Genomic DNA, 55697 nt, shown 5'->3' with positions numbered 1-55697 from the left:
TCGCGAAGCTTTCGACGCCTTGCAGGTGGCCGCCGGTCGAGGCGACCACGGTCAAGGCGGAACCCATCGCGCCGGTGAAGCCGACCTGGGCCGACCACGGTTGCCGTTCACCTCCGGCGGGGAGGCAGCAGAACGTGCCGATCGGCTGCTCGGAAGACAGTTGCCGCACCTCGACGCGGATGGATTCGTCCACACCGGTGATCCGCCCACCCACCGTCATTGGTGAGGTGACGGTCGCGCCGTACCGGGGGCGGTCCAGGGTGAAGGTGGTATCGATGCTGCCGACGACCTCCCACGGCGCGTCCGGTCCCTGACCGATCCGGGCCAGGTGCAGTGTCGCGGCGCGACCGAGTCGGCCTTCGGCCTGGTAGCCGACGCCGATCCGCGCTTCGTCACCGCTGACCGAACGGGATACGACCCTGTTGACCTCGGTGAAGCCGAGGTACCCGGTCGTGAACGACAATGCCGTTTGCTCCGGATCGAGGTGCCAGGGTTGCTGTCCGCCGCTGCGGTACTTCTGTTGCCACGCGGCCGCGTCGAACGCCGAACTGAACGGCCAGAGTGCCTGGTAGGCGAACGGGCGGACCGTAGTGGTCGAACTGGGCGTCGAAGATGCCGTCGGTACGGTGGCGGACGGCGTCGGCGACGTATTGACCGATGGCGTCGGTGTCGCGCTCGCCGATGGTGACGGAGCGCTGCCCGGCTCCGATCCCGAGTCACGCAGAAGCACGACGGCCAGGACGGAGATCAACGCGATGCTGGTGACCGCTGCGACCGCGATGGCAATCCGCATCCGCCGGGTTGCCCGGCGCAGCGGTTCCGGCTCACTGCCCGGAAGGTTGTCAGGGCCTGTGTTCGTCATCGCTCCGCCTCCCGAGTCTCCGCGCTGTGGAGCGAGGGAAGCCCACCGCCGCTCCGGCAGCGGGCCGAGATGTACGGTGCACGGCTGTGGGCCGCTTCTCCGTACCCTTTCGCATGGCTTCCCTCGCCCACTTCTATTCCAGCTCCAGTGTCCGGGGCGAATCAGGGCCGAAAGTCACCACTCCGAGGGCCTGACGGGGTCAGGTGCTGAGGAAGGTCACACAGTCAGCCATGGTCCGCAGCCGGGGATAGTGGTCGGACGGGGGAGGGCTCTCAGGCGTACTGCGGTCACCTTGTACCCGGCCGCACGGACGGCGTCCAGCAGGGTTGCCCCGCCGCAACCTCGACATCACCTCGTTGCCTGGATAGTTCCGGCTCGGTCGCGCGGAACTCGCCCACCGTTACGATGTGCCCGCCGCGAGGGCGACCCCAGAGGCGAGGGTCCCCGTCGGTCCGGTCCCTTGTCAGCCGGCCGGCCGGGGTCCGATCGTCGCCTCGGTGTGGATGATCGCCACCGGACAGTGAGTGTGGTGGAGCAGGCCGCGGGACACCGATCCGAGCCGCAGCGGGGTGAATTCCGAGCGGCCGACACCGCCGACGACGACCAGGTCGGCGGCTTTGGAGTACTGCGCCAGCACCTGGACGGGGTGACCCGGCTGGTAGTGGGTGCGGAACACCACGTCGGGGCATTTGTCCGGCCAACCGGCGACCGCCTGAGTGACCAGTGCGCGGGCGTCCTGCCGCCAGGGAGCGTTGTCGGGGTCGACCCAGACGGTTGGGGGCGGGGTGTCCTCGGGCACTCGTGGCACATGGACGATGGTCAGCTCCGCCCGCCGTTCCGCTGCGACCTCGAACGCGAACCCCAGCGCGGCCTGGCAGGCCTGCGAACCGTCGACGCCGACGACGACCACGCCGAGCTCGCCCTGGTCGCACCGCCAGTTGTCCGGTACGACGACCAGGGACGTCCGGGAGAGCGCCGTACAGACCTGTGAGATCGAACCGAGACTCAGCTCGGCGAATCCACCGCGCCCACGCCGGCCGATCACCAGCAGGGCGGCGGACCGGGCGACGTTCAGCAGCACCTCGGCGGGATGACCGTGCCGGACCTCCAGGGTCGCGCCGGTGAAGCCGAGTTCGGCCAGTTCGTCGGCGGCATCCTCGAGGACCCCGCCGCCGTCGTCGATATCCGGCGCCGCACCGAGGGGATGGGCCGGTTGGTCGTCGTCGGCGACATGTACCGCGCGGATTCCCCAGCTTCGCCGCATGGCCAGGTCGGCGGCCCAGTCCAGTGCGAGGACGCCGTCGCGCGATCCGTCGATCCCGACCACGATCGTCGGGCGAGCGTCTGCGGACATGATCGTCACCTTTCCCTCGATGGGCGGTGTGTTTCCAGGGAACCCCGTCGCCGCGGGAGCCGAGGAGTGCCGGATGACAGCACCGTGCTGGGGCGAAGGACCTTCGTCTCGGTCGGACGCCGCCTCCGGCCGGGGCCTTTCGGCCCTGGGAGCCCTGCCACGCGGGCGATCGAATGGACTCGTGAGGGATACGGGCTGCCGGCCCGGCGCAGACCCTGAGCTGAGTGTCCGGATCCAGCAGACCACGACCGTGTCCCTCGCCGTACTTCGGCGGGCGTCCGAACCGGCGCCTCGGCACAGCGGCCGGGAGGGGCGGATGAACCAGGCCCGCCGGTGGTGCTCCGACTCCAGAGCCGAGGAACGCGATGACGACATCCCTGCCGGCCGGCGTGCGCGACGAACTGCTCAGGGCGGCCGTCGCGGCGCCCTCGGTCCACAACACCCAGCCCTGGAAGTTCCGCTTCCACGACCGGGTGGTCGAAGTGCACCGCGACCCGGCGCGCGAACTGCCGGCCGAGGATCCCGATCGGCGGATGCTGTACCTGTCTCTCGGCGCCGCGGCGTTCAACCTCCGTGTCGCCGCCGCCCGGCTCGGCCATGGCACCGACATCAGGTACGTGCTCGATCGTGCTCGTCCTGGGCTCGTCGCCGAGGTCGAGTTGCTGACGCCTGGCCCGGAGGCCGAACAGTTGCGGCTGCTGGCGCCGTACCTGGCCCTGCGCAGGACCAACCGGCAGCCGTATTCCGGCCGCCGGGTCGCGGCGGAGGTCCGTGAGTTGCTGGTGCTGACCGCCCGGCTGGAAGGGGCCGAGCTTGAGTGGCCGACCGCGGCGACTCGGCGCGAATGGTTGCAGCTGGCAAGCGACGATGCGGGCGCTCTCGACGACGAGGACCCGGACCGGACCGCCGAGCGACGTCGCTGGGTCGGGGGCGTCCGGGTCGGTGACGGCGTTCCGCGCAGTGCGTTGGGGCCGCGGGGCCCCCGGGGCGCGTCGCTGGTCCGCGACCTGGCCGCCACTCCCACGGACGAGAACCGGGAGCCCGCGAGCTTCGAGCCGAAGCCGCAGTTGGCCGTGCTCTCGACCCGTCACGACAGTCGGCCACACTGGCTTCGGGCCGGGCAGGCGTTGGAGCGAGTTCTCCTCGAGGCGACCGCCCGGGGATTGTCGACCTCCCTGCTGAACCAGGCGATCGAGCACGACGCGCTGCGGTGGCTCGTCAATGATCCACTCGGCCCGTGGCGGCGCCCGCAGGCCATCATCCGCGTCGGCTACGGTCCGCCCGTCCCTCCGACTCCGCGCCGCCCGATCGCCGACGTACTGCTCGACTGAGCCGGCTGGACACAGCGCTCCTGGAGCGTCGCCGTCCCGGTATCGTGATGACGACGTGCTGAGCGCCGGCCGGGCCGGCAGTCAGTTCTTGTGACGGTGCAGGGCCCCGACGAGCTCAAGCCAGGCGTGGAGGCCGTCATGGTCGGCCGACCGGAAGCCGACGTGGCCGTCGGGGCGGACCGCCATGAGGTCGCGACCTGGCCGGCTGGTCAGGCGATGCACCCGAACACACGGGCCGAGCGTGCCGGGGTCCAGCGGCTGGGCGTCACGTGAGAGCAAGATGTGGATCCCGGGCGTCGCGGTGAGCTCGTGGAGTCGGATCGTCCTCCCGCTGCTGGTGACGGTTGCGTCGGGCAACCGGTCGCCGGGCCGGACACCCCGGCCGATGGCGGGTGTGCCTAGCTGCGAGAGGACGCTGCCGCGGTAGCTCACCCGCAGTTGTGACAGCGTGCGGACGGCTTCGCTGAGGAGCCGCTGACGCCGCATGAGAAGTGGTACGGCGGGGGCCGCCAGGGGCGCGAGCTTCCCACGCAGCAGGGCGGGCAGCGGATGGGTGGAGGCTTCGGCGCAGAAGATCAGGTGCGTCATCACGAGCACCTGCCGGGCGACCGGCCGACGTTCCTGATCGTAGGAGTCGAGCAGTTCGGGCTGCCGGTGGCCAGCTGCGTAGGCCAGCTTCCAGCCCAGGTTGGCGGCGTCCTGGATCCCGGTGTTCATGCCTTGTGCCCCGGCCGGCGAGTGAGTGTGCGCCGCGTCGCCGGCGAGGAACAGTTGGCGATGCCGGTACGTCGCGGCCAGCCGATACTGCAACGGCACCCGGGCAGACCACTGCAGTTCCCGTACGGCGGCACCCAGCTGCGACTGGTCGAGTAGCTGCTGGATCTCGGACAACGGAACAGGCAGGCCTGGCTGCCCGAAGCCGTCGTCGACCCGGTCACCGGCCGATCGGGTCGCGAGCAGGCGCCAGGTCGCTCCCTCACCGAGCGAGAAGGCGAAGAGCAACCCGCTGGTCCCCGCGGCGACATGCAGTACGCCTGGGGCGAGGTCGCCGTCGAGCTCGACGTCGGCCAGCACGACCTCCTGCCGGTAGGCCGCGCCGCGCCAGCCGATCCCGGCCCGGGATCGGACGGTGCTCGCCGGGCCGTCGCACCCGGCGACGAACCGGCACGTTGTCTCCGACGTCCCGCCGGCCGATCGCAACGTGGCCCGGCAGTCGCCCTCGGCGTCCGGGCTGGGGGCCACGTCGACCAGCTCGACTCCCCGCTCGATGGTGATGCCGCGGCGGGTCAGAGCCTGCGCAAGGACGGTCTCGACGTCCATCTGCCGTACGAGCGTGAGATGGGGGAACGCAGTGTCGGGCAGCGCGAACTCGCCCAGACGGACGGAGGCGCGTCGGCGCCCCAGATGGAGCTCGGCCTCCGGGGACGTGTCACCTCGGTCGAGCAGTTCCCCGGTGACGCCGAGAGGCCGAAGACACTCCAGCGTCCGAGGGAACACGATCATCGCCCGCGATCGCCGGTAGGCCTCCGGCCGTCGTTCGACCACGCGGACGGTCGCGCCGTGATCGTGAGCCTGGAGGGCCGTCGTGAGTCCCGTCGGCCCTGCGCCGACCACCAGGACATCCACGGGCGTGCTCAGCGTACGCCGACCAGGCGCCACCATGCCCCCTCGTCGGCCGGCTCGACCGGGTCCAGCAGCTGGGGGTCGGCAAGCACCTCGTCGCGACGCAGACCGGTCACCACCTGGTAGTGGATCGAGCCGGGGACGCTCACCAACTCGAGCACCCGCCAGAGTGCACGGGCATACGCCTCCGCAGACTCCGCGCCGTCCCACTCGTAGACTCCCCGGTAGGTGCCGAGTTCGTCGTGGGCCAGCCACAGCTTCGAGATGAAGCCCGGGAACCCGACGAACAGCGGAGTGTTGAACCAGGACTCCCACCGGAACAGCGCGTGACCCCGTCCGCGCACGCCGCGCAACTGGAACGTGACCACCAGAATGCAAGGATCGGCCTGCGACGGCCGGTCGACGACCGTCTCCCGGTACACCCGGCCCTGCGTTCCGTCAGCGAACCGCAGGTATTTGCCGACGTGCTCGCGCGGTTGACGAACGCGTCGTTGCAGCAACAGCTGTCCCGTTGCCACCACGCAGCGCCCAACCGCGGCCAGCGCGACGGCTCTGGGCAGGGGGCCTTGCTCGCTCACCAGGTCACCTCCGTTCCGCCGGGGTGGTCATGACCTCGCGGATCCGCATCGTCCTATCCTCACCTCTCCGATTCGCTGATTGCTCTTCAGCGTCCATCTGACGCGCCGCTCGGTGACCAAGTCACGGAGGATTCCGAGGGCCAGGGACACCTGCAGAACTGCACGGCCCGCATCACGGCCGTGGCGGTGAAGACCTTCGACATCGACTGGACACTGAACATGGTGTCGACAGTGACCGGCGTACCCCCGTCGCTGTCCGTGGAGCCGAACCCCTGCTGCCACACCACCCCGTCGCCGTCGACCAACGCCAGGGCAAGTCCGGGATTCTGTTTCTGGGCCATCAGCTCGGGGATCCTGGCCTGATAGGTCGCGATCACCGCGGCGACGCCGTCGCTCTGGTCGGCCTGAAATGCCGCTCCACAACTGGCCACGCGTGATCCACAAGAGATCCTCGTGACCAGTCGGATGGGAACGATGACAGGCTCGGGAACGCGTCCTCGTGTCACCCGCGACGAGTTCGACGAGGACTGAGCCCGGCTGCGTGAGGACCAGCGAGGTGAGCACCTCATGAAGTGCCTTCGAGGGCACAGACCAGCCCGGGTAGGGACCTTTGGACCATCCATCGGGAGGACACGGACCCTGTCGACGACCGGCCTCGTGGCGTTCGGTAGAGGTGACGACCGAGTGCGCTGGAGGAGCCATGAGGCATCCGTTGAAGGTGTCGGACGTGATGACGCGCGACGTGATCACGGTGACCGAGGACACGCCCTACAAGGACGTCGTGTCCGTGCTGGCGGAGAACCACATCAGCGCGGTGCCGGTGCTGAACCGGTACGGCGGCGTGGGTGGCGTGGTCTCGGAGACGGATCTGGTCCGCAAGGAGGAGTTCCAAGGTTCGCGGCGGCCTCCGTGGGCGCTGCGCTGGTGGCAGCATCGGTCGCGGTCGAGGGCCGTTGCCCTGCGGGCAGCCGAGCTGATGTCGCATCCGGCGGTGACGATCGAGCAGACAGCGACGATTCCCGAAGCGGCCAGGTTGATGGCGGCGCGGGGCATCACCCGCCTGGTCGTGACCGACGGCGACATGCTGACCGGCATCGCGACGAGATCGGATCTGCTGAAGGCATTCCTGGCACCGGACGAGCGCATCCTGCATGAGGTCCGGCAAGAGGTCGTCGTACACGCCCTGTGGGATGACCCATTCGGCATCGAGCTGGCCGTCCAGGACGGCGTCGTCACAATGTCCGGCGAGGTCGACCGCCACAGCACAGCCGAACTCGTCGAGAAGCTGACCGCCGGGGTCGACGGCGTGGTCGGCGTCGACAACCAACTCAAGTGGGTGTACGACGACACGACGTCGACTCCGAATATCCAACCTTCACCGGAACACAGGCGCCGTCCCTGACAGGCCCCGGCGCCGGTTCCGGATCCACCATGTGGTGCCTCACAGCTCGGGCACCGTCAGCAGGGGTTCGGCGATGGCGTAGTCCACCACCGGACCGTCGCGGCAGATCAGCAACGGCCCGAGCTGGCAATGCCCACACAAGGCGATCCCGCACTTCATCGAACGCTCGAGCGACACGCGGATCCGCTCGGCTGGGACCTGCCCGCGGAGCAGGACCTGGGCGCTGAACCGCATCATCGGCTCCGGGCCGCAGAGGAACGCGACGGTTCGCTCCGGATCGAGCCGGAGCCGGGACAGCGGCTCGGTGACGAATCCGACCGTGCCGTCCCAACCGGCTGCCGGCCGATCGACGGTGAGTTCGATGTCGAGCTCATCGCGGACAACCCAACGGTCCAGCTCGGCGCGGAACAGGAACTCGTCCGGCGTGCGGGCGCCGGCCACCAGCACGACTCTGCGGTATGCCGTACGTCGGGTCAGTGCCGTCACCAGAAGCGGTCGCAGCGGGGCCAGTCCGATGCCGCCGGCGACCACCACGAGATCGTTGCCGATGGCGTCGTCGAGAGTCCACGTCGTACCGAACGGGCCGCGAACACCGAGGACGGTTCCGGGCTGGGCGTCGTGCAGGGCCCGACTGACCGCGCCGACGGACCGTACGGTGTGGACCAACGTGTTGTCGTCGCCGATGCCGCTGACGGAGATCGGCACCTCGCCGACGCCGTACGCGTAGAGCATGGCGAACTGCCCCGGGTGGAACCGTGCCAGCGGCTCGTCGACCGGCTGCAGCCGCAGTGTGGCCGAGTCGCGGGTCTCGACCGTGCGGTCGACGACCTGGTACCTGACCGGAAGCATTGGTTCAGCCATGAGCGCTGTCCTCGTGCCTCCCGTCGCCGTACAGGTCCAGCAACCGCGCTCGGGTGGACTGCAACCGGTCGAGGACGACGACGAGCAACTGCCGGGTCAGCGCGTAACCGAGCCGGGGATCCTGGTCCGCGAGCCCTCTGAGCTGATCCGCGTCGAACGCCGTCGCCTCGACGGTGCCGATCGCGCGGGCTCCGAAGTGCCAGCGGTACGGCGGGACGAGCCAGGACCAACCGAGCAGATCGCCAGGTCCGAGTGTCTGGATGACAACATGGCCGCGGCCGGGCACCGCCGTGTCGAGCGCGACGCGGCCGTGCCGAATCAGCCAGCAGTGGTCGGCCCGGCCGCCCTCGACGAACAGCCGGTCGCCGTCGTCGTACGAGACCTCGTGGGCAGTGCGGAGCACCGCCTCCTGCTCGTGGGCGTCGAGTTCGTCGAACAGACCCGCGTCAGCCATGGGCGGCGTTGTCGGCTGCGGTGAGCCGGCCTACCTCTTCGGTGAGGTCGATACCGACGGGGCACCAGGCGATGCACCGGCCGCAGCCGACGCAGCCGGACCCGCCGAACTGGTCGTGCCAGGTGCCGAGCTTGTGGGTGAGCCACTGCCGGTAGCGGCTCTCGCCAGAGCTGCGGACGCTGCCACCGTGCAGGTAGGAGAAGTCGAGCTCGAAGCACGACGACCAGCGTTGCCAGCGCTCGGTGTGGTCCCCGGTGAGGTCGCTGACATCCTCGGTGGTGGTGCAGAAGCAGGTCGGACAGACCATCGTGCAGTTGCCGCAGGTGAGGCACCGTTGCGCGACGTCCTCCCAGTGCGACGAGTCACGGCTGCCGGCCAGCAAGGCTCGCAGATCCACCTCAGGCATCGCCCGCCCCATCCGGTGCGTGGCCGTTTCGACTGCGGTGCGTGCCCTGTCGGTCTCGTCAACGGCCGCGTCGCGGTGGTCGATCCGGCCGAGCAGGTCGCGGCCGGCGTCGGTGCCGGCCTCGACCAGGAATCGGTGGCCGCCGGCCGGTGCCGGGGCCGTCAGCTCGGTCAGGGTCAGGTCCGCTCCGGGGCCGGCCGCGGGGCCGGTGCCCATCGAGGCACAGAAGCACACCTCGCCGGGTTCGGTGCAGTTCACCGCCACGACGAACAGCGACCGGTGCCGTGCCTCGAACGACCCGTCCGGATGGCTGCCGCCGCCGAGCACATCGTGAAGCTTCGCGATCGCGGCCAGGTCACAACCCCGGACGCCGAGCAGCGCGTACCGCGGTGACTCCTCATCGGCGGCGCGGAACGAGCCGTCCTCGTCGGTGGACCACAGGTTGCGGCGGGCCGGATGCAGGAACGTCTTCCAGGACTGCGGACCGGCGGAGTGGGCGAACATCGCGTCGTCCTCACGCCGCCGCAACCGGTAGTAGCCCGGTCCTGTCTCGACGCCCCAGCCGGCGGGCAGTTGGTCGGCGCCGGTGAGCTCGGCGAGCACGATCGCGCTGCCGGACACGGTTGGGCCGACCACCTGGTAGCCGTCGGCGATCAGCACCTGGACGAGAGCGCCGAGGCCGTCGGTGTCGATGATCGCTTGACCCATACCGCGATCGTCCTGGTGGCCGCCGTACCGGCCCAGGGCCGAAGGTCCCGGGCGGCGCGGTCTTCGGTCCCTGGCGGAGCCGTCAGTCACCCTGATGTGCTCACTGTGATGGACACTCCGACGCTTGCGGTCTTCAAACTCGCCTCGTGTGACGGTTGCCAGCTCACCGTGCTGGACTGCGAGGACGAGCTCCTCGCGCTGGCCGGGCGGGTGCGGATCGCGCACTTCCTGGAGGCGTCGAGCGCGGTGCTGCCCGGTCCGTACGACGTGTCACTGGTCGAGGGCTCGATCACCACGGCAGCAGACGCCGAGCGAATCCAGCGGATCCGGGCCGAGTCGCGGGTGCTGGTGGCGATCGGCGCTTGCGCGACGGCCGGCGGGATCCAGGCGTTGCGCAACTTCGGCGACGTCGCCGAGTTCGCATCGGTGGTGTACGCCCGGCCGGACTACATCGAGACCCTGGCGACCTCGACGGCGGTCGCGGACCACGTCCGGGTCGACTTCGAGCTGCGCGGCTGCCCGATCGACCGCCGCCAACTGCTCGAGGTGCTGACTGCCTTCCTGGCGGGCCGCAAGCCGGATCTGCCCGACACCTCCGTGTGCACCGAGTGCAAGCGCCGTGGCCTGACCTGCGTGATGGTCGCCGACGGTACACCCTGCCTCGGACCGGTCACGCACGCCGGATGCGGGGCGCTGTGCCCGGCGTACCGGCGCGGATGTTTCGGCTGCTTCGGCCCGATGACCAAGCCCAACGTGGCGGCGCTGCTCCCCAGGTTGCGGGAGGCCGGGATGACCGACGCCGACATCGACCGGGTCTTCCTCACGTTCAACGCGGCTGCCGGCGGCTGGTTCTCGTGAGCCACCGCGCCAGGCAGTTGAAGGTCAGCTCACTCGCCCGTGTCGAGGGGGAGGGTGCGCTGCGTGTCACCGTTCGGGACGGCGTCGTGGAGCGTGCGGACCTGCAGATCTACGAGCCGCCGCGATTCTTCGAGGCCCTGCTGCGCGGGCGGAGCTACACCGAACCACCCGACATCACCGCGCGGATCTGCGGCATCTGCCCGGTCGCCTACCAGACCAGTGCGTGCACCGCGATCGAGGACGCCTGCGGGGTGCGGGTCGGCGGGCCGATCGGTGAGCTGCGGCGCTTGCTGTACTGCGGCGAATGGATCTCCAGCCACGCTCTACACATCTACTTGCTGCATGCTCCAGACTTCCTCGGCTACCCGGACGCCATCGCACTGGCCACTGCCCATCGCGACATCGTCCAACGTGGGCTGGCCCTGAAGAAGGCCGGTAACGCGATCCTGGAGCTGGTCGGCGGCCGGCCGATCCACCCGATCAACGTCCGCGTCGGCGGCTTCTACTCGGCACCGGGCCGGGATCAGCTCGACGAGCTGGCCGCTCAGCTCCGTCCGGCGCTCGACGCGGCGATCGCCACGGTGTCCTGGGTGGCGGGATTCGACTTCCCGGACCTGGAGCTGGACCACGAGTTCCTGGCCGTGCACGACCCGGCTCGCTACGCGATCGAGAGTGGTACGACGTTGCGCCGCAGCGCGGGTCCCGCGTTCGGAATCGATGCCTTCAGCAACCATGTTGTCGAGGAGCAGGTATCACGCTCGACGGCGCTGCATGCCCGCCTGGACGGCCACCGGTACCTCACCGGACCGCTGGCCCGCTACACCCTCAACCGCGAGCGCCTGTCGCCGCTGGCTCGCGAGCTCGCCGCCGGCGCGGGGCTCGGCAGCGAGTGCCGCAACCCGTTTCGCAGCATCGTGGTCCGTGCCGTCGAGATTGCGTACGCGGTCGAAGAGGCGCTGCGGTTGATCGAGAACTACCAGCCGCCGGAGCCTGCGTACGTCGTCGTACCGGCACGAGACGGCGTTGGGCACGGTGTCAGCGAGGCGCCGCGTGGCCTCCTGTACCACCGGTACGGGATCGGTGCCGACGGCCTGGTCCGGTCGGCGACGATCATCCCTCCGACGTCGCAGAACCAGGCTGCGATCGAGGACGACCTCCGGCGGGTGGTCGCGGCCAACCTCGATCTCGGTGACGAGCCGCTGACCGGGCTGTGTGAGCGGACGATCCGCAACTACGACCCGTGCATCTCCTGCTCGACGCACTTCCTCGAGCTGACCGTGGAGCGGCAGTGACGACGGCAGTGGTGATCGGTGTCGGGAACGAGTACCGCCGCGACGACGGCATCGGGCCCGCCCTCATCGCTGCGCTCGAAGACCGTTGGCTGCCAGGTGTGAAGCTGATCGTGTCCGACGGCGAACCGGCCAGGCTGATCGATGACTGGGCCGGTGCACCACTCGCCGTGGTGGTCGACGCCGTGCTGTGCGACCCGTCGACGCCTGGCGAGATCCACCGCACCGAGGTTTCCCTCGAGCAACTCGCCGCCCCCGGTCCTGGAGATTCGGCCGTCGAAACCCACACCGCCGGCTCGCACAGCCTCGGCATCCCCGACGCACTGCGGCTCGCGGAAGCGCTGGACCGGCTGCCGCAACGGCTCGTCGTCTACGCGGTCGAGGCCGCGGATGTCGCGTTCGGCACCGACCTCTCGACCCCGGTCGCCGCCGCGCTGCCCCGACTCGTCGACGCCGTACTCAGCGCCCTGGACGAGCCCTTCAGCCGACGGTGAGTGCCTTCAGCCACTCCCAGAACATCTGCTCGCGGTCGGCGATCTCGCGCATCGGCGTGGTAGCCAGTTCCAGGAGGTCCGCCGCGACTCGGTGGTCATCGTCGAGGACGAGGACCCGTACCGGGGGACCACGGCGCCGCCGGCCGGTGGGCTGCCGGGATCACCCGCTTCACTGTTCATCTACGTAGAGGACGTGGATGCGGTCATCGCGCACGCAGTGGAACTGGGCGCGACGCTGCAGCGTCCGGCGGGGGACCAGTTCTACGGCGACCGCGACGGCCACATCATCGACCCGTTCGGCCACGGCTGGACCGTCGCGTCCACTTCGAGGACGTGACACCAGACGAGCTGATGCGCCGGATGGTCAACGGGCCCGGCGGGCGGCGCCGCCGTCCGGCTCCCAGGACTGAGCAGAGGAATGGTCGGCGGCCTGTTCCGTGACTAGTGGTGAAGAGGCGACCCGGGCGCGTGTCCACGGCCTCCCGTGCCCGCTCGTGCGAGGACGGGAGCATGCGGGTGTACAAGCGGAGGGTGAAGCCTGGGTCCGGGTGGCTCAGGTATTCCCAGCGAAGACCCACAGAACCGGCGTATCTCAAGACCTTCACGCCAAGGCCCGCGTCCGGGTTCAAGACAGGATGGAGGAACGAGGACGCGTCCGTGAACACGACCATGGCGACAGCTGCGCCGTCGGCGCACGATTCGTTGATTCCTGGACGTACCGGTGTGGTGTGCATAGGCTCGATGGTGGCCAGTCGGCCTCTCCTGGGATGTCCGCGCTGGCCGTGGTGGAGCCCGGCAATCCCCACGCCAACACGTTGCCGGGGGGAGACTCAGCACTGGAGGCCGTGATGACGACACACGCAGCACCCTCGACGTCGAGCGCTCAGCCGGGCGGGAACTCCGTTGACCCCGCCGTGCGGGTAGGGCTCTACGAGACCATGGTTCTCTCCCGCACCTACGAGGAGGCGATCCTCCGGGAGTACCACGCCGATAAAGGACCCGGCTTCGATATCGGCAAGGGGCTGGTCCCCGGGGAGATGCACCTGTCCGCAGGACAGGAGCCCGTGGCGGCCGGTGTGTGCGCACACCTGACCGCGGAGGATGCGGTGACCGCGACGCACCGCCCGCACCACTTCGCGATCGCCCACGGCGTGGACCTGCGGAAGATGACCGCAGAGATCTTCGGTCGCGAGACTGGTCTCGGGCGCGGGCGCGGTGGCCACATGCACCTGTTCGACCCTGATACGCATTTCTCCTGCTCGGGGATCATCGCCGAGGGCTACCCACCCGCGCTGGGACAGGCGTTCGCGTTCCAGCGCCGCGGCAGCAGCCAGATCGCTGTCGCGGTGACCGGTGAGGGCGCCGCCAACCAGGGCGCGTTCCACGAGTCGCTGAACCTGGCGGCCCGATGGTTGCTGCCGGTGGTGTTCGTGATCGAGGACAACGACTGGGCCATCTCGGTGCTGCGCTCGGCGTCCACGGCGATCGGCTCGAATGCCGACCGTGCAGCGGCCTACGGCATGCCGGGCGAACGTGTCGAGGACAACGACGTCGAGGGTATCTACGGCGCCGCACAGCGCGCCGTTGCCCGAGCCAGGGCGGGGCAAGGGCCGTCGCTGATCGAGGTTCACACCCTGCGGCTGTGGGGGCACTTCGAGGGCGATGCCCAGGGATATCGCCCCGAGCTCGCCGACGTGCCGATGCAGGACCCAATCCCTCGCTACGAGCAGACCTTGCGCGCGGCCGGGCACCTCGACGACACCGCCGCGGCCCGGATCAAGGACGCGGCGAGCGAGCGAGTCGAGGACGCGATCACCTACGCCAAGAACAGTCCCGTGCCTGACCCTGCGTCGGCCACTTCCTACGTGTTTGCCTGAGGAGACGACGATGACCATCATCGACACCCCGGCTGCACCCGCGCCCCAGGCAAGCCGCCGGCTGACCACGTCCAAGGCGATGGTCGAGGCCATCGCTCAGGAGATGGAACGCGACCCCTCGGTGTTCTACCTGGGCGAGGACGTCGGCGCCTACGGTGGAATCTTCAGCTCGACCACCGGGCTGCTCGAGCGGTTCGGGCCGCAGCGAGTCATCGACACCCCGATCTCGGAGACCGCCTTCATCGGCCTCGGCGTCGGCGCCGCGGTCGAGGGCATGCGCCCCATCGTGGAACTGATGTTCGCCGACTTCATGGGCGTATGCCTGGACCAGATCTACAACCACATGGCGAAGATCCACTACGAGTCTGGCGGCAATGTGAAGGTCCCGATGGTGCTGACCACCGCCGTGGGCGGGGGCTACTCCGACGGCGCACAACACTCGCAGTGTTTGTGGGGCACCTTCGCGCACCTTCCGGGCATGAAGGTCGTGGTCCCCAGCAGCCCCGCCGACGCGAAGGGCCTGATGACCTCGGCGATCCGTGACGACAACCCGGTCGTCTATATGTTCCACAAGGGCGTGATGGGGCTGCCGTGGATGGCGAAGAACGCCCGCTCCGTCGACGAGGTGCCCGAGGGTGACTACGCCGTACCCATCGGCAAGGCGAGGGTCGCCCGCGAGGGCAGCGACGTCACGGTCGTGACCCTCTCGCTGTCGGTGCACCACGCCCTCGACGTCGCCGAAAGTGTTGCCGGTGAGGGCATCGACGTGGAGGTCATCGACCTCCGCAGTCTGGTGCCGCTGGACCGCGAGGCGATCCTGACGTCGGTGGCCAAGACCGGCAGGCTCGTCGTCGTGGATGAGGACTACCGCTCGTTCGGTCTGTCCGGTGAGGTCGTCGCCACCGTTGCCGACCACGACCCAACGATGCTGCAGGTCCCGGTACAGCGGCTCGCGATGCCCGATGTGCCCATTCCGTATGCCCACGCACTCGAGTACGCCGTCCTGCCACGGCAGGACAAGATCGAGAAAGCCGTACGCGCTGCGGTGGCCGGATGACCGACGTGCCGTTCCCCGCATTGTCGAAGGACACACCGGACGCGGAGGGAGTGCTGGCTACCTGGTTCGTCAGTGACGGCGCCACCGTCAGCGCTGAACAACTGCTTGCCGAGGTACAGGTCGACAAGGTCTCGGCAGAGGTACCGGCACCCGTCGGCGGAGTGGTGCGCCTCCTCGTGGCGGAGGAGGAAACTGTGAAGCAGGGTTGCCCGATCGCGCGCATTGACTGAGTCCCCGACGGTAAATCGGGATCTGTCGCGCACTCGCCGCGCCCACGCCCGCCTGGACTTGGTCGCCGCCGGAGGCACATTCGGTGACTGTTGCCGCCGGACCGCGCCGCATAGGCTCACCTGTGAGGATCATGGTGTGCTGTCCGGGATCGCGGTTTGACCCGTATGAGAGCAGACCGCAGTGTCCTGGCTTAGATCTGTCGGCTGTGGTCCGGGGTGGTGCTTGCCGCCACCGGCCCGGCGGAGCGTGTCCCAAGAGGGGCCTTGCCGTGAACAAGGCGCCATCATAGCTTTGACCGCCCCTGCCGGCCCGGTGTTGGCCATCGCGCACCCGCACCGAACAGGAGTCCGACAGCCATGACCAGCATGCCCCAGGCGATAGTGACCGACCAGTCCGACACCTCCATCGAGGAGGTGGTGCTCGGCGTGGATACCCACAAGGACACGCATGTCGCCGCCGCGGTGACGGTGCTGGGTGGGGTGATTGAGTGCAAGGCATTCCCTACCACCGCGGCCGGCTACCGGGGTCTGTTGGGCTGGGCGCGTGGCCTTGGCTTGGTGCGCCAGGCGGGGGTGGAATGCACCGGCTCGTATGGCGCGGGACTGACCCGCTACCTGCTCAGCGAGGGCGTCGAAGTGGTGGAGGTCAACCAGCCGGACAAGGCCACCCGCCGCCGTCGGGGCAAGACCGACACCATCGACGCGCAAGCTGCCGCGCAGGCAGTGATCTCCGGCCGAGCTTCTGCGACCGCGAAGACCTGCGACGGCCCGGCGGAGATGGCCCGGATGCTCAAGCTGGCCAAGGATTCCGCGGTCAAGTCCCGCACGCAGGCGATCAATCATGACCAGCGCGGTCAGCTCGCCGACACCGGGCAGCCGGGTGAGTACCCTTGACCCGCGGGTCGGCCTTGGCGTGCGGCTGAACCTCGGTGTCCAGGCGCTCGATCGTGACCTGGACCGCGTCGATCATCGCCAGGCAGTCCTCGATCACCTCCCGCGACGCCGCCGGCAGATCCAGCCCGGCCAGCCACTGGCGCCCTGGATCGCTCCAGCAGCCCTCCGCCCGGTCGTGGCCGTGGTCGGCCAGGATTGCGTGGATCCGGTTGCGCAGCCGCGTCCGCAGCCGGACCAGCTGGATCCGGTGCCGCAGCCGGGCCAGCAGCTGACGCACCGCCGGCGGCGCGATCCAGGCCTCCGGCAGCAGATCGGCGCGCAGCAGCTGAGCCAGGATGTGCGCGCGTCGACCTTGTCGTTCTTCAACCGCGCCGAGGCGATCGCCTTGCAACGCGACGGGTGCACCAGATGCGGCTCGAACCCGTAGTCGTCGAGTAGCTCGACCAGCCACCCCCAGCCGAACGCGGCCTCGAACGCCACCGGCGTACCGATCGGCAGATCCCCGATCACCTTCAGCACCGTCTCGATCCCGTTCGGCACATTCCTGTTGGCCAGCACCTGACCGGCCTGATCCACCACCGCCACCTGCGAACGCTCGCGGTGAACATCGATTCCCACGTAGACAGACATCCCGGGCCTCCTTCCCGAGCTCGATACAGACAACCCGGAACGTACGTTCACCGGACCGAGCACGGAAGGGGGCACGGCCCACGCCCGGCCGACATAGGGTCAGGTCAGAGCTCGCTTTCGGTCCTCCGCCAAGTGATGTCCGCGTGACTGGAAGAGATCTACACCATCTTCGAAGGCACCTCCGAAATCCAGCGCCTGGTCATCGCCCGCGCCATCTCCGGCGTGCGCATCAGGTAGTACAGCCCACGCGCGCTACACAGGCGCTCCGTCGCTCCGCTCCTCCCGCGCCTGCTACGCGTGCTCCCACCCACCCCCGGCTTGTCGCCGGTGCATCCGTGCCGGCTGCGCCGGCGACCTGCGGGCTGCCGCCCGGTTTGCGCGCCGCCGCGCGCATCGACCGCCCCGTGGTTGCGCCGGGCGGGATGGGCGAGCGGTCTCGCCCCGGGCCGGTCATCCGTGGGCTTGTGTTGACTGGATGAGCGTGTCGCGCGCCACAGGTCCGTGGTCATTCGTCTCGTGCCAGATCGCCGTTGACGCGCCCGCAGCCAATCACGGTCATAGGAGTACCTGCACCCCGCCCCACGAAGACAGCGACCTCAGCGCGTCACGCGCTGGCCCGCTCGGCTGAGGAGACGGTCAGTGCGCCGAGTGGACGCAGCTTCGGGGCAGGAGCAACTGACCGGCCAGTGAGGTGGCCAGCTAGCCGCTCCCGGTGGAGTGGCGGAACGGACGCGGAGTGCAAGGGGACTCGAGGAGAACGAGGGACGTCCCCTCAGCACGTCCGCTCCGCCGGCTTGTGGCGATCAGGACCTCGTGTGTGCAGTGGCGGAGATGCTCTCTGATGTGTGCCGGGTGCCCGAGCACGGCGAGGTGGTGCAGTGTCGGCACGACGAGCGGTTGCCCGTCGGATTCCAGGAGCGATTCGAGGAGACCTTGGCCCAGACTGGTGATCGAGTCTCGTTGCATGAGGAGCCCGCGTGATGCTCGACATTCCCGATGAAGTGTGGAACAAGGTCGTGGCCGACGGAAACGCCGCGTGGCTCGACGAGCTGCCCTCGATCGTGGAATCTCTAGCGCAGGAGTGGTCATTGACCATCGGCGCCACGTTGCGCGGCGGCCACGCGGCGCTCGTCGTCGAGGCGACACTCGCTGACGGAACGGCGGCTGTCCTCAAGGTCGGCGTTCCGGGGACTCAGCGCGATCTCACCTTCGAGGCGACCGCGCTGCGCCTCGCCGACGGCGACGGCTGCGCGCGCCTGCTGCGCGACGACCTCGATCGCGGCGCACTCTTGCTCGAGCGACTCGGGGCCGCCATCTGCGATGTCGTGCCTGATCCCGCGACACGGCACGACATGATGTGCGATGTCGCTGTCCGGCTCTGGCGGCCGGCCAGCCCCGATCTCGACCTGCCGACGGGCGCCGACAAGGCACGCGAGTATTCCGACCTGCTGCCGCGACTGTGGGAAGAGACGGGTCAGGCGTGCTCGGAAGCGACCGTCGAGGACGCTCTGGCGTGCCTGGACCGTCGCCGCCGCGCCCACGATGACCGACACGCCGTGCTCGTGCACGGCGACGTCCACGACCTCAACGTGCTTCAGGCGGCGGACGGCACGTTCAAGCTCATCGATCCGGGTGGCCTGCGCGCTGAGCGAGCATACGACCTTGGCACCATCATCCGATGCAATCCCGACGCCGGCGACGACCTGCACGCCAGGGCGAAGCGGCTGGCCACCCACACTGGTGTAGACGCCACGGCGATCTGGGAGTGGGGAACGATCCACCGCGTCATCAGCGGCCTGTACAGCCGACAGATCGGGTTCCAGCCGTTCGGTGATCTGTTGCTCGCCGAGGCAGATCGACTAATAGCCAGCGGCCACGGACCGGGCGGTGGTCAGTAGCGGCGGATCGTCTTGATCCGCCGGTGATCTCCTCGTCGGTCAAGTACTCGCCTTTGTGCCAGCTTTCCCGGCTGGCGCGCCGAACCTCGTCGTACCGATCAAGACCCGGCTACTTTGCCTGGCGCTGCGCGAATGATGTTCGAACAGGTCCGCGATCTGCTGTACCGGTTCTCCCGCCGATGCGCCGACTCCGACTTTCCCGAACTGCAGCGCCTAGGGAGCTTTCACGACTCCCGTCGCCCAAGCTCCCTAGGCCGATGGTGGGGTTGTCGAAGAGCAGCCCCCACCAACTTCCACTCGGTGCAGGGATGAGCTCGTCGAGCCGCAGATCGTCATCGTCGTCGGTCACGAAGGAAGTCTGGCAGAACCTTCGGCCGGTTCACCGGACGGCCGTCGACGAACCTCAGCCTGACAAGCCACCATCGGCTCCCGCATCGAGCGGCCAGGCCAACGCCGCGCCGTCAACCCGACACGACTACGACGTCAACGTTCGTTGGAGAACCCCACTGCAAGTACGGTGAGTCAGTTATCGAACAGCACTATCAATCGGCACGTAATCCCAGCTCGCACCGTCGTCGACACTGCGGTAAAGGTGACCGCCGGGAGCAGCACCTGGAATCTTGAACGCGTTGTTCGTGGTCAACCAGACCGTCCCGCCCGCGACCGGGTCGATCCGAGTGATGAGCTGCTTGGCCGGCAGCCGAAGGTGGCGGCGCTGCCATGGGCCTGCCGGGTCATCGGCGACGAAGAGGTCGTGGCCCGCCGCCGTCCAGATCCGCCCGTCCGCCCCCCACGCCGCCGGGTGCGGTCGGCGCGAGCGCACTGGCACCATCGGCAGCCGGTACGGACCAGCCCAGTCCCGCGACCCGACACGCCGGTAGACGTAGCGGCCCTCCCACTTCGGCCGCCGAGCCGCGTCCCGGCCAGAGAGGGCCGACAACACCAGCAGGACAGTTCCATCCCGGCCCATCACCGGTTCAATCCGGCGTTCCGCGTTGACGGGCAGCCTCGGCGGCGGCTCCAACGCCTCCGGCTCCCAACTGACGCCCGCATCCACGGTCCGATACAGGACGTTCGCCCCGTTTCCTTCGGCTGCCACCAGCAGCCCGTCGGTCGCCGACTGAAAGGTCACGTCAACCACGCCAGAACCTTTCACGCCCGCAAGGCTGTGCCAAGTCGCGCCACCGTCCCAGGTGCGTACGAGATCGGTCCGCGCCATCCCGGGCATCCCGCTCTGCTGGTGAACATATGCCCTCAGCCACATCTGCCCAGGTGTCAGGAACCCTGCCCCCGACCCATTAACCGGAGCCTGTGCCAACGTCCAGCTGACACCGGCATCCTCGGTGCCGGCCAGGAAGGCGTCCGGCCCAACAAAGGGATCATCGGCGGCGTGGGGTTCCGGCCGGTAGCCATTGATGTCGTCGCCCTGCGACACTGCCAGCGCAAATGCGGCCCGACGCTCGTCGAACGCGGTCAACCTGCCGTAGAACAGACCCCGCCACGCCAACTGCGGACGCCAGGTCGCGCCGGCGTCCTGAGTAAACAGCACCCGGCACTGTGCCGCTTGCAGGTCCACGACATAGGCCCACCCGGCCGTCGGTGAGGCGAATGCCGTGTCGCCGACCACGAATCCGGCCTCGGGAGGCCGTGACTTCGCAGCGGCCACCTCCACCGGCGCAGGCGTGCCCGGCATCGGTTGCCAACCCGGCTCCACCATCGGCCCGCCTCCCTGAGGACATTGGTCCTGCCTCTGCCTTCCGACCGCCAACGTCGTGAGCCCGGACATGCTAACCCGGCCCTTCTGGTCCGCCGCCGAGCGGCGCTGCTGAGGTCACGCCGACTGCACCGCGGCGATATACAGCTCACGCGTGAAGTGGCGTGAGCCGCAGGCGAATTGCTACTACCCAGGGAAGTCCGGACGTCCGTTGACACCCAGTTCAACTGAGGTCAGGTTCGAGTTGCGCCAGGAGCTCAGGATCGATAGAGCATCAACCGCGGTGATGCTGGCCGCCGCGCGTCGCCTCGCCCAACATCACGAAGTCCGGCTGTCGTACTAGCCACAACCGTCGAGACATGGTGGCCAGAGATCCTTGCGTTCCTGCACACCGGGATCACCAACGCCGGCTCCGAAGGCATCAAGCGGATCGTCAAGACCATCGCCCGCGCGACGCCTACGGCTTCCGCAACCCGGGCAACCAGCGCGTACGCACCCCCGCTGCGCGACCACCCGTCGAGCCCGTGGATCGTAGAGGCCTTCGGTCTTCTGAGTCCGTCAACGTCTCCGCGCAAGGCCGTTACCGGAGACAATACGAGCGGCAGGTCGATGTGCTTCGACCAACAACAGCACGCGCACCCGCCAATACATCGGCCTGCTGAACAGCTGGACGATCAAGCTGTCCGACCCCGACACGATGAGCTATGCCCTGTCACTGACGCTGACCGTCGCGCTGCAGCTCTTCGCAGTCGTCACATCCACGTGGCACGGGACCGACGAAGGAACCCTCCTCTCGTCGTGCTCTACGTCTTCGAGTTCTCCGCAATCGCATCGCTCCTACCCGTCTCGTGGCAGGAATACCTCCGGCAGCAAGACATCCTCGAGCGGTTACGCAGCGAACGAGGCGCAAGTTGACCGTGGGGCCTCGGAAAGCTCGCCTTGACGCCTACGTCAAGAGCACGGGCAGTTTTCTTTTCAGGATGAGCGCATGGCGCCCGTCGTTACCCCCGATCGTGCCCTGACCTGTGAAAGGAACGTAGGCAGGCGGAGTCATTCGTGTCCCGCCCCCCGATCCCTGCTCGTCCATTCCCATGGGGTGGATAAGGCATGGGAGCCTGCAGGGGTCGGTGGGCAGCAGATGGTCCTATCTGCGAGGCGTGTCTCCTCGCCTGACCACGATCCGTCCCGCTATCCTAGGCCTCATCCGGAGGGGGATGCGCGATGCGCAATTCTAGAGTGATCGTTATCATCGTGGCTGCTGCCATACCCGTCATCATTACCGTCGTTGCGGTGTTCGCCGGGCCTACGGCGTGCAGCAAAAGGGCCGAGGTGATGCGCCAGTCTGGCCGGGGAGCTCGGGCTCGTCTCTAAGGACGATGGAGCCCGTTACCGGGGCCAGCCACAACCGATGTTCTCACGTTGATGGCGCGACCGATGGATTTCAACGAATTAGTCGACGCTCTTCACGCCAATGCCGAGCCCGATGCACGCCCCGAGAACCCTGAATCCTCGGGCTTCTCAACGTATCGCCTCGAGCAATCAGAATAACCTCATGGCTAAATTCAGCCTGGTTATTTGTTGACCAAGGTCTCCAAAAGATATTCCCTGAAGATGGGAGTAGCAATTGCGGCGACGGTTTGGTTGGTGTTTGGCGACGGTCGCGGCTGTGAGCATCATAGCCAATGGCATATGGGTGACGATGGTGCATCCGCCACCTACGAGCGACTATGCGTGGTACGCCGGAGCGGCCACCAGGATGAGCCACGACCTGGGGTACGTCGGATCGAACGGACAGCCAACTGCTTACTGGCCAGTCGGTTGGCCGTTCGTACTATCGGTGTTGTTTCGGCTGACTGGGCCGTCGGTTGCAGCCGGGTTGACATTACAAGTAGTGATTACGGCGGCAACGTCAGTGCTCATCGCACTGTTTGCCCGTCATATCACCAGAAGCAACAAGGCAGCGCTGACGGCCGGCCTGGCGTACAGTCTATTGCCAGAGGTGTGGGCGTGGAATTCCCAACTGGGTACTGAGCAATTGTTTACGCTGCTCACGCTTGGCATGTTGTATTCGCTCGCGCGAGCAAGTAGCTGGCGGGGTTACGCCGTGGCGGGTGCATTTGCTGGTTCGGCCTGCTTGGTCCGGCCAACTCTTCTGCTGTTCCCGCTCTTGCTGCTGGGTATAGAGTTCATGAGACAGCGGCGCCGGCGGGCGAGCATCGGTCGAGTAGCGGTGTTTGTGGCCGGCATGGTGCTGGTCGTTGCGCCCTGGACAATCCGCAATGCTGTCGTCTTCGAATCGTTCGTGCCCGTCTCGACCAACGGTGGTGTCAATCTGTACCAAGGCACACGTACCACTGATAGCTACTGGTGGTCGACCGACCCGAACCACAACCCATTGCTTCACGCCAGTAGCGAGGTTGAGCGCGACCGCCTTGGCGTCCATTTGGCGCTGCGCTATTGGGCTCATCACCCTCAGCGTTTTGTCGCCGACATACCACCCCGGCTCAAGGCTCTCTACAGTGGCAACGACATCGCCTTTGGCTGGCTCCACGGTGCTGGTGGCTGGTCCATACAGCGTTATCACACCTGGCGGTTGATTGCCGACGTGGCGTATTGGGTATTCATGGCCGTGGCGCTTATCGGCATGATACGAGCGTGGCAATCTCGGAGCCATAGCGTGTGGCTGCTCGGCTGTTTTGTACTGTTTTACAGTGCGCTCTGGATGTTCTTTCCGGTCTGGGACCGTTTTCGGTTTCCGCTCATGCCGGTCTTTGCAGTCTGGATTGGAGGAGTCTTTTCTGTCAGTCGTCTATCAAATCCTCGAAATACCTAGCAGGAGACGCATCAACCCCGCCCTCGCGCAAGGCTTCTCCTTTTAGTCTGGTTCGCGGCAATACGTTTCAACCATGTATACCGGATCAGCGGCACGGCCCGGGACGATGGCGGTTTCCCGACATCTGTCGCGATGTCGCCGCGCGTGCACAATGCCGGATGGGCGTCACGGGAGCGGCGCCAACCCGGTCAATGACCGCAGGTAGTTTCTGGTGGCCGCACTCCTGGCAGGTTTCTGCTCCGTCACAGCTCCGTAAGACGCTGACCGAGCATGATCACGGCCGGCCAAGGATGAAAGGCAAACAACAGGTGCGAAGGCACTTTCGGCCATTCGCCACCGGAGGTCAGCCCCACTGGAGCAGATCTACACCATCTTCGAAGGCACCTCCGAAATCCAACGCCTCGTAATAGCCCGAGCCATCTCCGGCATGCTGATCAGGTAGTACGACCCACGCGCGCTACAGGCGCTTCCCTCGTCGCGCCCGCTACGCCCGCTCCCACCAACCCTCCGGCTTGTCGCCGGTGCATCTTTGCCGGCTGCCGCCGGCCATCTGCGCGCTGCCGCCCGCGGTTTGCGCGCTGCCGCGCGCTGATCGACTGGCCCCGTGGTTGCAGCCGCGCGGGATGGGCGAGCGGTCTCGCCCGCGGCGCGGCTGTCCGCGGGCCGCGATGACTGGACGAGTGTGCCCGCTCGCCGCTGCCGACGCAGACTGTCTCTGCGGCCCGACTGTCAATGGATCTGTGAATGAAACTCAGTCATCCCTGGGCAGATTCGGCAGCGGAGGCAGCCAAAATGCCACGATCTTCGCAAGTAGACATGACCGTGTAGGGCGACCCCCGCACTTGTAAAGCGGTGGTTTGACTTTGTACACACCTAACTGGCAGGGACGGGGGTTCATGACCCGGGAGCAGCGGCACGCATTGCGGCTGGAAGTCAGTTCCGACCGGGTCAACGCCAGTTCAGGCACCGGCCTCGAGTACGGCGAGGTCGCGCACCGCATAACGGTGGTGCTCGGCCTCTTCCTTCAGCACCACCTTGAGGCAGCGGCGTACGACGTACTCCTGGTCGGGATACGGGTCCGCCGGCTTGCGACCGCAGACCCGATCGAGCTCGGCCTCGGTGAGCCCGTCGACGACACGCCGCATCGTGGCCATGCGGGCGAGCCGTGGCGCGAGCACCTCGTCAAGCGTCGGGGTGGCTTCGAGGGTGAGCCCGAGTTTCGCCGACTCGTCGGGCGGCATCCCGCCGTAAGGGAAGCCCAACGAGTGGTACGGCGCTTCCTCCTCGAGCACGGCGTTGCCGAGCCAGGCATCGCCGGCGAGTAGCAGGTGCCGTTGGGTCTCGACGAACGACCACTCGCCGTCGACCTGCTCGTGCAGCTTGGCCTCGGGCAGCAGCCTGGCGCGGTCGAGCGTCGCCTGCCACAGCGTCTCGATGGCATCCCAAGCAGCCCGGTAGTCGTCGGGGGTCGCGGCGTCACGCGCCAGCACCCGCATGGGGTGCTGGCGGTCGAGCTCGGCCTCGACGTAGGCGGTCACGTCGACTTCGTTGACGACGACACGCCCGAAGTCGCCACCGAGGTAGACGTTGCTCCCGTAGCAGTCGACGATTTTCAGCCCGCTGACCTCGCAATCGCGGATCTCGAGACCGGCAAGGTCGCACAGGTGGATGCGGCCGCCACGGAACTGGTCACTCTGGGCGTACTCAGTAGCCATCGAGGAAGTCTCCCGCACCCGTCCCGCAGGCGCCACGTTTGGCGAGGGTCCAACTATGTTGGAGCATGCTCGCGTACCGCTCGGCGGCACCACAAGATGGGAGTGCTTGTATGAGATGCAGATCCCGTCCCCCGCACTTTGCGGACCGATGAGCGGCCTCCGGCTGACGACCTGGTTCGGATGCCGGTGGGCGATCGGATTGACCAGGTCGGCCAGAGTCGTGCTGTCTGGATCTGCGGTGTCGGCGGCAGGCACCACTTGGTACTGGTACAGCCCGATGCGCTGCGCGTAGGCTCCGCTCACAACGTCTGCCTGGGGGAGGGGTTATGCGGGTGCGGGGTTTGCTGGCGGCGGCCGGGTTGGTCGCGGGGGTGCCGGTCGCGGGGGTGCAGCCGGCAGAGGCTGCGACGACTTGGAGTTGTTCGTTCGCGGTGCCGCACAAGCTGGTGCTGAGCGGGCCTGACACGCATGTCGCGTTTCGGCTGGGTGGAAACTGTCCGGGGCCAACCCAGATGAGGTACGCGACCTGGACGGGAACGTCGAGCGGACTGCCAGGCGGGCCCTACACGCTCGGCTGTGACCTCAACTGTTCCGTCAATGTGGCTTTCACGGCTCTCGGTGCGACCGAAACCTGGAGGCCGAGCGGCCCGGCGGTGGATTGGAAGGGTCAGGTGATGCCGGTCGAGCTGCTGCCTGGGTACTCGCTGACCAAGGTCAGGTCGGTGACGGGGTTGTCGGCGGTACGGCGGGGGACCAAGGTTACGCTCACCGCGTCGGCGACGTACTACAGCCCCAGGCTGCAGAAGTACGTCCGCTCGCACGGGCGGATGCTGCTCATGTACCAGGACCCGGGCATGCCGTGGCGGACGCTCACCTACGTCACGCCGAACTCATCAGGACTCGCGACGTACACGATCACTACCAACCGAGCCCGCACGTACCGGGCCTACCTGCCGTCGACGGCCACCACCTGGTACTCGTACAGCCCGGCCGTCCTGCGCTGAGAGTAGAGCGAACAGACTGCCGGGCGGAGCACCTGTCCAGTGCAGGTCTGGGATGACACCACACGTTGGGGGACTTCCAACGGTGCGCGGCGGATGCCCTCGGACTTCGGAGCATCCGAGGCGGAGTGCGTTCTTTGTGCGTGAGTGGTCACACGGCCTCAGCATGAGCGTCACGATGCCCGCGCTGTAGATCGGTTGCGGCCGAGCTGAAGGCCGGTCGGGGCGGCAAGTGTGTTCACGTGCCACGGATGAGGCGGTCGCCGAGGTCTGAGCGGCGGTAGAGGACTGAGCGGCCGTGGCGGGCCGAGATCAGTAGGCCGGCTGCGCGCAGGGCGCGTAGGTGTTGGTTGACTGCGGTCGGTGTGACGTTGAGGCGTACGGCGAGTTCGGTGGACGACGTCGGGGTCTCGAGGAGGCCTAGTAGCCGGGCGCGGACGCGGCCGATCAGGCCTATCAGGGCGGTTGGCGGCGTACTTGTCTCGGTTTCCCAGAGCGTTCCGAGGCCGCGTGCCGGATAGATGAGGTGCGGCGGCTCGTCGGGGGAGATCGGCACCGACCCGCGTCGGCTGAAGAGCGAGGGAGTAAGTGTCAGCCCGCGGCCGGCGGTCGAGGTCCGGTAGGAGAGGTCGCTGCGCAGACGTATCCGGAGAACGGTGCCGTCGAGGCGGACATGCGGATCGACGTCGGCGAACATCGCCGCGAGACCGGCGTGCGCCATGACTCGGCCGCGGTAGACGACGTCGGCCTCGAGAACTGTCCGCATCCGCGCCCAGTACGGCTCGAAACAGGCCTCCCAGTAGCCCTGCAGCGCCGCCAGCACACGGCCGAGCACCCTGGCCGGTCGACCTTGAAGCACCGGCGGCAGCGTAGCCGGATGGATCTCCGCGAGGTCCGCGCGTACGACGCCGGTCGGGGTGCCTGTCAGAGTCGACAGCTCGTCCTCGATCCTTCCCAGCGGACTGTAGGGCCGTGGGGTGAGGAAGTCCGGCGTCCACAGCGACTCGTTCGTCAGGGCGCGGAGCAGTTCCAGATCGAGCCCGGTACGCGCCGGCTCGGTGGCCCGCAGCCAGGGCAGTTGCAATGGGAACCGGCCGGGGTCGCGCAGGGTCCGCAGGGACAGAATCAACTCATGAAGCGGTGAGATCGCGAACCGCACCTCGCCGAGGTCATTGCCCGCGAGTTCGTACTCGATCATGAAGCAATACGCTACATCGCTGGTACCGCCAGCGACCGGATGCGAGAACTGTCGCGTGCCTGAGCTCCTCCGCGATCCCATCGAGCGCGCGCTCGCCTCCGCCGTGGCCGCGCTGTCGCTGTCCCGTGGCATGTTCTTCGCCGTCAGCGCGCTCTATTTCACCCGCGGAGTCGGGCTGTCTCCAGCCGTCGTCGGGATCGGGCTCACCGCTGCCGGAGGGGTTGGCGTCCTGGCGTCGTACGTCGGTGGGCGGCTGAGCGACCGATACGGTGCAGATCGGCTGCAGCAATGGACGCTAGCCGCGAACGGAGCCTCACTGCTGGCGTATGCCCTCGCCAGCAACGTTGTCAGCTTCGTCCTGATCGCGGCCTGCGTCTCCGCGACGCGCGGCCTGCAGAGCACCGCCCAGGTGACATTGCTCGCCCGTTGGTACGTCGGCCCCGAGCGGGTCACTGTCCGCGCCAGGCTGCGTGTGGTGATGAACGTCTTCATCGGCGGCGGCAGTCTGCTCGCGGGACTCGCTCTGATGGTCGACACGACATCGGCGTACCGCCTGACCGTGGTTCTCGTCGGCGCGGTCACGATGCTCGGCACACTGCCGCTGATCGGTCTGCGCCGCAGGGTCGCTGGACTCGCGGCACGCATGGATGCTTCCAACGGCGCGGCGACATCCGTGCGCGGACGCTCTCCCTTGCGCGATCGTACGTATGTCGCGTCGACGATCCTCAACGCCGTACTCGCAATCCAGTTCGGACTGACGTCGGTCGGGATACCGCTGTGGGTCGCAGACCACACCGATGCCCCAACGGTCGTCGTTTCAGCGCTCCTGCTGGTCAACACCACCTATGTGGCTCTCTTCCAAGTCCGGGCCTCCCGCGGTGCAGAGAACCTGCGCACTGCCGGCCGATCGGTACGACGAGCAGGTCTGCTCCTGCTTGTCGCCTGCCTGCTCTTCGCAATCGCGGGGTACCTCGGCGCCGCAGCGGCAACCGCTGTTCTGCTCCTCGCCGCACTCTCCGCCTCCGCGGCCGAGACGCAGGGCGAGGCCGGAGGCTGGACCATGGCTTTCGAACTCGCCGACCCCGCTCGCGCGGGCGCCTACCAAGGCCTCAGCCAAACCGGCTACGCGCTCGCCCTGATGCTCAGCCCATTCGTGGTCACCACAAGCGCGATCGACCACGGCACGCGAGGTTGGATCGCGCTCGGCGTACTCTTCGCAGCCACCGGCACCACAACGGCAGTCATCGCCAACCGCGCAGCCTCGCGCAAGAACCACCGCCACGCACCGGCCGACGGCACTCCTGTGACGTGATACGCGTCCACACCGCCGACCGGGAACGACGTCACGCTGCGGGGCTCACGAGGTCGTGTGCTGCTGCGGCGAAGGCGTGGATCCGGGCGGTGGCGCCGTCCGCACGCCACATCAGGCGCCAGTGGACCGGCGGTGCATCGTGGAGTAGGACGTAGGCGACATCGGGGCGCATGTAGTAGCGCCTGATGTGGGCGCCGATCGGCAGGAGCCCCCGGCCGGCGCCGACGAGGGTCAGGGCCTCCTGGAAGGAGGCGGCGGCCGGACCGGACTCGATCGGCCGCTCGGCACGGTTCTGGCCTGGCAGGTCGGACCTGGGCAGGTCATCGGGCGTCCGCAGTACGGTGGCCCCTGCGAGGTCCTCGACTGAGATGGACTGCCGGTTGGCAAAGGGGTGTCCGGACGGCACTGCGAGCATCTGTGCCTCGGTCACGAGCGGGGGTCCCGTGACGAGGTCGTCCCGGTCGCTGGGGAAGCAGGTCAGCAGCACCTCAACCTCGCCCTCGAGCAGCCAGGGCACGGCGTCGACGAGCTGCACCTCGCGAACCAGGACCTCGCAGCCCGGCTGGCGAGCGTGCAGCAGTTCGGCGGTCTCCGATAGCAGTTGGCCTCCGGCCGCACCTACGAAGCCGACCTGCAGGGTGCCGGTGATGCCCCGGCCCGACCTGACCGCCCGTTCGAACCCTGCCACGATCATCTCCCGCGCGGGCTGCAGGTCGTCGTACAGCCTGTGCCCGATCGGGGTCAGCTCCACGCGGCGACTGGTGCGGTTGAACAACGGCGCGCCGACACGACGCTCCAGTCTCCTGATCGTTTGGCTGACCCGGGCCGTGGAAACGTGCGTCCGCTCGGCAGTTCGACCGAAATGAAGTTCCTCGGCGAGCGTCAGGAACGTTTCCAGTTCGTAGCGCTCCAGCATTTCCGATCCCCTTCGTTAAGTCGCGCTTCACGAGCCTTGCACAGGTTCGCGTTGATCGACAGGGCGGCTCGGCCGAGGGTGAAGGAGTCCGAGCTTCGTACGACGTGCGCAGGAGAGTTCATGCACAACACCCGTGATCAGGCTCCGATTGGGGCGAACGCAGCCGACAAGCCGCGCGTTGCTGACCAAGACCTTCCCGCGGTCTCGCCCCTGCCGCTGATGCAGCTCTCGATCGGCTTCTGGTCTTTCAAGGCGCTCGCTTCTGCACAAGAGCTGGACCTCTTCGCCCGTCTGTCCGGCACCGACGGTCACACCATCGACGAACTTGCCGAGCTGCTGGGCGTTGCCCAGCGGCCCATTGAGTTGCTGGCTACCGCGTGCGCGTCCATCGGATTGCTCGAGCGCCGGGACGGGCGCTACGTCAACAGCGCGCTGGCTGAAGAGTTCCTCGTACCCGGCAAGGCTTACCACTTCGGCGGCTGGGTGCGGATGCTCGACCGTCGGCTCTACCCGGCTTGGGGCAGCCTGACCGAGGCGGTACGAACGAACCGGCCGACGAGCTGGAACCCCGACGAGCAGGCGCACTTGTTCGACAGCGAGGACCCTGAGCTGCTGGCCCTGTTCTGGGAGGCGATGCACTCGCTGTCGACGTTGACTGCGCGCGAACTCGGCGTACACGTCGACCTGTCCGCCTCGACCGCCCTGCTTGATGTCGGCGGCGGCTCGGGGGCCTACGACATCGAACTGTGCCGGCGCTACCCCAACCTGCGGGCAACGGTGTTCGATCTGCCGCCGGTCTGCGAGATCGCCTCGAAGAAGATCGTGGCAGCAGGCCACGAGGACCGCATCGCGGTCTCCCCGGGCGACTTCCTCGCCGATCCCGAGCTCCCAGCAGGCCATGACGTCGTGCTGTTATCCATGATCATGCATGACTGGACGCCAGAGCAGGACCTGGCGATCTTGCGCAAGTGCTTTGCGGCCTTGCCTCCCGGCGGCCGGATCGTGATCAGCGAGTTGCTGGTCAACGATGAGAAGACCGGCCCACCCGCCGCTGCCCTGATGAGCCTGAACATGTTGGTGGAAACGGTGGGTCGCAACTACACCGCAGCGGAGTACGAGCGATGGCTGCACGCCACCGGGTTCGTCGACGTCCACACAGTGTCGTTCGAGGCTCCCGGCGCGAACGGCGCGATCCTCGCCCGCAAACCGTGACGGCGTCGGCCGAACACCCCTGAGGCCGCGCTCCCGGCGGTGCCTAAGCTCTTCAAGGTTGCTGTAGGCAATTACCAGCTTCGTCACAGCTCCGCGGAACGATGGCAACGACGATCACGGCTGAGGTTAGCGGCGGTTGATCTGGGCGGTGATCGTGGTGTCTTTGATCGCGGTGTCGTTCGCTAGCAGGAACGCCTTGCTGAGGATCAGGCTGAGGACGGAGTCGTCGTCGAAGGGGAGGAAGAGCTTGCTGGCCTGGGGGTTGCGGGCGGCGACGATGCAGAGGTACTGGTCGTTCGGTGACATGAGGATGTTGCCGCTTCCCAGATGAATGCGGTACGTGCGGAGGTCGCCGCGCACCCTGAGATAGCGGTCCTCGAGCTCACACCGGTCGGCGATGGCAAGACGCGGTACGAGTTGTTCGAGAACATCGCGGCGGATCTCGCCGGCAGCGGACAGTTCGCCGAAGCTGTAGGTATGCCAGTACGTCTCGAAACGGCGCTCCGCACCGCGGTCGAGCCACTCCGGATCGGCTCCGATCGATGTCACCCCCCGACGAACAAGTCGACGTCACGCATCGCTTCGGTGAGGACGAGTGGCGGTACGTCGGCGAGTTCGATCGAGTCATCGCTGTGGATATCGACGAATCGCACCTGATCACTGGTGCAGTACGGATAGAGATCGCTCGCGGTCGGTTCCTGATCGAGGATCGGATCGAAGAAGAATTCGGCACGGATCCCGGAGGTGTCGAACGTTCGCCGGGCGACACCGTGATCGATACCGTCGTCCCACCACGCGACGGCAACAGACAACCGCTCGTGCGGGCTGGACGCGGCGCTCACTCGTCTTCGCAGCGGAGGTCGCGGCTTCTGAGGAATGTGCGGATCTGGGTGGAGTGAAGCTGGAGGTGGACCACGCCCTGGATGAGGACGGCCGCGAGCGACGTCCCGCCGTTTCGGTGCGGATGGGGGAGTGGTGCGGCGGCCCGATCATCGCTCAGGTCACCGAAGAGTTCGTCGACCTTCCGCCCACAGTGGTCGAGGTAGCCGAACACCTCTTCGCGAGAGTACGTGGGCGGGACGACGTACGCGTCCTCGTCGCCCGGCGAGAACGGGGCCGGCGGTGCCCAATCAGTCTCCATGGTCGACAGGTCGAGGTCGGTGAACCAGAGCGCGTGAGAGGCGGTTCGCCACACGGCAGAGGTGGCCTGGAGCTTGCGCTCGCGGATCGCTGGGTCATCGAACGGTTGCCCGTGACGATCCGTTGGAGGCCACGCCCACTGGTCGGTCTTCTTTACCTCGTAGATGCTTGCGTCCCACAGCTCATCTGGGCAGCCGCGAAGTGTGATGGCCAGGTCGTCGAGGGTTGACCGGTACTGCGCCGCGACCACAGAGCACCAGGTCGTGCCCGAACCCTCCGTCGTGTCCGGTGTTCCGGAGCTGGCCATCCTGGGTTTCCCTTCCAGCGTGCTCGCAGTCCGAACTCCTCGGCGACGCTACAGCAGCCGGAGACCAGAAGGTTCCAGCTATGGCAGGGATGACGTTCCACAGCCGACTGCGTGCCAGGTCCGCAGCGGGTTCACGAAAGGTCCAGATCGCACTATGGAGACACCAAGGGAGTCCGAAGGTTCGGACTTCGCCGGCCTGACTCGTCGGCGGTTCGTGATCGCAGCTGGTGCTTCGGTCGCCGTGGCCGGGCTCGGGGCAGGCTCTGTCCAGGCGGCCGCTGGGCCTGCGCTCGAGGCGACCGATGCGATGCCGGCGGCCGGAGTAGGCAACGGAGCCAAGGTTCCCAGAGGTCTGTGGCTGGCGGGGGACACTCACGTCCACGACGACCACTCGTCCGATGGCAGCGGGCCTCGGCAGGCATCCAAACAGACCCTGCCCGGCAATCTGCCTGTCGGGGACCAGATCGCGCAGGGCGAGCGGACCGGCCTCGACTTCATGCCGCTGACCGACCACCGGACGTACGACCAGGTCTGGGACCCCCAGTGGAAATCGTCCGCACTGCTGCTGCTCCCGGGCGAGGAGGCCAACGGTTCGCCACACGCCGTTGTGTTGGGCAACGTCGATGTGATCGTGGACGGCGCCAACCCGCCCGGTTCGCCGGCCTTTCGTCATGTGCAGCAGTCGGTCTGGGACGCGCATGCCCAGGGCGCGGTGTGGTCGCAGGCTCACCCCGACGACGGCGAGTACACCCGGGCCGCAGGCCCGAACGACAATGCCAGCGTCCAGGGCGCAGACCTGGCCGAGGTGCTCAACGTCGCCAGTGACCCGGACGTGGAGATCGAGTACGCCGAGAACCGCTGGAACGCCGGCTTCCGCTTCGGTGTGGCCGCGGCCAGCGACTGCCACTTCCGCGAGCTGTGGGCCATCGACTCACCCGGCATGCCGACCACCCACGTGTTCGCGGCCGAGCGTTCGGTCCTGGGCATCCTCGACGGGTTTCGAGGCGGACGGACGACGGTCTCGCAGAAGATCACCGGACCGGTCCTCACGATCGAAGCGGACGTCGACGGCGACGGGGAGTTCGAGGCGATCGGCGGCGACGAGGTCGTCGTACCCGGTCGCAGGCTGTCCGAGGACGCAACGCTGCGCGTGAAGGTCGAGGGTGGCCAGGGTACTAGCGTCCTCGTCTACGCGAGCCCAGGCCGTTCGGCGGGTCCCATCGCGACGTTCCGGCCGGTGCGGGCCAACGAGACGTTCGAGCTGCCGCTCCGGCTCCACGGCCTGGTGCACAACTGGTATCGGGTCGAGGCTCGTTCCCCCGGGGGCGCCTCGGGTAGCGGCGCCGACCCGAACCTGCCGGACCAGCTCCGTGGCGCCACCTCGCCGATCTTCGTGTCGGTCGGTGCTCCGGCCGGCCCCGAGCCTGCGATCGCGCTCCCGGCCGCCGACACCACGGACGACCAGGCGATGCTGGTCACCGGCGACGTAGGCATCTTCACCGGCTTCTCCGATGTGGCTGTCGTAGGCGACGTCGTACACGTCGTAGCCGAGGTGCACGAGGACCATGCCAGCAAGGTGGTTTACCGCCGAATCAACCACAAGGGCAAAGTCACCAGGTCCATCACCTTGTCCGGTTCGGGAACCGCGCGGTTCCCGCGCGTGGCCGCGACCGCTGACGACGTGTGGGTGGTGTGGGAGGACGAACAAGGTAACGAGCAGCCGCACCAGCCGGTGATCCTGCTGGCGCACAGCACCAACAGCGGTAGCTCGTTCAAGTCCGCGGACAAGATCAGCAAGGGCGACGGTCGTGCTATTCATCCTGCGCTGGCGCTGATCGACGGCAAGCACCCACTGGTCGCCTGGTCCGACAACAGTGACGGCGCGTTCGATATCTTTGCGCAGGTCATCGGCATCGACGCTGCCGGCGTGAACATCTCCGCGGCGGGCAAGACGACCAGCCCCGGTGTGCCCACCGACGCGCGCTCTCCGCGCTATCCCGCCTCGCTGTTCCCGGTCATCGCCGTCGCGGACGGCGGCGAGGCAGTGATCAGCTGGCAGGACGACCGCTACGACCCAGACCCGCTGTGGACCGGCCACACTCCGCCGGCGGGCCAGCCGGCAAGCGGTGGCACGGATCCGGACAACTGGCAGATTCTCGCGTCGGCTCGCACGTCACCGCGCGGCAGTTGGAGCAGCCCGGTCCAGGTCAGCAAGGTCACCGATCGGTCCGACCGGCACCCCGGCCTGACCGTGGACGAGAACGGCGACTTCGTCGCGATCTGGGAGAGCGGCGAGCTGCGGAGCTCCGGAGCCAACCTCGCGCTCCGAGCCAGCCGTTCCAGCGACGGCGGCGCCACCTGGACCGCGTTCGAGCAGGTCGCCCTCGCTCCGAGCGCGATGAGTCAGCGGGCCAAGCTGGGCGTGGATCCCGATGGCACGGTACGCGCGGTCTGGTACGACTCTCGTTCGGCGGACTGGCGTTGGAAGGTCTTCACCGCCACCCTCGACGCCAAGACCGGCTGGTCCGCGGCCACGCAGGTGAGCCACCGTGGCAACAACACGTGGCCGGCCGTGCATCGGGGCATCGTGGTCTTCAGTCACTTCGTGGGCAGGTTCAGCACCGCCTTGGCGAAGGCGGTTGGCGCCTCCTGTGGGACGTTGTGGCCGATGCCTGGCAGCGAGCGGATCTCGGTGGCTCCTGTGAAGTGCGGACCGTGGTCGAGGCCGGCTGGACCGGTCACGCCGTCGGCCTCGCTGACGAGGATGATGGTAGGAACGGCGATCTTCGGTAGTGCGGCGAGTGCGGCCTCCGGTTGCTGGTAGCGCGGATCGCCTTCGGCCAGGCCGTAACGGTGGCGGTAGGAGTGGATCACCACGTCGACGAAGTCCGGGTTGTGCAGGCTGGGCGCGGTGGCGGGGTAGGCGGCAGCGGAGGCGGTCCAGGTCGGCGACCAGTCGCGCCAGAGCAGGGCGCACAGCTCATCGCGGTTGCGGGTCAGGCCGCGTCGGCCGCGTTCGGAGTGGAAGTAGTACTGGTACCAGAGCTTCCGTTCGATCTCGGCAGGCGCGGGTTGGCCGGATTTCGCGATGTCCTGGATCGCGTAGCCACCGCAGGTGACCAGGCCCGTGACGCGCTCCGGCCACAGGGCTGCGGCGATACATGCGGCCCGGCCGCCCCAGTCGTAGCCCGCGACGACGGCCCGGTCGATCTCCAACGCGTCCATGAAGTCCAGCACGTCCTGGCCCATCGCCGCCTGCTGCCCGGAGCGCATGGTCCGGGCGTCGCGGAACCTCGTTGGGCCGTAGCCGCGCAAGTAGGGGGCGAGGACGTAGCGGCCGCTCGCCGCGAGTTCGTCTGCCACCTCGTCGTACGCGCGTACGTCGTAGGGGAAGCCGTGCAGGAGGATCACCGGAACGCCGTCCGCGCTCGGCTCGCCGGCCGCCTCGTAGCCGATCTCGAGCACGGGGGTGGTCACACTGCCCTGGATGGGGAAGCTCATGACCTCATCGTCGCACCAGAGTCCGACACAACCGCCCGGACCGAGCTGTAGCGGCAGACCGAGTGGGTGGTGTCGGCGGCGATCCAATCCGGCCACCGGCTGTGCTCATCGAGGCGACCGATCGGCGATGCCGATAGACACGCCGGATGCGCGCGAGCTAACTTCACAGAGCCGCCTAGGAACAAGGAGTGACGATGACGGCACCGCAGCCGCAGGGTTTCGGGGGATGGCCGAGGGGTGCTTTCGATGTGTTGTTGCAGCTTGAGGGTGATCCTCCGGTTGACGTCAGGCGGCGGTGTCGGCGGGACCGGGAGAACCTGGTTCGGCGGCCGATGGTCGAGTTGATGAATGTGATGGCTGACGCGGATCCGGAGTACGAGGATTTTGCGGTCTGGGGGTACGGCGACGTGCTGGTGCAGGCCTGGCAGCGGCAGAACGCGATCGTCCGGCTGGCTCGGAACATCGAACTGGGAGTTCGGTTCGATCTGGACGGCCTGGAGGTTGGCGTGGCGTGGTGGTACGCGCCGTCGGCACAGATCGAGCGGTACCGGGCCGCGGTGGCGGATCCAGCCTCCGGGCGGCGGCTGGTTGCCATTGTCCGAATGCTGGAGCGGGAGGGTTTCGTGATGTCGGGCGATCTGCTGAAGCGGCCGCTGCGAGGGTATCCGGCTGACCATCCGCGGGCGACGCTGTTGCGGCACAGGTCGGTTATCGCGGTCCGGCCGCTCGGCTGCGAGGAATGGATTCACACCGCCGCCGCGGCGGATCGGGTGCTCGGTGCCTTCTCCCAGTTGCGCCCGCTGGCGTCGTGGCTCATCAAGAATGTGTCACGGCCGCGAGTGTGACGCGGTGTGCCGGCTTGAGCGCCGACGTTCTGAGCCGCCCAGGGCGCCGGTCGAACCGACAACGGCGATGGTCTTCTTTTCTGAGATGAGAGATTCCCGTTTCACGAGCTGACGGTAACTGCCGGGCTGGTGATGCCCTCCAAGCTGTCGCCACCGGATATACGTTCGATCGCAGGGCAGTTTGCGAAGTTTGGGGGTCGTGCTGCTGATCTGAGGGAGTGTCCCCGATGCGGTTGCCTGGGCGGCGGACCGACCGTGTGGGCAGGGGAACTTCCATCGCAGCAGTAGCACCAGAAGGGGAGACAGCCATGGACAGCAGGCGTTCAGCCGTCGCCGTGTTCGCGCTCGTGGTGGGCGCGGTCGCGGTTACCTCGAGTGAGGCATGGGCAAGGGATCCGGTCAAGGAAGAGCCGCCGCCGGCCGTGGTCGTCCCGCGCGATCCAGAGCCTCCGAACTATCCGGCATACGACTCGTCTTATCCGGTGAGTCCTGCGGAGTCCTCAGGTACTGTCGCGGCGTCGTCGGGCGAGTCTGGGCTGGAGGTTGTTCAGGCCGGGGCGTCTGCGCTCGGCGGAGCGGGCGTAGCGTGCGGCGTCATGTGGCTGTACCGCCGTCGCAACCCGCTGGCCCACTGAATCGTGGAGCGCCGTATCTGTGCACCGCGCAGATATGGCGGACCCGCCGGGGGGAAGCATGCCGCGCGCCTAGGGCGTGGGGAGGTCCAGCTGCCGAGCCGTCTTCGCGGCTTCGCGACGATTGGGGACGCCGAGCTTGCCGAGTATCCGGGAGACGTGGTGCTCGACGGTCTTGTCCGAGACGAAGAGTCGAGCGCCGATCTCTACGTTCGTCAGGCCGTCGGCAACGAGCTGGAGGACCTCGACCTCGCGGGAGGTGAGGCCGGCTGGGTTGCCGCGGGTGCTTGGTCGCAGCCCGCGGGGCACTCGTTCACCCAGGCTCCGCAATCGTTCGGCAGCGAGCGTCGCGGCAGGACGGGCACCGAGGCGGTCGAGGATGTCGAACGCGTGGGCCAGCGCGCTTGGTGTGCCGGCCTCGATCAGTGCCAGGGATTGTTCGTACGGCCGGTCAAGTGCATGCCAGGCGTCAGCGGCCCGCTGCCAGTCGCCGTTGATCTCAAGGGCAAGCTGGGACGGCGTACCGGCGGGTACGTCGTGAGGGTCGCCGAGTCGTGTCGCCCAGGAGGTCAGCTGGCCTCGATGGTGAATGGTGAGCGGCTTGTCGTTCCGGCTGAGCACGTTCCTTATCGACCTGCGGGCACTGTGCAGGTCGCGGTGCAGCCACGCTTCCTCGGCCAGCGCCAACGCGACCGGGACGATCCGCTGCATGTCCTCGGTGGACTCGGCGCGCTGCATCGCCTCCAGTAGCGTGGAATGGGCGTCCGGATCGCCGCGGCGCATGGTGATCGTGCCGATGGTCGTCAGTGCTGGGATGTGTCCGACCGCCATCGTTCCGGCTCGTCACCTGTCCACCGGCGTGACGCGGGTCAGTCGTTTGCTTCGAAACCTGACAACGTCGTCGCCTTCTCGGTCTCCGCGTCCCGCCTTAGCGTGAGCCCCGTCACAGTCACGCTCCAGGGAGGGATCCTCGTGAGAGACGTCCGGAGAAGTCTGTTCGCGGTGACCGGGGCGATCGCCCTGGTCACCGCCACACTCGCGGTACCGGTCACAGCCGGTGCCGGAGTCACTGGTGGAGACACCGAGTACCTGGTCCTGCTCGAAGCGGGGGCGGACCGTAACCAGGCCATCGCGGCGGTCAAGGCCGCCGGCGGTGAAGTGGTCAAGGAGAACGCGCACCTGGGCACATTGACCGTACGCGCGGCCGCATCGGGGTTCGTCGCCCGCGTGTCCGCCTCGAGCGCCGTCGAGGGCGCGGCCCGCAGCCGGCCGATCGGCACGGTGCCGCAGCAGAAGCCGCGCACCGTCGAGCGCGAGAACGGCGGGACCGGCAAGACCGGGGCCGCGAAGGGTAAGAAGGCCGTCGGGATGGACCCGCTCGACGCGCAACTGTGGGGTCTGCGGATGGTTCGCTCCGACCTGGCGCGCCAGGTCCAGCCGGGCAAGAAGTCGGTCAAGGTCGGTGTGCTCGACTCCGGCATCGATGCCCGCAACCCGGACATCGCGCCGAACTTCGACTGGAAGCTGTCCCGCAACTTCGCACCGGACATCCCGGAGATCGACGGCGTGTGCGAGTTCCGCGGCTGTGTCGACCCGGTCGGCTGGGACGACAGTGGTCACGGCACCCACGTGGCCGGCACGATCGGTGCCGCCGTCAACGGCGTCGGCGTCTCCGGCGTCGCGCCGAACGTGACGCTGGTCGAGATTCGCGGCGGCCAGGACAGCGGCTTCCTGTTCCTCGGCCCAGTCACGGACGCACTCACGTACGCCGGTGACGTCGGACTCGACGTCGTCAACATGTCGTTCTATGTCGACCCGTGGCTCTACAACTGCACCGCCAACCCGGCGGACAGCCCGGAGGCACAGGCCGAGCAGCGCACCATCATCCGGGCGATGAACCGGGCGCTGAACTACGCGCACAACCACGGCGTCACGCTGGTCGGCTCGCTCGGCAACAACCACGAGGACCTCGGCAAGCCGCGCACGGATATCAGCAGCCCTGACTTCCCGCTGAACACCGCCTACCCGCGGCCGATCGACAACGCGACCTGTGTCGACCTGCCGGTCGAGGGTCCGCACGTGATCGGTGTGTCGGCACTCGGTCCGTCGACGACGAAGGCCGACTACTCCAACTACGGCCTGGAGCAGATCGAGGTGTCCGCCCCCGGTGGGTGGTTCCGCGACTTCTTCGGGACGCCGCAGTTCCGGACCAACGAGAACCTGATCCTGTCGACGTACCCGGTGAACGCGCTGCAGGTCGCCGGGCTGGTCGACGCTGCCGGCAACGTCACGCCGGCCGGGGTCGCGGCCGGCGCGCAGAAGCAGTGCCCGGCCGGCGTCACGGAGTACACCAAGTGTGGGTACTACTTCGTGCTGCAGGGCACGTCGATGGCGTCGCCGCACGCCACCGGTGTGGCCGCGCTGATCGTCAGCCAGTACGGCAAGAAGAGCCACGGTGACTTCGGGATGAACCCGGACAAGGTCGGCCGGATCCTGATGGACACAGCGCAGGCCCGGGCGTGCCCGAACCCGCCGCTGCAGACCTACACCAACGAAGGGCGGCCGGCCGAGTTCAACGCGCTCTGCGAGGGCACGCGGAACTTCAACGGCTTCTACGGCCACGGCATCGTCGATGCCTTCGCCGCGGTGACCCGCCACTAGCCCGAGCCGATCCGAGCCGACGGGTTGGCGTCCCGACCATGGAGTTGCCCCCTCGAAACCCGAGGGGGCAACTCCACCGGCCGGCCGGCCACACAACCGACGTCGGGTTGCAGATCCCGATCGCGATGCCGGGGAGTCGGTGTTCTCCCAGCAGGGCAGGGATTCGTCGCGCCAGTTCATCGGTCACGGCCGCTGTGTTGCTCCTGGTTGTCACTCTGTCTTTCTACCGTCCGATGAGATCGAGCTTCATGGGACTCGGCAGTTAATGGATTGACACTGGTGGACGGGTGCTGGTCTGCTGTGGGCGGTGCGCTGGATGAGCCGGCGCGGACCGGAAGGAGGAAAGCCGATGTGTGTCTTGTCCCGTAGCTTTTCTCTGAAAGGTTCTTTGGATTGGCATTCGCACGTTCGTTCAGCTGTGAGCACTGCGGCGTAGAGGTCTCGCTCGACGCCCCCGGAACCACCCATCGCAACCATTGCCCGAGCTGCCTGTGGTCGCGTCACCTCGACCGCAACGTCCCGGGTGACCGCAAGGCCGATTGCGCCGGTGGCATGGAGCCGATCGCGGTCACGGTCCGCGGCGAGAGCCGTTGGGTTCTCATCCACCGGTGCATCAACTGCGGTCGCCTCCGGCTCAACAAAACCGCCGGTGACGACAACGTTCTGCTCCTGATGCGGCTGGCGGCTCTCCCGCTGACCATGCCGTTCATCCCGTTCGCGGCCGAGCCCGAGTCCGAGGGAAACGGCAACGGCTCGCATCCAGCCACTCGCAAGCCGAGGACACGCAAGAGCAAGACCTGACTGAGGTTGTTGGCCAGGCGATGTCGTCGATGGCTAGCCAAGGAGCGGCGGCCAGGGCTGTGGGGGTGCGAGGCGCAGTCGCTCCTCGAAGTGGGGTCCCCACACGTCGGTGAGGGCGGCCACCGTCCCGGTGAGGTCGATCGAGGTGCCGAACACCATGGCTGCCGAGATCGGTGAAAGGCGAACCTGGAGACAATCGCCCATCGCCCCGGCTGCCCGCAGGTCGCCAGGCAGCAGCCCGATGAAGACGCTGCCTTTCTCTCGCCGGCCGTGGAGGTCGTACACGATGCCTTCACCGTCGCTCAGGTCGACGATGAGGGTGACCGACGGGTGCGCGACCATCGCGATGTCCACGAGTGCCTGGGTGCGATGGCGGAATCCGGCCATGCTGACGCCGGGCAGCCGACCTGCTTGACGCGGGACCGCGACGTCAACCAGCGCCCAGTCAAGCGGTGTCCCGATCGGTGACAGGTGACGATGCTAGGCCTTGTGTCAGCGGCCCGGCGCCGTGAAGTCGAGCAGCAGCTTGCTGGTTGTTTCGGGCGCTTCGAGCATCGGGACGTGCCCGATTCCTGGCAGCATCTCGACCCGCACGTTCGGCAGTACGTCGTACTCGTGCGCCGACGCCGGATCCCACCGCGGGTCGGCAGCACCGAAACCCACCAGCACCGGTACGTCGATCTTCGAGAGCCGGTCGGGAACGCTTCGCTCCGCGATGTACTCGCCGTTGTGGCGTAACACCGTGACGAAGGTTTGGTACGTCAGCCCTCGGACCTCGGCGACCAGGGCGTTCGGGATGTCCACCGGACGGACGCAGGTCACCCTGATTCCCCTGCGGATCAGGTTGTCTGAACGCAGCGCCCAGACAAGCCGCCCGAGCGGCGGGCGGGTGAGGGCCCGCAGGAGTGCGGGCTGCGGACGAAGTGCGCCAGGGCTGGGCCCGGTACTGATCAACGCGATCGCCTTCACCAGCTCGGGACGCTGCTCTGCGAGCGACGTGGCGACATAGCCACCGCTCGAATGTCCGACCACGGTGACAGGTCCGATCCCGAGACTGTCGATCAGCTCCGCCGTACGGGCCGCCTGCGTCGGCACGTCGTACGACGTCCCGGCCCCGGAGTGACCCATTCCCGGCAAGTCGACCCGGACGACGTCGTGGTGCTCGGCAAGCGCCGGGACCACTGGCACCCAGGTCGTGCCGGACGCGCCCGAGCCGTGGATGAGCACCATCGGAGGCGCTTGGCGCGAGCCGTCGCGGACGACGTGCATGCCGTGCAGGTATTGGACGTACTCACTCATGCACCTCAGGATGCGCGGAAGCCGACGATTCGTCTTGTACAAATGTCCGTTGGGCTCTCGAAGTGACATGCGTCCAGGTCTGTTAGAGGGGTGTTAGAGACGGCGAGTCCGGTGCTTTTGTCTGGCTAGGCTCCGGGCGGTGACAGAAACGTGTGAGAACGACGCGCCTGCGGACACTGTCGGCGCGCCTCCTCCGGTTCATGGGCGGCTGGTTGGTTGGCTGCTGCATGACCGGCCGGTTGGGCATGCCGGGCCGCATCGGCCGGCGCCGCATCCGACCCACCGGTGGTGGAAGGTGATGTGCCTGACCGGTGTCGACTACTTCTCGACGCTGGGGTACCAGCCGGCGATCGCGGCTGCGGCTGTTGGCCTGTTGTCACCGCTCGCCACGCTGATCCTGGTGCTGCTCACTCTGTTCGGTGCGCTGCCGGTCTACCGTCGGGTGGCGGCTGAGAGCCCGCACGGCGAGGGCTCGATCGCGATGCTGGACCGGCTGCTCGGCCGCTGGAAGGGCAAGTTCGCCATCCTGGTCCTGCTCGGCTTCATGGCCACGGACTTCATCATCACGATGACGCTGTCGGCCGCAGATGCGACCGCGCACGTGGTCGAGAACCCGTACGTGCCGCATTGGTTCGAGGGCAAGGAGGTGACCATCACCCTGGTCCTGCTGGCGCTGCTCGCCGGGGTGTTCCTGCGTGGCTTCGGTGAGGCGATCGGGATCGCCGTCGTGCTCGTGGTGGTGTACCTGAGCCTCAACCTGATCGTGGTCGGCGACGCACTCTGGAACGTGATCACCGCGCCTGAGTTGGTGACGAACTGGCGCGGCATGCTGACCACCGAACACTCGAACATCTGGGTGATGATCGGCATCTCGCTGGTCGTGTTCCCCAAGCTCGCGCTCGGTCTGTCCGGCTTCGAGACCGGCGTGGCGGTGATGCCGCAGGTCGAGGGTTCCGCGGACGACGATCCGGCGCATCCCGCCGTACGGATCCGGAACGCGCGCCGGCTGCTCACCACCGCCGCCTTGATCATGAGCGGCTTCCTGATCACCAGCAGCTTCACCACGATCGTGCTGATCCCGAAGGACGAGTTCGAGGAGGGCGGCCAGGCCTCCGGCCGCGCGCTGGCCTACCTGGCCCACGAGCACCTCGGCAGTGTGTTCGGGACCGTGTACGACGTCAGCACGATTCTCATCCTGTGGTTCGCCGGGGCGTCGGCGATGGCCGGCCTGCTGAACATCGTGCCGCGCTACCTGCCTCGCTACGGCATGGTCCCGGACTGGGCTCGGGCGACGCGGCCGCTGGTGATCGTGTTCGGGCTGATCGCGTTCGTGATCACGGTGCTCTTCAAGGCCGACGTCGACGCCCAGGGTGGGGCGTACGCGACCGGCGTACTGGTGCTGATCCTGTCGGCCTCGATCGCGGTGACGCTGTCCGCGCGACGCAAGGGGGAGAGGGCGAAGGCGATCGGATTCGGCGTGATCAGCCTGGTCTTCCTCTACACCGCGATCGCCAACATCATCGAGCGGCCTGACGGTGTGCAGATCGCGTCGTTCTTCATCGTCGCGATCATCGTCACCTCGCTGATCTCGCGGGCCACCCGATCCCTGGAGCTGCGGGCGACCGAGGTCCGGTTCGACGAGGAGGCCTGCCGGATGATCGCCGAAGCCGCCGAGGCGGGTGAGCTGCGGGTGATCGCGAACGAGCCGGACGATCGCGACGAGGCGGAGTACCAGGACAAGGAAGCCGAGCAGCGCGAGGTGCGCAACCTGCCCGAGGGACTGCCGATCCTGTTCCTCGAGGTGACGCTGACCGACGCGTCGCAGTTCGAGACCGAGCTCGACGTCCGCGGCGAGGAGCGCTTCGGCTACAAGATCCTCACGGTGGAGAGCCCGAGCGTCCCGAACGCGATCGCCGCCCTGCTCCTGAAGATCCGTGACGAGTGGGAGGTGATGCCCCACATCTACTTCGCCTGGGCCGAGGGCAACCCGTTCTACTTCCTGCTCCGCTACCTGATCTCCGGCGAGGGCGACGTACCCCCGGTCACTCGCGAAGTGCTCCGCCGCGCAGAACCCAGCCGCTCGAACCGTCCCTGGGTCCATGTGGGCTGAGCTCAGAGAAATTAAGATTTCTGCGTTGAGATCTTAAGAAAATCAAGGTACAACTGAAGAGAGTCAGGTCGAGGACAGGAGCTGAGCGTGGATTGGCAGGAGCTGACGGACCTGACGCGCGGACAGGAGTTCGTGGTCGAGCGGGTCCGCCTCGCCGGCAGCGGCGTCGCGATCGAGGGGCAGTTCGAGCCGCCGCAACTGGCTCGGCTCAGCGTCGACGACCAGGTGTTCGTGGCCGCGTTCGTCCGGTCGCACGGCTCGATCAAGGAGATGGAGCGGATCTTCGGGGTGAGCTACCCGACCATCAAGTCCCGGCTGAACCGGATCGCCGAGAACCTCGACTTCGTCGACACCGACCCGGCGCCGACCGGCGCCGACGTCGTCGACCGGTTGCGGCGGGGGGAGATCAGTGCCGAGGAGGCGCTGGCCGAGCTGGAGCGGCCCCGATGATTCCGCAGCTGGTGACGGTGCGCTATCGCCGTACCGATGGCCGCTGGCTGCGGCTGTACATCCCCGTCGTGCCGGTGCTGCTGGTGCTGTCACCGTTGCTGCTGCTCATCGTGCTGGCCGGACTGGTGGCCTGCCTGATCTTCCGGATCGAGCCGCTGGGTGCGCTGCGCGGCGTGGGCCAACTGCTGTGCGCGCTGCGGGGCGCTCGGTTCGAGCTCGAAGACGGCCAGACGGCCGTGCTGGTAAGCGTCAGTTGAGTCAGGTCAAGGAGCAACGATGAACGAGCAGCGCCGTCAGGTCCTGCAGATGCTGGCCGAGGGCAAGATCACCGCGGAGGAGGCCGAGCGGCTGATCGACGCCCTCGCCCGGCAAGAGCCCGAGTCGCCGCCCGGAGCCGCGTCCCGCCAGAAGCCCCGACCGAAGTACTTGCGCTTCGTGATGCACGACAGCTCCGGCGCTGAGGGGCCGACGCGGATCAACATCCGGGTCCCGCTACAGCTGCTGCGGGCCGGAGTCCGGCTCGCGAGCTTCGTCCCTCCGCAGGCGCTCGCCAAGGCCAACGCGGAGCTGACCAAAGCAGGGCTACCGATCGACCTGGCCGAGCTCAAGCCGAAGGACCTCGAGGAACTCATCGACCAACTCGACGAGGTCACCGTCGACCTCGACGACCCAGACACCAAGATGCAGGTGTTCTGCGAGTGACAGAGCAATCGCCGGCGATCCAGGTGCAGGGGCTGGAGAAGTCGTACAAGGAGCTGCAGGTGCTGCGCGGCGTGGACTTCGAGGTCGCGCGGGGGAGCATCTTCGCCCTGCTCGGTTCCAACGGCGCGGGCAAGACCACGGTCGTGAAGATCCTGTCCACGCTGCTCAAGGCCGACGCGGGGACGGCGAGTGTCGATGGCTTCGACGTCGCCACGCAGTCGGACAACGTGCGGGAGTCCATCAGCCTCACCGGACAGTTCGCCGCCGTCGACGAGATCCTCAGCGGGCGGGAGAATCTCGTACTCATCGCCCGGCTGCGGCACCTCAAGGACCCGGCCAAGATCGCGGATGACCTGCTCGAGCGTTTCTCGCTCACCGACGCGGCCGCGCGGAAGGTGTCGACGTACTCGGGTGGCATGCGCCGCCGGCTGGACATCGCGATGAGCCTGATCGGGAGTCCGCCGGTCATCTTCCTGGACGAGCCGACGACCGGGCTCGACCCCGAGGCGCGCCTCGAGGTGTGGAACAGCGTCAAGGAGCTCGCCGGGCAGGGTACGACGGTGCTGCTCACGACGCAGTATCTGGACGAGGCCGAACAGCTCGCCGATCGGATCGCGATCCTGCGCCAGGGCCGGATCATCGTGAACGGCACCCTCGCCGAACTCAAGCAGTTGCTCCCGCCCGCCAAGGTCGAGTACGTCGAGAAGCAACCGACCCTGGAGGACGTGTTCTTCGCGATCGTCGGCGACGACCGTACGACAGCTGGGGAGCGAGGATGAGCACGCACTTCTTCGGCGACACCGCCGTTCTGCTGGGACGATCGCTGCGCCACGTCACGCGCAGCCCGGACACCATCATCACGACCGCGATCACGCCGATCGCCATGATGCTGTTGTTCGTCTACGTCTTCGGCGGTGCGATCCAGGCAGGGTCGGACTCATATGTGAACTACATGCTGCCCGGCATCCTGCTCATCACGATCGCATCCGGCGTCGCCTACACCGCGTTCCGGCTCTTCATGGATCTGAAGAGCGGGATTTTCGAGCGCTTCCAGTCCCTGCCGATCGCCCGGTCGGGCGTGCTGTGGGGCCACGTACTGACGTCACTGGTCGCCAACCTGATCTCGCTCGTGGTCGTCGTACTCGTCGCGCTGCTGATGGGCTTTCGCTCGGGGGCGGGAGTGCTGGCGTGGCTGGAGGTCGCCGGCATCCTGATCTTGTTCACGCTGGCGTTGACCTGGCTCGCCGTCATTCCAGGCCTCACCGCGAAGACCGTGGACGGCGCGAGTGCCTTTTCCTACCCGCTCATCTTTCTGCCGTTCATCAGCTCGGCCTTCGTGCCCACCGAGACCATGCCAGGGCCGGTACGCGCGTTCGCCGAGAACCAGCCGGTGACGTCGATCGTCAACGCCATCCGCGACCTGTTCGCACAGCAGCCGGTCGGCACCGATATCTGGGTAGCTCTCGCCTGGTGTGTCGGCACTCTCGTCGTCGCGTACATCTTCGCCATGGCCACGTACCGCCGCAGGATCGCCTAGCTCAAGTGCTGCCGTATCAGACACGGACTGTCAGGCTGCGACGAACAGGCCGGTGAGGTACATGATGGCGAGCCCGGCCGACAGGCCACCGATGGTCGCGGGGCTCAGGATCCGGCCGGTCTGGGTGCGCAGGCCGGGCGCGAGCTGGATCACGACCTGGACGATGGCGCCGACGCCGAGGCCGAGCAGCAACGCTGAGAGCGCGGCGTTGGCCACGGTGGCGCCGACCATTGCGCCGACGATCGCCGGACCGCCGGCGAGCAGGCCGAGTCCGAGCAGGCGGATCACCCCGGGGCGTTGGTGAGTCAGCGGTGCGACGACCGCCAGGCCTTCGGTGGTGTTGTGCAGGGCGAAACCGACGACGAGCGCGGCACCCAGGGCAAGTTCGCCGATGGTGTAGGCCGAACCGATCGCGAGACCCTCGCCGAGGTTGTGCAGTCCGATCCCGATCGCGATCATCAGCGCGAGCCTGTTGCCATCCGGTTCCTGGTCGGTTCGGTGCGACGTCCGGCTGTGCAGGACGCGGTCGACCGCGGTGAGTGCGAGGAAGGCGAAGGCAGCGCCAAGGAAGACCAGCAGTGATCCACCGAAAGCGCCTCCGGACTCATCGGCCAGTTCGAGTCCTTCGAGCGTGGCGTCGACGGCGAGGAAGGCGAGTAGCCCGACGGTCAGCGCCAGCAGCACCCGGACCGCGGCCTTGCCCGCGCGGCGCAGTACAGGCAGGAATGCCATGCCCAGCACGACCGGGATGATGCCGACGTAGGTTCCGAGCAGCGCCATCAAGGCCAGCAGGTCAGGTCCGGTCGACGGAGTCGTGACCGCGACCGGGATCTCGTGCTCGATGACGGCGCCGGTCGAGGTCAGCAGCGAGACCCGGTAGGGCTGCCCGTCCTGCCAGGGAAAGTTCATCCGCACTGTGTCGGTCGCGAGCCGGCCTAGTGGCTGCGTGGCACCGGTGAACGAGACATAGACGTCGTTGACGAAGATCTGGGCGACCTGCACCGGGTCCGGGCCGGTATTGCGCACGGTGAGTTCGATGGTGCCCGGCGCCAGGACGGTCCGTTCGACGGCCACCTGTTCGACCGGAGGTCCGGTTCGTTCGGGCAGGCTCCGGCCGCTGAGCAGCAGCAGCGCGGCCAGGCCGGCGACGACGGTCGCTACCGCCACGGTGGCGAGTACCCAGACCGGTGCACGCGTGCGCGGCCTCGGCGCGGTCATTCCGTCACCTCGAAGAACCCCATCCAGCCGAGGTCGGCGAACTCGCTCTTGTGGGCGTGAAACATGTACTTCCCCGGATACGGGAAGCGCAGTTCGCAGATGCCACGCTGGCCCTGCGCCTGTACGACGGTGTCGGTGTACTCGCTGGGCTCCAGCCGGGTGCCGGTCGGGTAGTAATCGAAGAAGTTCCCGTGCACGTGGAAGCTGTTGATCGGGTCGTACTCCAAGATGTTGACCAGGTAGATCCGGACCAGTTCGCCGCGCTTCACCCGGACCGGTTCGTGCATGTAGTGGAAGGGGATCCCGTTGACGGCGTACAGCTGGTTGCCCTCGGCATCGAATGTGGTGTTGTAGCCGTGCATCACCATCACCAGCTCGTCGGCCCGCGGGCGCGGCTGGGGCGGGTCGATGATGAAGGTGCCGTACATGCCGCGGGCGATGTGCTCGGCCAATGGCCCGACGTGGCAGTGATACAGGTGCAGGCCGAACGGCTCGGCGTCGAACTCGTAGACGAAGTCGCCGCCCGGCTCGATCACCCCTCTGCCCAGGCCGGGTACGCCGTCCATCTCCGCCGGATGGATGCCGTGGAAGTGCATGGTGTGCGGATGGGCGGAGCCGTTGACGAACCGCACCCGTAGCCGGTCGCCCGCCCGGCAGCGCAGCGTCGGACCCGGCACGCGTCCGTTGAACGTCCAGGCCGGGAACCGCACCCCGGGCGCGACCTCGAGCTCGCGATCGTTCGCGAAGATCTCCCACTCGCGCAGTGTCCGTCCGTTCGGGAGCTTCGAGACCTTGCCGTAGTCGAAGTCCCGGAGGACCTCGCTCGGGTTGAACCCGTTGGCGACGTGGTCGACGGGGCCGCCTCGGAAGGCCGGCCCGCTGACCCCGCCGCCGTGGGCGTGCCCTTCCGGGTGAGCCGGGGGCGGCCCGGGGTCAGCGTCGTCGGTCAGCAGCCGCGCGGGAATCGCGCCGAGGGCGACGCCCGCCCCGCCGAGGAGTACCCGGCGCCGGGATGCCGCGGGCATCAGACACGCTCACCGTGGACGGTCTGGGCAAGCGCCGGCCCCAGCGCGTGGGTGCTCGGGCCGATCCGCACCCAGAGCGGTCCGCCGAACGGTTCCTGAGTCAGTACTTCCAGCTCGGCTCCCGGCACGATTCCCCGGTCAGCGAGGTACCGCAGCGCGTCGCTGTCGTCATCGGCAACCCGATCCACCCGGAACCGGCTGCCGGTCGCGGTGGCGGCCAGCGGGGTGGTCCAGGCCTCGACGTGCTCGCCCACCCGGGAGGGGATGGGGTCGCCGTGCGGGTCGTGGGTGGGGTGTCCGAGTACGGCGTCGATCCGGCTCTCCAACCGCTCGCTCAGGCTGTGCTCGAGTACGTCGGCCTCCACGTGCACCTCGTCCCAGGACAGTCCTAGGACCTGCACCAGGAATGTCTCCAGCAGCCGATGCCGACGGGTCACCTCTGTCGCGTGCAGTTCACCGTGCGGGGTGAGCCGCGCGTGACGGCTGGCGGATCGAGTGATCAGGCCGCCTGCTTCCAGCCGCTTCAGCATGGCCGAGACCGTCGGCGCCGTGACGCCCAGTCGTTCCGCCAGCGCGGACGTGGTCACCGGGGTGTCGCGGCCGGCCAGCTTGAAGATGGTTCGGAGGTAGTCCTCGACAGCTTCGGTCTGGTCGATCTCGCAACAACGGATCGGCTGCTGGACAATTTGTGGTGTCACACTCTGAGGTTAGATGACTCTAATCCTCCAGTACACAGCCCGGCACCGTGCAGGCGTACCTTCTGCAGTGGGGAGAGGTCGAAGCAAGCAGAAGGGGAGGAATGACATGAGCGGAAGCGGTACCGCGGAGGATCCGTGGGTTCTCAAGACACCACCCGGTACGTCGGAATTCACCATCTACCGTGATGACACGGCGGAACCGGCGGAGCTGGTGTGCCAGGTCGGTTCGACGAAGCTGCGGTACCTCGCCCGCTGTCTGGACGACGTACCCGCGATGCTGAAGACGCACGGTGACTGGATGGAGTTGGGGAGCGCGGACGAGGGGAAGCCGGCGAAGGACGGGACGCTGGAGGCCTGGGGGCGTGCCGACGGCAACCCGGTCGGGGGCTGGTACGGCCTGCGCAAGGGGTACCGGGGTCGCTTCGCGATGTACATCCCGCCTCTGCTGGAGGAGCTCGGCCTGGTCGAACTCGAACACAATCCTCGCAACAACCGCATCCGCGTTCCCTGACAACGAAAAGTGGTCACTCCGTCGACGGGTCGTGTTCGGGTGCCAGGAGCTTTGCCATCAAGGTGATGAACTGGCGCCGTTGCGCGCTGGTCAGGGGTTCCAGGACTTGCTCCTGAACAGCGTCGATGACGTCGTCCAGTTCCAGGAGTTGTGCGACCCCGGCCCGGGTGATGGTGACGATGTTGCGCCGCTTGTGCTTGGGGTCGACCGACCGCTCGACGAGCCGGCGTGACTCGAGCTCGGACAGGGCCGCCGTGACGTCGCTGCGATCGATCCCGGTCCCGCGGCCCAGGTCGGCCTGGCTCGCAGGTCCCCACTCCTCGAGCGCGGCCAAGAGGCGGTAGTGGTAGCTGCGAAGCCCGTGGCCATACGACTCGAACCCAGCGGCGAGGAGCCCCGACGAGCGCGCGAAGGTCCGGCTGATGAGCCAGGTCGGACGATCCTTGACGCGAGCGGGGGTACGACTCGGCGCGTGATCCATCATGCGTAGACGGTATCAGTTGTTGGCGCGGCCAACACTTGCTATGTTGGCCGTACCAACACTCAAGATTCTGGGAGACCGACTGATGGACACATCACTCACCAGCGTTCTGATCATCGGCAGGAGTCCGAGCGTGATCCTCGACGCTGCCGGCATCCTGCGGAGCAAAGGCTTCCGCGCGGACGCGACAAACCAGTTCGACGAGGTGCTGACGGAGTACGACACCACGAGCATCGATGTCGTCGTGTTCGGTGGGATGGTCCCGCCTGACGCCAAGCGGCACCTCAGAGAGGAGATCTCCAAGGGCAACGGTCACGTCACCTTCGTCCAAGGACTCGCCGGAATCGCAGGCCTCATCGCGGCCCAGGTGGAGGGCGTCACGTCGACGGCCCCAGACGACGCCGTGGCCTACGACACCACGAAGAGAACAGTGCAGCTCACCCTGAAGGAGCCGGCCCGAGTGGTGGTCGAGGCCTGGTGGGCCACGTCCTTCACGCCTCCCGAACCGACGAGCACGTCGATGCGGATCACCGACTCCGACTTCGACTCGGGGGAGTACCTCATTCCGCTCTCCGCCGACGTTCCGACCGTAGCGTCGTTCGTCACCGTGTCCGTCGGGCCGACTGTCCGCGCGTTCACGGTCGGCGCGATGCCGGAGGCAGTACGGCGGATGGTTCCCTCCGGTAGCCGACCGCCCGCACTCCCACCGGTCCGAGCGGTAGCAACCCACAGCAACGACTGACAAGCCGGCCAAACGGACCACGAGCGCGGGACCGGTCAGCCGCGCTGTAGGCGGCCTGCCAGGTAAACGGTCTCGACAGTGAGGTTCTCCGAAAGGACAACCAGGTCGGCGGGGTTGCCGACGGCAATGGTGCCGCGGGTTCCCCAGGCGTGGTTGTGGGCGGGTTGGTGGAGACGAGGGCGGCGGCTTGCGGGGGAGTGAGGCCGAGAAAGCGTACGACGTTGGCCAGGGCGTCGGACACGAAATGGACTGAGCCGGCCAGGGTGTCGGTGTCGCGGAGTTTCGCGACGCCGTCCAGGACGGTGACATGGCGGTCGGCGTACGAGTAGTCGCCGTCGCCCAGCCCGGTTGCGGCCATGGCGTCGGTGACCAGGATGGTTCGGTTCGGGCCGGCGGTGCGATCTTGCGCCGGTTCAGGAAGGCCAACGCGATTCACCCGACCTACCAGGCGATGATCGAGCTCGGCCGTGCCCAGAAGACCCTGTTCGTCGCCCGGTACCTGCGCGACCGGGATCTGCAGCGTGAGATCAACGAGGGCCTGAGCGTGGTCGAGTCGTGGAACGGCGGCAACCAGGTGATCTTCTTCGGCAAGGGCGGCGATATCGCGTCCAACCGGCGCGACGAGCAGGAGCTGTCGGTGCTGTGCCTGCGCGTGCTGCAGTCGGCGCTGGTGTGCGTGAACACGCTGATGGTGCAAGACGTCCTCGCCGACGACACGTGGGCCGACCGGATGACCGACGTCGACCACCGCGGTCTCACACCACTGTTCTGGACCCACGTCGTGCCCTACGGCGAAGTCCGGCTCAACATGGACCGCCGCCTCAGCCTGCGGGCCGACGCCTGACGTGTGCGACCAGGGCCTACCGCTGGTGCGCTACGCACAAGACACTTCGGGCCATCTACCTGGCGGTCTGCCAGGACACCGAATAGCCAGCGTCTGCCAGCGCCTGCCTGCATCCGGCGCATCAACAGGTCTCATCGTCCTGCGACAACGCAATCACCGGGACCAGGCCCGAGGCCGGTCGCAGAGGGTTTAACACAAGCGAACGCCTGTGGCGATGGCGCGGCGTGTCGTCTGCAGCAACATGCAGTGGGGTTGCGGGCCAGCAATTCGAACGATAGAAATTGCGTTGTCTATACCGGTGCCGCGGGGGCTGCGCTGGTGCTTCCGCCCCTTCGTCTGCTGGAGTGCCCCATGCGCCGCGCGCATAGGTTGCTGACGTCTGCCCTCGCTCTGTCTCTTCCGGCTTCGCTCGGAGTTCCAGCTGCTGCTTTTGCGCATCCACAGCAGGTTGTGCAGGTCGCGATGCCGCAGGTGGCTCGTGCGGTTGCTGGTCCGTTGGCGCCGCCTACGGCCGCGCGGGTGGCCAAGGCCTCGACGGCCGGCGGCTCGGCTGCCGGGGCCGGGGCCGGGAAGCCTGCGCGGGTTCGGGAGTTGCCCGAGAGGCGAACCCGATCCTCGACCTCGTATCGCATGAGCGACGGGATGACGCAGGTTGAGTTGTCGACGGAGCCGGTGCATTACAGGGATTCCAAGGGCAAGTGGCAGGACATCGACACCAAGGTCACCGCGGGTACCGGTGATGATTCGTTCGAGAACGCGAAGAACACGTTCCGGTCGCGGTTCGGCAAGTCGAGCGACCGGTTGCTGACGTTCGAGGCGGACGGCGACTCGATCAGCTTGGGTGCGGCCGGCGACAAGCGGCAGTTGACGCCGTTGGTGAAGGACTCGTCGGTGGCGTTCGCGGATGTGTTCGGTACGGCGGATGTGCGGTACTACGTGTCGCGCACGGGTGTGAAGGAGACCGTCGTCCTGACGGCGGCCGCGGATGTCGCGGGTGAGTACACGTTCGAGCTGCGCACCAGCGGGCTGACGGTGAAGGCGCAGGCCGATGGGTCGATCGGGTTCTTCAAGAAGACCAGTGACAAGTCTGGGGACGCGCGTGCGACGTATGTGATCCCGGCGCCGAACATGTTCGACTCCTCGCCGGACAACCGGCTGGGTCAGCCGGGCTACTCGGACAAGATCACCCAGACGGTGACCCGGCAGGGCGGCAGGACGCTACTCACGCTGAAGCCGGATCAGGCGTGGCTGGCGGCGAAGGAGCGTGTCTTCCCGGTCGTGATCGATCCGACGATCGTGGTGGTGCCGGATCCGGCGGCGGCGCAGGATACGTCGATTTCGGAGGCGGCCCCGGCGGCGACGTATGGCTCGAACTCGACGGTGCTGGTGGGGGATGACGCGAGTCACAACACGTGGCGGGGTCTGTTGAAGTTCGATCTGTCGATGATCCCGGCCACGACGACGGTCCGGTCGGCTGATCTGAATCTGCATTACGGGGCGGGGTTCGGTCAGGACGTGAGGCTGCCGTTCGCGGCGGTGAAGGTGACTTCGGGGTGGTCGGAGGCGGCGGCGACGTGGGCGTCGATGAACGCGGCGTGGGACGGGACGTATGCCACCAACAAGGTCACGGTCGACGATCAGGACACCTTGTCGGCGTCGTATGAGGGGTCGTGGAAGGACTATCCCAACGCCGGCGCGGTGAATGGCTCGTTCTCGTATGCGCCGGACGGTACGACGCCGGAGGCGTTTACCTGGGATGCGCGGGTGCCGAGTGATGGTGACTATCTGGTGCAGGGTCACTATTTCCAGGCGTCGTATCGCGGCAAGTTGGCGACGACGCTGACTGGTGCGACGGCCGGTGGTCAGGCGCTGGTGCAGAACACGACGTGGGACCAGACGACCGGTGCGGCGGCGGGGTCTTGGTACTCGTTGGGCACGATTCATGCGCGGCCGGGGAGCCCGGCGCGGGTGAAGATCGTTCGCGACCAGTCCGGGGTGGCGACGGTCCCGATCGCGGACGCGGTGTCGTGGACGAAGTATTCGACGGCGACCAAGCAGCCGGGGGATCGTGACGGCTGGCATTCGTATGCGCTGGGCAGCTATGTGCAGTCGTGGGTGGCCAATCCGGCGTCGAACTTCGGGGTGATGCTGAAGGCTGTCGATGAGGCGCCTGCGACGGCGCCGGCCGGTGGCCTGTACTACACCGCGAGCGAGGCGACGTTGGGCGGGGAGACTGCGGCGCGGCCGAACCTGGTGATCACCTACGACGAGCCTGGTGTCACGCTGAACCCGTCGTCGACGATCAACGCCTCCGGCCCGGAGCTGTCGTGGGGCAAGTATGTCGATCCGACGCCGGCCGACGATGACGACCTGGTCGAGTACCAGATCTTCCGGGGCTGCCGCGCACTGCCGGGGAACACTTGCGCAACGCCTGTCGGCGACTACTTCTCGACCACCGCTCCCGGTGCCTTGGAGTTGGTCGGGACCGTGCCGCCGGACGTGACCTCGTACACCGACGAGACGGCCAAGCCATCGACCGTTACCGGCACCGGCGACACCGACGCGGCGACCTACAACTACTGGGTTGTGGCCCGCACGGTCGGCGACGGCGCGTCCAACGGCAAGGCCGCGTCGAACGCGCAGACGGTGACGACGCCGCGCGAGGGCCGGATCCTGCAGTCCTTCAGCGGCGACATCACCAGTGGTATTTCCGACACGACGTTGAGCAAGACCCAGCCGAGCACGAACCTGTCACGTCCCGACGGCGGCACGCCTCAGGCCCCGAATACCCGGTATTGGGTGCAGGTTGGCAACAACCATCCGACGTACGGTGTCGAGCGTGGGGTCTTCAAGTTCGACACGTCGTCGATCAAGCAGGGCACGAAGGTCACCGACGCCCGGGTGGAGTTGTTCTCGAACTACGGTTCCGGTAGCGGCCGGGCGGACTTCGACCTCTACGGGCTGAACAGAGACTTCGTCGAAACCGAGGCGACCTGGAACCAGGCGACCTCGACGATCAACTGGACAGCGACCGGCGGTGACTTCGACTCGGACGCGCTGTTGGGATCGGTGAGTCCCGACGGCAACGCACAGCGGCTGACATTCGCCTCGACGGGCGCCACATCGAACCTGCTCACGAAGTTGCAGTCCTGGATCGACAACCCGGGCGACAACCACGGCCTGTTGCTGCGGACGCGCGACGAGGCGCCGGCTGCTGCGGGTCAGCAGTTGGTGAGTATCACGAACGGCGAGTCGCCGGACACGTTGTTCCGGCCGCGGCTTTGGGTCGAGCACCTGGCCAAGAACCAGGCCGAGACCTATCAGGTCGATGAGATGCCGGAGAGGTTTGTGCCGGGTACCACGATTACGACCCCGGTCACGGTCACGAACGCATCGAACGAGACGTGGCCGGCCGACGCGCAACTGTCCTACCGCTGGACCGAGCCGGACAGTACGACCGACATCACGGTGTCTGGTGACCGCAAC

The 55697-nt window shown here is 67.4% G+C and carries 54 protein-coding genes and 2 pseudogenes (1 of these 56 running past the window's edge); 31 read left to right on the top strand and 25 right to left on the bottom strand.

From position 1 onward, the window contains the following. On the bottom strand, positions 1-862 hold the 5' portion of the coding sequence (locus tag ACZ3HV_RS33820) for a hypothetical protein (RefSeq protein ID WP_465690375.1). The gene continues 32 nt to the left of window position 1, outside the view; the window shows 862 of its 894 coding nt (coding positions 1-862); its start codon is at positions 860-862; the stop codon falls past the left edge of the window. 463 nt (positions 863-1325) lie between these two features. Next, on the bottom strand, positions 1326-2216 hold the full coding sequence (locus tag ACZ3HV_RS33815) for a universal stress protein (RefSeq protein WP_465690373.1): 891 nt from the start codon (positions 2214-2216) through the stop codon (positions 1326-1328). A gap of 365 nt (positions 2217-2581) precedes the next feature. Between ACZ3HV_RS33815 and ACZ3HV_RS33810 the strand changes: the two genes are divergently transcribed. Then, positions 2582-3547, top strand: a complete 966-nt coding sequence (locus ACZ3HV_RS33810; RefSeq protein ID WP_465690371.1) for an Acg family FMN-binding oxidoreductase — start codon at positions 2582-2584, stop codon at positions 3545-3547. Positions 3548-3628: 81 nt separating this feature from the next. On the opposite strand, the gene ACZ3HV_RS33805 is transcribed toward ACZ3HV_RS33810, so the two are convergent. The 3 genes from ACZ3HV_RS33805 to ACZ3HV_RS33795 all read right to left on the bottom strand — a co-directional run bounded on the left by ACZ3HV_RS33805 (position 3629) and on the right by ACZ3HV_RS33795 (position 6089). Next, positions 3629-5209: an FAD-dependent monooxygenase gene (locus ACZ3HV_RS33805; RefSeq protein WP_465690369.1), complete on the bottom strand. Its 1581-nt coding sequence runs from the start codon at positions 5207-5209 to the stop codon at positions 3629-3631. Further along, positions 5182-5748, bottom strand: coding sequence for a hypothetical protein (locus ACZ3HV_RS33800; protein WP_465690367.1), 567 nt, complete (start codon positions 5746-5748; stop codon positions 5182-5184). The genes ACZ3HV_RS33805 and ACZ3HV_RS33800 overlap by 28 nt, the downstream gene beginning before the upstream one ends. Positions 5749-5834: 86 nt before the next feature. Then, positions 5835-6089 (bottom strand): serine hydrolase, encoded by a 255-nt coding sequence (locus ACZ3HV_RS33795; RefSeq protein WP_465690698.1) that lies wholly within the window; start codon positions 6087-6089, stop codon positions 5835-5837. Positions 6090-6448: 359 nt separating this feature from the next. Between ACZ3HV_RS33795 and ACZ3HV_RS33790 the strand changes: the two genes are divergently transcribed. Then, positions 6449-7150: a CBS domain-containing protein gene (locus ACZ3HV_RS33790; RefSeq protein WP_465690365.1), complete on the top strand. Its 702-nt coding sequence runs from the start codon at positions 6449-6451 to the stop codon at positions 7148-7150. A 39-nt stretch (positions 7151-7189) separates the two neighbouring features. Here the strand turns inward: ACZ3HV_RS33790 and ACZ3HV_RS33785 are convergent, their stop codons facing one another. The 3 genes from ACZ3HV_RS33785 to ACZ3HV_RS33775 are packed head-to-tail and all read right to left on the bottom strand — an operon-like array spanning position 7190 to position 9579. Continuing rightward, the gene (locus ACZ3HV_RS33785) at positions 7190-8011 is read right to left on the bottom strand and encodes an FAD/NAD(P)-binding protein (RefSeq protein WP_465690363.1); all 822 of its coding nucleotides are present in this window, start codon (positions 8009-8011) and stop codon (positions 7190-7192) included. After that, a complete protein-coding gene (locus ACZ3HV_RS33780) occupies positions 8004-8465 on the bottom strand; it encodes a Crp/Fnr family transcriptional regulator (RefSeq protein ID WP_465690361.1) in 462 nt (153 codons plus the stop codon). Before ACZ3HV_RS33780 ends, ACZ3HV_RS33785 begins: the two co-directional genes overlap by 8 nt. After that, positions 8458-9579 carry a 4Fe-4S dicluster domain-containing protein gene (locus tag ACZ3HV_RS33775; protein ID WP_465690359.1) on the bottom strand — a complete coding sequence of 374 codons (1122 nt, stop codon included), beginning with the start codon at positions 9577-9579 and terminating at the stop codon, positions 8458-8460. Before ACZ3HV_RS33775 ends, ACZ3HV_RS33780 begins: the two co-directional genes overlap by 8 nt. A gap of 108 nt (positions 9580-9687) precedes the next feature. Here ACZ3HV_RS33775 and ACZ3HV_RS33770 point away from each other — a divergent pair, with 108 nt between their 5' ends. The 8 genes from ACZ3HV_RS33770 (at position 9688) to ACZ3HV_RS33735 (ending at position 16278) form a co-directional block, all read left to right on the top strand. Further along, entirely contained in the window at positions 9688-10437 is a 750-nt protein-coding gene (locus tag ACZ3HV_RS33770; RefSeq protein WP_465690357.1) for an NADH-quinone oxidoreductase subunit B family protein, read from the top strand. Then, complete coding sequence (locus ACZ3HV_RS33765; protein WP_465690355.1) at positions 10434-11729, top strand: Ni/Fe hydrogenase subunit alpha; 1296 nt, start codon at positions 10434-10436, stop codon at positions 11727-11729. The genes ACZ3HV_RS33770 and ACZ3HV_RS33765 overlap by 4 nt, the downstream gene beginning before the upstream one ends. Beyond that, positions 11726-12220, top strand: coding sequence for a hydrogenase maturation protease (locus tag ACZ3HV_RS33760; RefSeq protein ID WP_465690353.1), 495 nt, complete (start codon positions 11726-11728; stop codon positions 12218-12220). Before ACZ3HV_RS33765 ends, ACZ3HV_RS33760 begins: the two co-directional genes overlap by 4 nt. 91 nt (positions 12221-12311) lie before the next feature. After that, entirely contained in the window at positions 12312-12557 is a 246-nt protein-coding gene (locus tag ACZ3HV_RS33755; RefSeq protein WP_465690351.1) for a VOC family protein, read from the top strand. A gap of 511 nt (positions 12558-13068) precedes the next feature. Then, positions 13069-14097, top strand: coding sequence for a thiamine pyrophosphate-dependent dehydrogenase E1 component subunit alpha (locus ACZ3HV_RS33750; protein WP_465690349.1), 1029 nt, complete (start codon positions 13069-13071; stop codon positions 14095-14097). A 10-nt stretch (positions 14098-14107) separates the two neighbouring features. Next, complete coding sequence (locus tag ACZ3HV_RS33745; protein ID WP_465690347.1) at positions 14108-15154, top strand: alpha-ketoacid dehydrogenase subunit beta; 1047 nt, start codon at positions 14108-14110, stop codon at positions 15152-15154. Continuing rightward, positions 15151-15384 carry a lipoyl domain-containing protein gene (locus ACZ3HV_RS33740; protein WP_465690346.1) on the top strand — a complete coding sequence of 78 codons (234 nt, stop codon included), beginning with the start codon at positions 15151-15153 and terminating at the stop codon, positions 15382-15384. The genes ACZ3HV_RS33745 and ACZ3HV_RS33740 overlap by 4 nt, the downstream gene beginning before the upstream one ends. A gap of 357 nt (positions 15385-15741) precedes the next feature. Continuing rightward, positions 15742-16278 carry an IS110 family transposase gene (locus ACZ3HV_RS33735; RefSeq protein ID WP_465690344.1) on the top strand — a complete coding sequence of 179 codons (537 nt, stop codon included), beginning with the start codon at positions 15742-15744 and terminating at the stop codon, positions 16276-16278. A 93-nt stretch (positions 16279-16371) separates the two neighbouring features. Here ACZ3HV_RS33735 and ACZ3HV_RS33730 read toward each other — a convergent pair whose 3' ends face one another. Further along, a complete protein-coding gene (locus ACZ3HV_RS33730) occupies positions 16372-16908 on the bottom strand; it encodes an IS110 family transposase (RefSeq protein ID WP_465690342.1) in 537 nt (178 codons plus the stop codon). Positions 16909-17739: 831 nt separating this feature from the next. On the opposite strand from ACZ3HV_RS33730, the gene ACZ3HV_RS33725 reads away from it, so the two are divergent. After that, a complete protein-coding gene (locus ACZ3HV_RS33725; RefSeq protein WP_465690340.1) occupies positions 17740-17889 on the top strand; it encodes a hypothetical protein in 150 nt (49 codons plus the stop codon). Then, entirely contained in the window at positions 17889-18806 is a 918-nt protein-coding gene (locus ACZ3HV_RS33720; RefSeq protein WP_465690696.1) for an aminoglycoside phosphotransferase family protein, read from the top strand. Before ACZ3HV_RS33725 ends, ACZ3HV_RS33720 begins: the two co-directional genes overlap by 1 nt. Positions 18807-19332: 526 nt before the next feature. Here the strand turns inward: ACZ3HV_RS33720 and ACZ3HV_RS33715 are convergent. Then, a complete protein-coding gene (locus ACZ3HV_RS33715) occupies positions 19333-20523 on the bottom strand; it encodes a WD40/YVTN/BNR-like repeat-containing protein (protein WP_465690338.1) in 1191 nt (396 codons plus the stop codon). Positions 20524-22186: 1663 nt separating this feature from the next. Between ACZ3HV_RS33715 and ACZ3HV_RS33710 the strand changes: the two genes are divergently transcribed. Continuing rightward, a complete protein-coding gene (locus tag ACZ3HV_RS33710; RefSeq protein WP_465690336.1) occupies positions 22187-23353 on the top strand; it encodes an ArnT family glycosyltransferase in 1167 nt (388 codons plus the stop codon). A 959-nt stretch (positions 23354-24312) separates the two neighbouring features. Here the strand turns inward: ACZ3HV_RS33710 and ACZ3HV_RS33705 are convergent. Next, complete coding sequence (locus tag ACZ3HV_RS33705; protein WP_465690335.1) at positions 24313-25068, bottom strand: DinB family protein; 756 nt, start codon at positions 25066-25068, stop codon at positions 24313-24315. A gap of 674 nt (positions 25069-25742) precedes the next feature. On the opposite strand from ACZ3HV_RS33705, the gene ACZ3HV_RS33700 reads away from it, so the two are divergent. Next, a complete protein-coding gene (locus tag ACZ3HV_RS33700) occupies positions 25743-26072 on the top strand; it encodes a hypothetical protein (protein WP_465690333.1) in 330 nt (109 codons plus the stop codon). A 235-nt stretch (positions 26073-26307) separates the two neighbouring features. Here the strand turns inward: ACZ3HV_RS33700 and ACZ3HV_RS33695 are convergent, their stop codons facing one another. Then, on the bottom strand, positions 26308-27267 hold the full coding sequence (locus ACZ3HV_RS33695; protein ID WP_465690331.1) for an ArsR/SmtB family transcription factor: 960 nt from the start codon (positions 27265-27267) through the stop codon (positions 26308-26310). Positions 27268-27322: 55 nt separating this feature from the next. Between ACZ3HV_RS33695 and ACZ3HV_RS33690 the strand changes: the two genes are divergently transcribed. Continuing rightward, positions 27323-28579: an MFS transporter gene (locus ACZ3HV_RS33690; RefSeq protein WP_465690329.1), complete on the top strand. Its 1257-nt coding sequence runs from the start codon at positions 27323-27325 to the stop codon at positions 28577-28579. A 31-nt stretch (positions 28580-28610) separates the two neighbouring features. Here ACZ3HV_RS33690 and ACZ3HV_RS33685 read toward each other — a convergent pair whose 3' ends face one another. Both ACZ3HV_RS33685 and ACZ3HV_RS33680 read right to left on the bottom strand, forming a co-directional pair. Continuing rightward, positions 28611-29330 (bottom strand): substrate-binding domain-containing protein, encoded by a 720-nt coding sequence (locus tag ACZ3HV_RS33685; RefSeq protein ID WP_465690694.1) that lies wholly within the window; start codon positions 29328-29330, stop codon positions 28611-28613. Between the two features lie 39 nt (positions 29331-29369). Further along, positions 29370-29495, bottom strand: a pseudogene (locus ACZ3HV_RS33680) (LysR family transcriptional regulator); the annotation flags it as partial. Between ACZ3HV_RS33680 and ACZ3HV_RS33675 the strand changes: the two are divergent. Next, positions 29442-30707, top strand: a complete 1266-nt coding sequence (locus ACZ3HV_RS33675; protein WP_465690327.1) for a methyltransferase — start codon at positions 29442-29444, stop codon at positions 30705-30707. The pseudogene ACZ3HV_RS33680 and the gene ACZ3HV_RS33675 sit on opposite strands and share 54 nt — an antisense overlap. Positions 30708-30833: 126 nt before the next feature. Here ACZ3HV_RS33675 and ACZ3HV_RS33670 read toward each other — a convergent pair whose 3' ends face one another. Genes ACZ3HV_RS33670 through ACZ3HV_RS33660 form a run of 3 tightly spaced genes read right to left on the bottom strand, consistent with a single transcriptional unit; the run spans position 30834 to position 32154 of the window. Beyond that, entirely contained in the window at positions 30834-31256 is a 423-nt protein-coding gene (locus ACZ3HV_RS33670; RefSeq protein ID WP_465690326.1) for a DUF7737 domain-containing protein, read from the bottom strand. After that, complete coding sequence (locus tag ACZ3HV_RS33665; protein WP_465690324.1) at positions 31253-31549, bottom strand: hypothetical protein; 297 nt, start codon at positions 31547-31549, stop codon at positions 31253-31255. Before ACZ3HV_RS33665 ends, ACZ3HV_RS33670 begins: the two co-directional genes overlap by 4 nt. Continuing rightward, on the bottom strand, positions 31546-32154 hold the full coding sequence (locus tag ACZ3HV_RS33660; RefSeq protein ID WP_465690710.1) for a DinB family protein: 609 nt from the start codon (positions 32152-32154) through the stop codon (positions 31546-31548). The genes ACZ3HV_RS33665 and ACZ3HV_RS33660 overlap by 4 nt, the downstream gene beginning before the upstream one ends. Here ACZ3HV_RS33660 and ACZ3HV_RS33655 point away from each other — a divergent pair. Further along, a pseudogene (locus ACZ3HV_RS33655) lies at positions 32054-33538 on the top strand (CehA/McbA family metallohydrolase); the annotation flags it as partial. The gene ACZ3HV_RS33660 and the pseudogene ACZ3HV_RS33655 sit on opposite strands and share 101 nt — an antisense overlap. Before the next feature lie 1214 nt (positions 33539-34752). Here ACZ3HV_RS33655 and ACZ3HV_RS33650 read toward each other — a convergent pair. Continuing rightward, positions 34753-35655, bottom strand: a complete 903-nt coding sequence (locus ACZ3HV_RS33650; protein WP_465690322.1) for an alpha/beta fold hydrolase — start codon at positions 35653-35655, stop codon at positions 34753-34755. A 344-nt stretch (positions 35656-35999) separates the two neighbouring features. Between ACZ3HV_RS33650 and ACZ3HV_RS33645 the strand changes: the two genes are divergently transcribed. Together ACZ3HV_RS33645 and ACZ3HV_RS33640 are read left to right on the top strand one after the other, a co-directional pair. Continuing rightward, positions 36000-36500 (top strand): DUF2461 family protein, encoded by a 501-nt coding sequence (locus ACZ3HV_RS33645; protein ID WP_465690320.1) that lies wholly within the window; start codon positions 36000-36002, stop codon positions 36498-36500. Positions 36501-36808: 308 nt separating this feature from the next. Then, positions 36809-37135 (top strand): hypothetical protein, encoded by a 327-nt coding sequence (locus tag ACZ3HV_RS33640; protein ID WP_465690318.1) that lies wholly within the window; start codon positions 36809-36811, stop codon positions 37133-37135. A gap of 69 nt (positions 37136-37204) precedes the next feature. Here ACZ3HV_RS33640 and ACZ3HV_RS33635 read toward each other — a convergent pair whose 3' ends face one another. Further along, the gene (locus tag ACZ3HV_RS33635) at positions 37205-37963 is read right to left on the bottom strand and encodes a helix-turn-helix transcriptional regulator (protein ID WP_465690317.1); all 759 of its coding nucleotides are present in this window, start codon (positions 37961-37963) and stop codon (positions 37205-37207) included. Positions 37964-38104: 141 nt separating this feature from the next. On the opposite strand from ACZ3HV_RS33635, the gene ACZ3HV_RS33630 reads away from it, so the two are divergent. After that, a complete protein-coding gene (locus ACZ3HV_RS33630) occupies positions 38105-39793 on the top strand; it encodes a S8 family serine peptidase (RefSeq protein ID WP_465690316.1) in 1689 nt (562 codons plus the stop codon). A 393-nt stretch (positions 39794-40186) separates the two neighbouring features. Then, complete coding sequence (locus ACZ3HV_RS33625; protein WP_465690314.1) at positions 40187-40594, top strand: RNHCP domain-containing protein; 408 nt, start codon at positions 40187-40189, stop codon at positions 40592-40594. 33 nt (positions 40595-40627) lie between these two features. Here ACZ3HV_RS33625 and ACZ3HV_RS33620 read toward each other — a convergent pair whose 3' ends face one another. Both ACZ3HV_RS33620 and ACZ3HV_RS33615 read right to left on the bottom strand, forming a co-directional pair. Further along, positions 40628-40981, bottom strand: coding sequence for a hypothetical protein (locus ACZ3HV_RS33620; RefSeq protein ID WP_465690312.1), 354 nt, complete (start codon positions 40979-40981; stop codon positions 40628-40630). A 105-nt stretch (positions 40982-41086) separates the two neighbouring features. Continuing rightward, complete coding sequence (locus ACZ3HV_RS33615) at positions 41087-41893, bottom strand: alpha/beta fold hydrolase (protein WP_465690311.1); 807 nt, start codon at positions 41891-41893, stop codon at positions 41087-41089. Between the two features lie 139 nt (positions 41894-42032). Here ACZ3HV_RS33615 and ACZ3HV_RS33610 point away from each other — a divergent pair, with 139 nt between their 5' ends. The 6 genes from ACZ3HV_RS33610 (at position 42033) to ACZ3HV_RS33585 (ending at position 46692) form a co-directional block, all read left to right on the top strand. Next, positions 42033-44003 carry an amino acid permease gene (locus tag ACZ3HV_RS33610; protein ID WP_465690309.1) on the top strand — a complete coding sequence of 657 codons (1971 nt, stop codon included), beginning with the start codon at positions 42033-42035 and terminating at the stop codon, positions 44001-44003. A gap of 87 nt (positions 44004-44090) precedes the next feature. Continuing rightward, positions 44091-44453: a DUF2089 domain-containing protein gene (locus tag ACZ3HV_RS33605; RefSeq protein WP_465690307.1), complete on the top strand. Its 363-nt coding sequence runs from the start codon at positions 44091-44093 to the stop codon at positions 44451-44453. Further along, positions 44450-44710 (top strand): hypothetical protein, encoded by a 261-nt coding sequence (locus ACZ3HV_RS33600; protein WP_465690305.1) that lies wholly within the window; start codon positions 44450-44452, stop codon positions 44708-44710. The genes ACZ3HV_RS33605 and ACZ3HV_RS33600 overlap by 4 nt, the downstream gene beginning before the upstream one ends. Positions 44711-44729: 19 nt before the next feature. Beyond that, entirely contained in the window at positions 44730-45155 is a 426-nt protein-coding gene (locus tag ACZ3HV_RS33595) for an SHOCT-like domain-containing protein (RefSeq protein WP_465690303.1), read from the top strand. Then, the gene (locus ACZ3HV_RS33590) at positions 45152-45934 is read left to right on the top strand and encodes an ABC transporter ATP-binding protein (RefSeq protein ID WP_465690302.1); all 783 of its coding nucleotides are present in this window, start codon (positions 45152-45154) and stop codon (positions 45932-45934) included. The genes ACZ3HV_RS33595 and ACZ3HV_RS33590 overlap by 4 nt, the downstream gene beginning before the upstream one ends. After that, positions 45931-46692: an ABC transporter permease gene (locus ACZ3HV_RS33585; protein ID WP_465690300.1), complete on the top strand. Its 762-nt coding sequence runs from the start codon at positions 45931-45933 to the stop codon at positions 46690-46692. Before ACZ3HV_RS33590 ends, ACZ3HV_RS33585 begins: the two co-directional genes overlap by 4 nt. 30 nt (positions 46693-46722) lie before the next feature. Here ACZ3HV_RS33585 and ACZ3HV_RS33580 read toward each other — a convergent pair whose 3' ends face one another. The 3 genes from ACZ3HV_RS33580 to ACZ3HV_RS33570 are packed head-to-tail and all read right to left on the bottom strand — an operon-like array spanning position 46723 to position 49633. Further along, complete coding sequence (locus ACZ3HV_RS33580) at positions 46723-47910, bottom strand: ZIP family metal transporter (protein WP_465690298.1); 1188 nt, start codon at positions 47908-47910, stop codon at positions 46723-46725. Continuing rightward, entirely contained in the window at positions 47907-48935 is a 1029-nt protein-coding gene (locus ACZ3HV_RS33575) for a multicopper oxidase domain-containing protein (RefSeq protein ID WP_465690296.1), read from the bottom strand. The genes ACZ3HV_RS33580 and ACZ3HV_RS33575 overlap by 4 nt, the downstream gene beginning before the upstream one ends. After that, a complete protein-coding gene (locus tag ACZ3HV_RS33570) occupies positions 48935-49633 on the bottom strand; it encodes a metal-dependent transcriptional regulator (protein ID WP_465690294.1) in 699 nt (232 codons plus the stop codon). The genes ACZ3HV_RS33575 and ACZ3HV_RS33570 overlap by 1 nt, the downstream gene beginning before the upstream one ends. A 106-nt stretch (positions 49634-49739) precedes the next feature. Between ACZ3HV_RS33570 and ACZ3HV_RS33565 the strand changes: the two genes are divergently transcribed. Next, a complete protein-coding gene (locus tag ACZ3HV_RS33565; RefSeq protein WP_465690292.1) occupies positions 49740-50144 on the top strand; it encodes a DUF6855 family protein in 405 nt (134 codons plus the stop codon). Between the two features lie 13 nt (positions 50145-50157). Here ACZ3HV_RS33565 and ACZ3HV_RS33560 read toward each other — a convergent pair whose 3' ends face one another. After that, the gene (locus tag ACZ3HV_RS33560) at positions 50158-50628 is read right to left on the bottom strand and encodes a MarR family winged helix-turn-helix transcriptional regulator (protein ID WP_465690290.1); all 471 of its coding nucleotides are present in this window, start codon (positions 50626-50628) and stop codon (positions 50158-50160) included. A gap of 82 nt (positions 50629-50710) precedes the next feature. On the opposite strand from ACZ3HV_RS33560, the gene ACZ3HV_RS33555 reads away from it, so the two are divergent. The 3 genes from ACZ3HV_RS33555 to ACZ3HV_RS33545 all read left to right on the top strand — a co-directional run. Next, entirely contained in the window at positions 50711-51367 is a 657-nt protein-coding gene (locus ACZ3HV_RS33555; protein WP_465690288.1) for a hypothetical protein, read from the top strand. A gap of 307 nt (positions 51368-51674) precedes the next feature. Further along, on the top strand, positions 51675-52211 hold the full coding sequence (locus ACZ3HV_RS33550) for a Tn3 family transposase (protein WP_465690286.1): 537 nt from the start codon (positions 51675-51677) through the stop codon (positions 52209-52211). A 642-nt stretch (positions 52212-52853) separates the two neighbouring features. Continuing rightward, on the top strand, positions 52854-55697 hold a 2844-nt coding region (locus tag ACZ3HV_RS33545; RefSeq protein WP_465690284.1), incomplete at its 3' end, for a DNRLRE domain-containing protein.

This window comes from Kribbella sp. NPDC020701 (genome assembly GCF_055562215.1).
This window is presented reverse-complemented; position numbering and strand designations above follow the sequence as displayed.

Excerpts from the sequence above, each read along its gene's own strand:
- ACZ3HV_RS33815 (WP_465690373.1), bottom strand. The coding sequence starts at position 2,216 with ATGTCCGCAGACGCTCGCCCGACGATCGTGGTCGGGATCGACGGATCG.
- ACZ3HV_RS33810 (WP_465690371.1), top strand. The coding sequence starts at position 2,582 with ATGACGACATCCCTGCCGGCCGGCGTGCGCGACGAACTGCTCAGGGCG.
- ACZ3HV_RS33805 (WP_465690369.1), bottom strand. The coding sequence starts at position 5,209 with ATGGTGGCGCCTGGTCGGCGTACGCTGAGCACGCCCGTGGATGTCCTG.
- ACZ3HV_RS33795 (WP_465690698.1), bottom strand. The coding sequence starts at position 6,089 with ATGGCCCAGAAACAGAATCCCGGACTTGCCCTGGCGTTGGTCGACGGC.
- ACZ3HV_RS33790 (WP_465690365.1), top strand. The coding sequence starts at position 6,449 with ATGAGGCATCCGTTGAAGGTGTCGGACGTGATGACGCGCGACGTGATC.
- ACZ3HV_RS33785 (WP_465690363.1), bottom strand. The coding sequence starts at position 8,011 with ATGGCTGAACCAATGCTTCCGGTCAGGTACCAGGTCGTCGACCGCACG.
- ACZ3HV_RS33780 (WP_465690361.1), bottom strand. The coding sequence starts at position 8,465 with ATGGCTGACGCGGGTCTGTTCGACGAACTCGACGCCCACGAGCAGGAG.
- ACZ3HV_RS33775 (WP_465690359.1), bottom strand. The coding sequence starts at position 9,579 with ATGGGTCAAGCGATCATCGACACCGACGGCCTCGGCGCTCTCGTCCAG.
- ACZ3HV_RS33770 (WP_465690357.1), top strand. The coding sequence starts at position 9,688 with ATGGACACTCCGACGCTTGCGGTCTTCAAACTCGCCTCGTGTGACGGT.
- ACZ3HV_RS33750 (WP_465690349.1), top strand. The coding sequence starts at position 13,069 with ATGACGACACACGCAGCACCCTCGACGTCGAGCGCTCAGCCGGGCGGG.
- ACZ3HV_RS33745 (WP_465690347.1), top strand. The coding sequence starts at position 14,108 with ATGACCATCATCGACACCCCGGCTGCACCCGCGCCCCAGGCAAGCCGC.
- ACZ3HV_RS33740 (WP_465690346.1), top strand. The coding sequence starts at position 15,151 with ATGACCGACGTGCCGTTCCCCGCATTGTCGAAGGACACACCGGACGCG.
- ACZ3HV_RS33735 (WP_465690344.1), top strand. The coding sequence starts at position 15,742 with ATGACCAGCATGCCCCAGGCGATAGTGACCGACCAGTCCGACACCTCC.
- ACZ3HV_RS33730 (WP_465690342.1), bottom strand. The coding sequence starts at position 16,908 with ATGTCTGTCTACGTGGGAATCGATGTTCACCGCGAGCGTTCGCAGGTG.
- ACZ3HV_RS33725 (WP_465690340.1), top strand. The coding sequence starts at position 17,740 with ATGCTCTCTGATGTGTGCCGGGTGCCCGAGCACGGCGAGGTGGTGCAG.
- ACZ3HV_RS33720 (WP_465690696.1), top strand. The coding sequence starts at position 17,889 with ATGCTCGACATTCCCGATGAAGTGTGGAACAAGGTCGTGGCCGACGGA.
- ACZ3HV_RS33715 (WP_465690338.1), bottom strand. The coding sequence starts at position 20,523 with ATGGTGGAGCCGGGTTGGCAACCGATGCCGGGCACGCCTGCGCCGGTG.
- ACZ3HV_RS33705 (WP_465690335.1), bottom strand. The coding sequence starts at position 25,068 with ATGGCTACTGAGTACGCCCAGAGTGACCAGTTCCGTGGCGGCCGCATC.
- ACZ3HV_RS33700 (WP_465690333.1), top strand. The coding sequence starts at position 25,743 with ATGCCGGTCGAGCTGCTGCCTGGGTACTCGCTGACCAAGGTCAGGTCG.
- ACZ3HV_RS33695 (WP_465690331.1), bottom strand. The coding sequence starts at position 27,267 with ATGATCGAGTACGAACTCGCGGGCAATGACCTCGGCGAGGTGCGGTTC.
- ACZ3HV_RS33675 (WP_465690327.1), top strand. The coding sequence starts at position 29,442 with ATGAAGTTCCTCGGCGAGCGTCAGGAACGTTTCCAGTTCGTAGCGCTC.
- ACZ3HV_RS33660 (WP_465690710.1), bottom strand. The coding sequence starts at position 32,154 with ATGGCCAGCTCCGGAACACCGGACACGACGGAGGGTTCGGGCACGACC.
- ACZ3HV_RS33650 (WP_465690322.1), bottom strand. The coding sequence starts at position 35,655 with ATGAGCTTCCCCATCCAGGGCAGTGTGACCACCCCCGTGCTCGAGATC.
- ACZ3HV_RS33645 (WP_465690320.1), top strand. The coding sequence starts at position 36,000 with ATGAATGTGATGGCTGACGCGGATCCGGAGTACGAGGATTTTGCGGTC.
- ACZ3HV_RS33640 (WP_465690318.1), top strand. The coding sequence starts at position 36,809 with ATGGACAGCAGGCGTTCAGCCGTCGCCGTGTTCGCGCTCGTGGTGGGC.
- ACZ3HV_RS33635 (WP_465690317.1), bottom strand. The coding sequence starts at position 37,963 with ATGGCGGTCGGACACATCCCAGCACTGACGACCATCGGCACGATCACC.
- ACZ3HV_RS33620 (WP_465690312.1), bottom strand. The coding sequence starts at position 40,981 with ATGGCCGGATTCCGCCATCGCACCCAGGCACTCGTGGACATCGCGATG.
- ACZ3HV_RS33615 (WP_465690311.1), bottom strand. The coding sequence starts at position 41,893 with ATGAGTGAGTACGTCCAATACCTGCACGGCATGCACGTCGTCCGCGAC.
- ACZ3HV_RS33600 (WP_465690305.1), top strand. The coding sequence starts at position 44,450 with ATGATTCCGCAGCTGGTGACGGTGCGCTATCGCCGTACCGATGGCCGC.
- ACZ3HV_RS33595 (WP_465690303.1), top strand. The coding sequence starts at position 44,730 with ATGAACGAGCAGCGCCGTCAGGTCCTGCAGATGCTGGCCGAGGGCAAG.
- ACZ3HV_RS33585 (WP_465690300.1), top strand. The coding sequence starts at position 45,931 with ATGAGCACGCACTTCTTCGGCGACACCGCCGTTCTGCTGGGACGATCG.
- ACZ3HV_RS33580 (WP_465690298.1), bottom strand. The coding sequence starts at position 47,910 with ATGACCGCGCCGAGGCCGCGCACGCGTGCACCGGTCTGGGTACTCGCC.
- ACZ3HV_RS33575 (WP_465690296.1), bottom strand. The coding sequence starts at position 48,935 with ATGCCCGCGGCATCCCGGCGCCGGGTACTCCTCGGCGGGGCGGGCGTC.
- ACZ3HV_RS33565 (WP_465690292.1), top strand. The coding sequence starts at position 49,740 with ATGAGCGGAAGCGGTACCGCGGAGGATCCGTGGGTTCTCAAGACACCA.
- ACZ3HV_RS33560 (WP_465690290.1), bottom strand. The coding sequence starts at position 50,628 with ATGATGGATCACGCGCCGAGTCGTACCCCCGCTCGCGTCAAGGATCGT.
- ACZ3HV_RS33555 (WP_465690288.1), top strand. The coding sequence starts at position 50,711 with ATGGACACATCACTCACCAGCGTTCTGATCATCGGCAGGAGTCCGAGC.
- ACZ3HV_RS33550 (WP_465690286.1), top strand. The coding sequence starts at position 51,675 with ATGGCGGTCGGCGTACGAGTAGTCGCCGTCGCCCAGCCCGGTTGCGGC.